Genomic DNA, 57671 nt, shown 5'->3' with positions numbered 1-57671 from the left:
ATGGATGGTTGCAATAATGCTCGTAGTGGGTGGTATATTCATGCTCTACTGTGACAAGATCTTTAACAAAGGAAAAGAAGAAAACCAGATAACAGAGAAACGTGCTTTCCGCATTGGTCTTTTCCAGTGCTTATCTCTCATTCCTGGCACAAGCCGCTCTATGGCAACCATCGTGGGTGGTATGGCAAGTGGGTTAACACGCAAACGCGCAGCTGAATTCTCATTCTTCCTTGCGGTACCAACTATGGCTGGTGCAACTGTACTTGACTTATATGACTTATTAAATAGTGACAGTTCTTGGGCTTCAGCTCACAACCTTACAATGCTCGCTGTAGGCTGTGTTGTATCATTTATCGTTGCGCTATTGGCAATGAAATGGTTCGTTAACTTCCTTGCAAAATATGGTTTCAAGTGGTTCGGTTGGTATCGTATCATCGTTGGTGTTATCATTATTATAATGCTGCTCTGTGATATTCCACTGAATATGGTTGACTAATCTTATATATTTATTGTCCTAATGAACTTCAAAGAAGGAGTAATCATCCCGATTGACAAGCCCTACGGAATAACCAGTTTCAAAGCATTGGCACACGTACGTTACCTTTGTACACAGGCGAATGACGGAAAGGTAAAGATTGGTCATGCTGGTACATTAGACCCTTTGGCTACAGGAGTACTCATCCTTGCTACGGGTAAGATGACAAAACAGATTGAAACCTTGCAGACACATACAAAGGAATATACAGCTACTCTTCAGTTGGGAGCAACTACACCAAGCTACGATATGGAGCATGAGGTGAATGAAACCTTCCCGACAGAACATATCACAAGAGAACTGATAGACGCAACACTTCCTCAGTTTATGGGTGATATTGAGCAGGTTCCACCAACATATAGCGCTGTTAAGGTAGATGGTAAGCGTGCTTTCGACTATCGACGAAAAGGCAAGGATGTTACGTTAAAACCTAAGAACATTCGCATTGATGAGATAGAAGTATTAGACTTCGATACAGAGAAGATGCAACTATCAATTCGTGTAGTCTGCGGTAAAGGTACTTATATCCGCGCATTGGCACGCGACCTTGGTCGAGCAGTGAATAGTGGAGCCTATCTTACAGCATTGCGCCGCACACGTGTTGGAGATGTAAAAGTGGAAGACTGTGTCAATTATGACCAGTTTGAAGCATGGCTCCAACAACAAACAATAGAAAAATAACAAACTCCCCAAAATAGAAATATGAAGCTTTCACAGTTTAAATTCAACTTGCCTAAAGCGCAGGTAGCCTTATACCCACATTCATCTGAGCGTGTACTGACACGTACTGATGGCAGCACACAGACCTTTACCGTTACACGTCGTGACGAAGGAAGATTGATGGTGTTACACCGTAAGTCTGGAAAGATTGATATGTTTAAGGGTGAGGTCAATGGTGAACCAAAGGAAGAAGACTACATTCGCTTCAAAGATGTATTCAATTACTTTGATGAAGGTGACGCTTTTATCTTCAATGATACTAAGGTTTTCCCTGCTCGTCTGTATGGAACAAAGGAGAAGACGGATGCAAAGATTGAGGTATTCCTTCTTCGTGAGTTGAATCAGGAGATGCGTCTTTGGGACGTATTGGTTGAGCCTGCACGTAAGATTCGCATTGGAAACAAGCTTTTCTTTGATGAGTCGGGCACAATGGTAGCTGAGGTTATTGACAACACAACATCTCGTGGCCGTACACTTCGCTTCCTTTACGACTGTCCTCACGATGAGTTTAAACGTGAGTTGTTTGCTTTAGGAGAAGCTCCATTACCACGCTACATCATCGACAATCGTCCAAAGAAAGACGGGGAAGAGTTTGCACACGCAACGGCTGACGATATGGAACAGTTCCAGTCTGTTTTTGCGAAGAACGAAGGTGCAGTCTCTGCACCTGGAACAAACATCCATTTCTCTGAACATATGATGAAGATGATGGATATCAAAGGTATCAAGAAAGCCTTCATCACCCTACACTGTGGATTAGGCAACTTCCATGACATTGAAGTGGAAGACCTTACAAAACACAAGATGGATTCAGAGGAAATGCACATCAATGCCGATGCTTGTCGTATTGCCAATAGTGCTAAACAGGCAGGACATCGCCTTTGTGCCGTCGGTGCGAGTGTTGTTAAGGCTACAGAGACTGCCGTTGGTACTGATGGTATGCTGAAGGAGTATGATGGTTGGACTAACGAATTCATCTTCCCACCTTACAATTTTGGTTTTGCAGATTGTATGCTGGTCAACTTCTATCATCCTTATTCAACATTATTGATGGAAACAGCAGCCTTCGGAGGTTATGATCTTGTGATGGAAGCATATGACAAAGCGGTAAAGAATGGTTATATGTTTGGTTGCTTCGGTGACTCATTGTTGATTCTCAACGATTAATATGCACATAGTTTACTTATCCCTCGGCACAAATCTTGGCAATAGAAAGGCTATTATGCACGAGGCGATAGCATTGATAGAAAAAAAGATTGGCACAGTTTTGCGCCAATCTTCTTTTCATGAAACGGAGCCTTGGGGGTTTGAGAGTCCTAATCTCTTCCTCAATGCCTGTGTTTGTGTTTCCACATCGCTTGCCCCTCGACAGCTATTAGAGGTAACACAAACCATAGAAATAGAGATGGGACGAGTAAAAAAGTCAGTCAATGCACAATATACAGACCGTATCATTGATATTGATATTCTGCTTTATGATAAGCTAAATATCAATGAACCTGACCTAATTATTCCCCACCCTTTAATGAAAGAACGTGACTTTGTAATGCTTCCTTTAAAAGAAATTTGGGAAGAATAAAGCATCAACCTAAAAGGAAACAAGTCAAATCTACCTATTTCAAAAACTTCTAAACTTATAGAGCCTGATATTAAATATAACAAACCAATATAATTGACTAATAAGATAAACAAATGAAAAGAAACTTATTATTAGTGCTAACTGTTTTTACTAACATTCTACTTACTAATGCAGAACCCATCACCAAAGTGCGCGCTTTGAGTATAGCAACTAAATACATCAACAACCCAAAACTATCGAACGATACTCCCAAAACCCGCTCATCACAAGCTAATGAGCAACCTGCCTATTACATTTTTACTAATCCAAACGACAAGAAATTCGTTATTATCTCTGGAGAAAGTAAACTCAACGAACTCGTGGGTTATGGAGATAAGATGACAGAAAACCCCAACGACCAGCCCCCATACTTTAAACTGTTCTTAAAGGAATATGAACGTATTGTAAAAGAAGTGCGTTCTAAAGCTACAGCTACTACCCCACAGCGTCCTATCAAACGAAAGGTAGAACCCTTGCTTACTTGTAAGTGGAACCAGTATGACCCTTTCAATAAGTACACCCCACTAAGTAATGGACAGCATACACCTACGGGTTGTGTTGCAACAGCCACAGCACAGGTGATGTTCTACAACAAATGGCCTAAGAATCGACCACAAGACTATATAGCATCAACTGGTGATGATGCTAAGAAAAGTGCTACTTATTGGTGGGATGAGATGAAGAACACGACTAATGAGATGAGAACAGAACAATCTCGACAAGCCGTTGGCGTGTTGATGTATGATATTGGTAAGGCTGTACACATGAGATACTACATTAAAGGAAGTGACTCAAATTTACAGCGTGCCTGCAATGCACTTCGAGACAAATTCGACTATACCGTACGCTATCTTGACAAAAACTTCCTTCCTGCCAATGAATTCATTAATGAGGTGATGCAAGAAATCTCAGATGGATATCCAGTCTTAGTAGTAGGTGGTCCTCATGCCTTCGTTTATGATGGCTATGATGAACAGGGGCTCATTCATACCAACTGGGGCTGGGGAGGCGAAAACGATGGATACTTCGATATCAACTTAGTTACCCTTAATGTTTCAGGCTTTGCGCTCAATAGCGGAACATTCTGGGACGATATATCAGTTGTCTTTGCCCATCCTAACGACGGCAAGGCTATTCCTTTTAAGGATATCGAGCGCGGATTAGATGCAAGAACCACCACATCGCTCACAGTTAATAAGACAGAAGCAAACCGTCCTGAAAGTTTCAGTGCAAAGATTGAGAAGTTAGGATCGTATAGTTCGGTGAAAGGTGAACTTGGTGTATTCACCGGAAAGGTAGCACTTGCCCTCTATAATGAGCAGAATAAACAAGTAAAAATATTTAACTCAACTGCTGGCGACCAAACATGGGCATCCATCTTTACTTCCATGTCCTTTGATATTGCTGACATTAACTTTAAGGGTATTGCTGACGGAAACTATCGTTTAGTACCAGTATCCTCTGAGATGCTCGATACCAAGACGAAGGAACACGGTGACTGGAAGCCAATCAATCACGCCAATGAGATAGAAGTAAAACTCACTGCAGATGCAGTACAGCTCAATACAAACAACCCAAAGGATGTGGTTGTTATTGAAAAGGCTCCAAGCCTACTTGCACCTTACTATGAGGGTTCTGGATTTAAAGGTGCATACAGTTTCACGATGTACAACCCTGGACGTGAAGAGGTACGTGGCGAACTTGTAATGACACTTACAAATCAAGAGACAAAGAAAGAATATAATGGTTATCTACTTACTCCAAACGTTGTTGCACAACGTCTTGGACGAACCACATTTGTCATTAATATGCTTCCACTATATTACAACAAACCAAGTTTAGGTAACCTTCCAAGAGGTAAATATGACGTCACATTATCTATAAAGGTCAATCGAAAAGGAACAGAAACCATTGTTCCTATTGACATGAAAGAGCCATTCGAAATTGAGGTTCTACCTTATGTCAATAATGGAAATATTGAATTAACTTTCCTCGACTACTATGCGGATGGTGAATACGCTAATTACAGCACCTTCCAACTTAAGAAGATTAAGAATATCAGTCTGCAAGTACATTCAAGAGTTTCTGGCTATCAGATAAGAAATGGTTATCGTGGACCTATCCATTACCGCCTACTTGATTTGACAAGTAATAAGTGGATTGAATTGGGAACAATCCGTAATGTTTATCTCCCTTGTGATGTAGACAACAATGCAGCCCAAACACGTATCACATTCTCTACTTCACTGTTAGAGCCTAACCATTCATATGAAATACATGTAGAGCTTGAGCGAGACGGACAACGACAAGATACATGGAACCCACTTGTACTACGCAACGTCTTCAACACCATCAGTGACTTAGATACACCTACTAGAATCAATTCAGTCAATAATAACCAGAATACTGCAAAGAACATCTTTACACTGCAAGGTAGTCGCTTGTCAAAAACTTGGAAAGAACTCCCAGCTGGCATCTATATCATTGATGGAAAGAAAATGATTAAGAAATAGGCAAAAAGACTATCTGCACAACAAATACGGATAATATTGAGTTTCCAAACTCCTACAAAAAGATTAAAAGCCAAGTCGGTCATTGTGTATTATATCATAATATGCGACGACCGATTTTCTATTAAGGTAAATCATACCGTAATTACCAATCACTTTGTATTTTTTTTACTATAGCAGATTTTATTAAAGCTTAATAGTATTCGAGTTAACGCCCTTTTGCAAGCCAACAAAGCACCCATTTGCTAACCACACTTGTATCTCCTCAATACAAAAGAGTTACAAAAGTGCGTAAAAAAACCATTTTGTGCTGTTTTTCTGCTATAACATCAAGAGGTGATGTGAATAAAAACCAGAGTTTTTAAAACTTTTAGAGAAGCCCTCTTACACAAACATCCTAACACTTAGAATGTTGAGATAATAAAAAAAGCAAACAAAACTATCTCATAAGAACAAATAGATGAGATAGCAAAAGGCAAAGAAAAAAGGTAAAAATGTAAAGTATGGATAAACCAACTTTGACTTTCTTACCTTTTATTTTTTAGCTTTCAGAAATCTTACTTACGGAGACCCAAAGCCTTGATGATTGCACGATAGCGCTCAATGTCACGATCGTAGAGGTAATCGAGCAATGCACGACGCTTACCAACGAGCTGTGTCAATGAACGAGTTGTAACGTAGTCCTTACGGTTCTTCTTTACGTGCTCGGTCAAGTGCTTGATACGATAAGAGAAAAGTGCAATCTGGCTCTCAGCTGAACCTGTGTCAGTTGTGCTCTGTTCCTTACCATACTGTGCGAAGATTTCTGCCTTCTTTGTCTTGTCTAAATACATAATTTTGTTTTGATTAATGTGATTTGCAATTACATCTTTCCGTCGTTAGCCGCCTTAATCACAACGGGTTACGACATCAAATGCATCGGACGCTCCGAAAATTCTGTGCAAAGTTACAACTTTTTATTGGAACCACAAACGTTTTCCATTTTTTATTCGTAATTTTGCAGCATAAATTTAGCGTAAGCTTTTTAAGGTATTTCAATGCAAGATATTCGTAACATCGCAGTTATTGCGCACGTTGACCACGGTAAGACAACCTTGGTTGACAAGATGATGCTCGCTGGAAAACTTTTCCGTGACGGACAAGACAACAGCGGAGAAGTTCTCGACTCTAATGATTTGGAGCGCGAGCGAGGGATAACAATTCTGAGTAAGAATGTAAGTATTAATTGGAAAGGAGTAAAAATCAACATCCTCGACACACCAGGCCACTCTGACTTCGGTGGAGAGGTTGAGCGTGTATTGAACATGGCAGACGGCTGTCTGCTGCTCGTAGATGCTTTTGAAGGTCCTATGCCGCAGACACGTTTTGTGCTACAAAAGGCCCTTCAGCTTGGTTTGAAACCAGTTGTTGTGATCAACAAGGTAGATAAACCTAACTGCCGCCCAGAAGAAGTCTATGAGATGGTGTTCGACCTCATGTGTGACCTCAATGCCACAGAAGACCAGTTGAACTTCCCAGTTGTCTATGGTTCAGCTAAAAATGGGTGGATGAGTGAGGACTGGAAGAAACCAACTGATAACATTGAATATCTACTCGACCTCATCATTGAGGCTATTCCTGCTCCTAAACAGCTTGAGGGAACACCACAGATGTTAATTACATCTTTGGACTATTCAAGCTACACGGGACGTATTGCTGTTGGTCGTGTACATCGTGGCACACTTAGAGACGGACAAAACGTTACCATCTGTCACCGTGACGGAACCCAAGAACGTACAAAAATCAAGGAGCTTCATACCTTCGAGGGTATGGGACATAAGAAGACTGATGCTGTAGATTCAGGCGACATTTGTGCTGTGATTGGTCTGGAGAAGTTTGAGATTGGCGACACTATTGCTGACTTTGAGAACCCAGAGCCACTGCCACCTATCGCTGTTGATGAGCCAACAATGAGTATGCTCTTCACCATCAACGACTCTCCCTTCTTCGGAAAAGAAGGTAAGTTCTGTACTTCTCGCCACATTAGCGACCGTTTGAGCAAGGAACTTGAGAAAAACCTCGCACTCCGTGTACTTCCTATGGAGGATTCAATGGATAAGTGGATTGTTAGTGGACGTGGCGTACTCCATCTCTCTGTCCTCATTGAGACTATGCGTCGCGAAGGCTATGAGTTGCAGGTAGGTCAGCCACAGGTAATCTATAAGGAGATTGATGGTCAGAAATGTGAGCCTATTGAGGAACTGACTATCAATGTTCCAACCGACTTCTCAAGTAAGATGATTGACATGGTAACCCGTCGTAAGGGTGACCTTCTCGGTATGGATGCTGAGGGTGAGCGTGTGAACATCACCTTTGAGATACCATCACGTGGTATCATTGGTCTGCGTACCAACGTCTTAACAGCCAGCCAGGGTGAAGCTATCATGGCACACCGTTTCAAAGATTATCAACCATTCAAGGGCGAAATCGTACGTCGTACAAATGGTTCAATGATTGCATTAGAGGCTGGTACTGCCTACGCTTACGCTATCGATAAGTTGCAGGATCGTGGTAAGTTCTTCATTGATTCAGGTGAGGAAGTTTATGGCGGACAGGTTGTTGGTGAGCATGTTCACGACAACGACCTCGTTATCAACGTTACTAAAGCTAAACAATTGACCAACGTTCGTGCATCTGGCTCTGACGAAAAGGCACGCGTTATCCCTAAGACCGAGATGAGTCTTGAAGAATGTCTTGAGTACATAAAAGGCAACGAGTATGTTGAGGTAACTCCAAAGAACATTCGTATGCGTAAGATTACGCTCGATCATAATGATCGTAAGCGTGAGAGTAAAGAATAGACATCTAACTAATAATAAGTTAGAAAGGCGGCTATCCACAACGGATAGCCGCCTTTTTTCTTTAACCCATGTCAATTAGACAAACTTTTTTCCTAAATGCCCAACACATAATTCAACTCCTTTTTACCTATAAATAAATTCATAGAAAGATAGATTACACACCTTATCCATCTCTAAATAAATGAAAACAGTGTACGTCCAATATGGATAGAAGCAAATTAAAATAACAAGAAACATCAAGACTTTCAGCGAAAATATGTATCTTTGCTTTATCAAAGATTAGGAGTTGAACAAACGTCAGAGTAGACATAACAATCAACCTAATTATTTTGCACGAACAATATATTCAACAAAAACATATTCAATGAGCACGATTATCTATCCATCCCCTATATTTGGACCAGTTCACAGCCGTCGCTTAGGTATTTCCTTAGGCATTAACTTGATGCCAGCAGATGGTAAGATATGCACATTCGACTGCATATATTGCGAATGTGGCTTCAACAAAGACCACCGCACAAAGACGCCCCACCCTACTCGCGAACGTGTTGCAAAAGCTTTGGAAGCTAAGTTAAAAGAGATGCAACAAGAGAATATTCACCCTGACGTATTGACTTTTGCAGGTAATGGCGAGCCTACTTCCCACCCACACTTTGATGAAATCATCGACGACACAATCCTCCTACGTAACAAATATTGCCCACAAGCAAAGATTTCTGTCCTCAGTAACTCTACGTTTATCCATCGTCCAAAGATTCACAAGGCACTATCAAAGGTCGACAATAACATCCTGAAACTCGACACTATCAATGCTGAATATATCAACAAAGTAGACCGTCCAACGCAACCTTCCTATGATGTAAACCGAATCATTGCAGATATCAAGGCTTTCAACGGACAAGCCATTATCCAGACGATGTTTATGAAGGGGACAACGGAAGACGGATATGATGTTGACAACACAATTGATGCCTTTGTTGCACCTTGGCTTGAGACGATTAAAGAGATTGCTCCTCGTGAAGTAATGATTTATACTATTGATCGTGAAACGCCCGACCAACACTTGCAAAAAGCTACTCCCGAAGATCTCAATGCCATCCGTGACCGTGTCATCACTCTAGGTATCCCATGTACTGCATCGTATTAATCTTTCGATTCCCTTTTAGCCTTACTACAAGAAAAGGACTCAAATACGAAGAGCCTATCAATACAAGAATGTGCGTAAGAAAGCTTTAACAATAAGAAAGGATTTTCTATACAAAGAAAAAGGAGAGCCAACCTCACGATTGACTCTCCTAATCATCAAAATTTTAGGTATGAAAATTATAATTTACTGATGATTCCTTCTTCTGTACCTCGTACAAATTCGAGGATATTACGGATTGCAGGTGAGTCTGGCACCTGCTGTTCTATCTGAATACATGCATCAAAAACTGATGTTTGCCCATGGAACAACAGACGATAAGCATTCGCTATATGCTTGATAACCTTCTCATCAAGCCCTGCAGTCTTACCGATAGTGGTGTTTACACCATTAAAGCCTATAGGTGCCCCCCAGCTATAATATAAGGAGGGATGTCCTTAGAAAAGGTTGTACCAGCTTGTACCACAGCATATTCACCAACACGTGTATTGGCTTTTTCAACAACATTAGACGATATAATAGCACCTGTACCAATGTTGCAATCACCAGCCACCTTTGCACCATAACCAAAGACACATCGATTACCAACAACAGTATCATGACTGATATGTGCACCTTCCATCAAGAAGTTATTTGAACCAAGAACTGTCTTACAACCACGATGTGTAGCACGGTTGATGACAACATTCTCTCGAATAATATTATTATCACCTATAATCAGTTCGCTCTTCTCACCCACAAACTCAAAGTCCTGTGGTAAGGCAGCAAGTACTGAGCCTTGGTGAATCTTGTTTCCGTTACCCATACGAGTACCATTCAAGATACTCACAAAGGGAAAGATAACACAGTTATCACCTATGACAACATCATCCTCTATATATACGAATGGGAATATCTTACAGCCGTCTCCAATCTTTGCCTTTGGAGATATATCAGCTTTTGGACTAATTTCGCTACTCATAATCTTAAATATTTAATTTTTCAGTATCTACCAACAACCATTTGATATATCACATCAGTAATCGTGGTATTCATAATTATGAATTGTAAATTATGAATTACTTTGCGCCTCCACCTAAGGCTTTGTACAGATTGACAATTGACTGAAGCTTTGTAAACTGTTCCTGTACCTGTGAGATTTCAGCATTGAGCAGACTCTGCTGTGCAGTGATAACCTCAAGATAAGTGCTTGAACTCTGAGTATAGAGCATCTGTGTATGCTCAACATTCGTCTTCAAGACATCAATCTGCTGCTTACGCAACTGCTCTTTTTCATTAGCAGCATTGTATGCTACAAGCGCATTGCTCACCTCTGAGCCAGCCTTAAGAATACTATTCTGCCATGTATTGTATGCCTGCTTATACTTATCCTCTGCAACACGTAATCCTGCTACCAGCTGACCACGCATAAAAATAGGCTGTGTAAGGCTACCCACAACACTCAAGAGAAGTTTACCTGGATTCACCATGCCACCACTATTAGTCCAAGCACCAGTAGGAGAAATGGTCAATGATGGATAGAAACGGCTACGAGCAGTTTGAACATTATAGAAGCACTGTGCCAAAGCCATTTCGTTAGCGTGAACATCAGCACGATTGCTCAACAACTGTACACCAATTCCACCAGCGAAGTTAGCAGGCAAACTCTGATTATCAAGACTACCACGTGCTATGGTCTGAGCAGGCTCGCCAAGGAGTAAGCTAAGCGTATTCTCGGTCTCACGAATCTGACGACGAATATCAGCCGACTGTGTCTGAACACTATAGTAGGCAGCTTCAGCACTCTGTACACTCGTTGAACGAGCACGACCGAACTCCATCTGGAGTTTCATCACATCCCAAGTATTCTTGGTAAGACCTAACATATCATCTACAATCTGCTTCTGACGATCGAGCATCAAGAGGGTATAGTAAAGGTTAGCCACGCTACCAATGAGGTTTGTCTGCGCATAAACCTTATAATCCTGTGCCTGCATCATCGCCATCTGAGCAGCCTTCTTTGAAGAACGAAGCTTTCCAAAGAGGTCTATCTCCCAACTTGCTGAGATAGGAAGTGAGTAAGATTGTGTAGATGACGTATGCGTTCCGAAATGAGAGATAGTTCCTGTCGGTGCAAAGACGACTGATGGCAAGAAAGACAACTTAGCCGCCTTAACCTGCTGCTCGGCAATATCAACATTCAATGCTGCATTGAGCAAGTCAGGGTTATTATTAATTGCCTTCTCAATAAGAGTCTGCAGATGTGGGTCAGTAAAGACACTGCGCCATGGCAGATTACCAAAGTCGTTAGCACCTTCAAGCGTTGCCTTGTCATCAACAGGATCGCGCACAATGCCATTCGTCTTAACGTCAGGGCGTTCGTAATTGCCATAGAGACTCTTACAGCCTGTCAGTGACAGGCCTGCAAGAACTATGATGATTATATTTATTTTCTTCATTGTTATTTCTTTATTAGAGACTACTCTTCAATCTTATAATCCGTTGCAGGTCCCTTTGAGAACTGCTCAAGTTCCTTGATTACTTCACGGCTTGCCTCATCCTCAAATACAAGAGGCTTAAGACGCTCCTGTAAGTGCTGGAAGAAGGCGAACAGGGCTGGCACAACAAACACCTGACAAAGTGTACCGATAAGCATACCACCGACAGCAGCAGCGCCCAACGTCTGATTACCATTGCGACCTACACCACTTGCAAACATCAATGGCAACAAACCAATAATCATTGCAAGGGAGGTCATAAGGATAGGACGCAGACGAGCACCAGCACCTAAGATTGCTGCATACTTAATCGCCATACCTGTACGACGACGCTCAAGAGCGAACTCTACAATAAGAATAGCATTCTTTGCCAATAGACCAATCAACATAATCAGCGAAATCTGCATATAGATATCGTTACTATGTCCGAAGATTATCGTAAAGATGAATGCGCCAGCCAAACCGATAGGAATAGAAAGAATTACAGCCAAAGGAAGGATATAACTCTCATACTGAGCACTCAAAATCAGATAAACGAATACAATACAAAGAACGAAGATCATTGCTGTTGAGTTAGATGCTTCTTTCTCTGAACGAGTCAGACCAGAGAATTCATAACCATAACCCTGTGGCAATACTTGTTTTGCGACCTCCTCAGCTGCTTGAATAGCCTGACCAGAAGAATAACCATTAGCTGGTGTAGCATTGATTGCGATAGAGGTAAAGAGGTTGAAACGTGTGATATTTGATGGACCATAGACACGCTTCAATGTACAGAACTCGCTTACAGGTGCCATTCCACCAGCAGTTCTTACGTAGATATTGGTCAGTCCATCCTCACTCATACGACTCTCAACCGTACCTTGAATCATAACACGGAAGAGCTTACCATAAGAGTTAAAGTTTGATGCATACATACCACCATAATACCCTTGCAATACTGAGAGGATTGCAGCTGGTGATGTACCAGCCTGCTTTGCCTTTGCCACATCAACATCAACCATATACTGTGGATAGTTAGGGTTGTAGGTGGTAAGTGCACGACTAAACTCTGGACGCTTGCTCAATGCAGCCAAATAATCCTGTGCTACCTTATAGAACTTATTAAGATCGCCACCCGTCTTATCCTGCAATACAAACGACACACCATTTGAAAGACCATAACCAGGAATCATCGGCGGACCAAAAGCAATAATCTGTGCTCCCTTGATACTTGCAGTCTGCTTGTATATCATACCCAGAATCATATTAGACGATGTAGGATCGATAAACAGACCAGCTATACCTGCGCCATCAAAGACAGACTTAATACGATCTATCATCCCATACTCACGCTCAGCAAATGGTTTCAACTTAATAATAAAGGTTGACTGGTTAGAACCCTGTCCTGCCATGAAGTTGTAACCTACAATTTGCTCACGACGCTCAATATATGGGTTACTTGCCAACATTCTATCAATCTGGTCAGTTACCTTTTGTGTTTCAACCTGTGATGTACCCGGTGGTAAACTAATCATTGCAAACAACGTACCTGTGTCCTCATTTGGAACAAGACCAGTCTGGGTGAATTTCATTGTAACCACAAGCGCTACAATACCCAAGACGACCGTAAGACTTGATATCCAACGATGGTTGATAATCTTCTCAACAACCTTCTGATACTTTGTGTTTATCTTGTCATACTGCGTATTAAAAGCCATATGGAAACGATCAACACGTGACAACTTCTTATGACCCTCATCCTTACTATGTGGTTTCAGGAAGATAGCACAAAGCGCAGGAGACAATGTCAAAGCATTCAAAGCAGAGATAACGATAGACACAGCCATCGTTACACCGAACTCACGATAGAATGTACCAGAGGTTCCACCCATAAATGACACAGGAACGAATACAGCTGCCATCACCAAAGTAATAGAGATAATAGCACCAGAGATTTCGTTCATCGCATCAATAGCAGCTGTCAATGCACTCTTATAACCTAAGTCAAGTTTAGCATGTACAGCCTCAACGACCACAATGGCATCATCGACAACAATCGCAATCGCCAACAACAATGCCGAAAGTGTTAGCAAGTTGATAGAGAAACCAAATACCCAAAGGAAGAAGAAGGTACCTATCAATGCCACTGGCACGGCAATCATTGGAATTACTGTAGAGCGGAAGTCCTGCAAGAAGATATACACAACGAAAAATACCAATAAAAGAGTTATAAACAATGTAAAGACAACCTCTTCGATTGAAGCAAAGAGGAACTCTGTTACATCCTGCTCAATTGTAACTTTCATGCCCGGCGGCATCTGCTTCTGAGCATCAGCCAAGGCAGTCTTCACATCATCTGCAATCTGTGTAGCATTTGAACCAGCGACCTGGTTTACCATACCAATAACAGCAGGACGGCTGTTGTTCTTCATCATAACTGAATACATCAGACCACCCAACTCAACCTTTGCTACATCGCGCAAGTGAACGGTTTGACCATTGGTATTGCTTGAAATAATGATATTGCCATACTCCTCTGGAGTCTTTAGACGTCCCTTATAACGCATGGTATACTCAAACTTCTGATTGCTCTGCTCACCAAATGAACCCGGCGCAGCCTCAATATTCTGCTCTGCCAAAGCCATAGATACATCTGATGGGACAAGTTTATGCTGCTTCATCTTATCTGGATACAGCCAGATACGCATAGAGTAGGTCTTCATACCCGGTATGTGTACGTCACCGACACCATTGATACGCTTCAACATTGGCACGATATTGATATTGTTATAGTTCGTCAAGAACTCATCATCATATCGTCCGTCATCTGTTGTCAATGAATACATAACAACATTTGAGCTCTGACGCTTTGACACCGTCACACCCGCACGTGTTACTTCTGCTGGCAACAACGCCTGTGCTTGCGACACACGGTTCTGTACATTGACTGCTGCCATATTAGGGTCTGCACCCTGCTTGAAGTAAACAGTAATCATTGCCATACCAGCATTGGTTGCTGTTGACTCCATATAGGTCATGTTTTCAACACCATTGATACTTTCCTCCAACGGTGTGATAACTGAATTCAATACGGTCTGTGCATCTGCTCCTTGATAAAATGTCTGAATAGAAATCGTAGGAGGAGCAATATTCGGATATTGTTCAATAGGCAGTGATATCAATCCAATGATACCCAAGAGTACAAAGAAGATTGATATAACCGTTGACAATACCGGTCGTTTGATAAAATTCGTAAATGTCATAATACCTAATTGTTTATTTAGGGTTTATAAATGTCGAATGAGTTAAGCAATTCATCATCACCTCAACACCTAACATTCAACACCCATCACCTACTTACCTTCTCCCTTCATTGCTTTAAGAAAGCCTGATGCTGAGCCTTGATTTGTACCCAACTTCTCTGCTTTCTCAATGGCTTTATCATACTCTGCTGGAGTAAGTGCTGTAATCTTCGCACCATCCTGAAGACTTGAAAGACCCTTGCTCACAATACGGTCGCCCATTTTAAGACCACTTGTAACAATATAATTGACACCATCATTCTGTGGGTCAACGGTTATCTCAGTATAATGTACCTTGCTATTAGCATCAACCTTATATACAAAAATCTTATCCTGAACCTGTACAGTAGCCTCTTGTGGTACCAACAAAGCACGGTTGTTATTCTTTGCAATAACAATCTGACCGCTACCACCACTCTTCAATAAGTGCTCTGGGTTAGGGAAACGAGCAATAACACTCACTGTACCAGTTGTTGCATCGATAATACCACTGGTCTTAACAATCACACCTTCATGATTATAAGTTGTCCCATCAGCTAATAACAAACTAACACTTGGGAAAGACTTAATTGCATTGTTCAAACCATTATTAGTACGACTAAGCTTCAATACGTCAGCTTCAGTCATTGAGAAGTAAACTTCTATAGAAGAAGTATTGCTGACAGTAGTAACTGGCTGTGCAGAAGAAGCACTCACCAAGGCACCCTCCTTAAAAGGAAGACTACCTACATAACCAGCAGCTGGACTCTTCACATAACAGAATCCGAGGTTATCCTTAGCCGTAGAAAGCATTGCCTGAGCCTGACGGACAGCAGCATGAGCTTGTGTCACAGCCGCCTTAGCAGATGCTACGCCACTCTCTGCTTGGCTAACAGCTGCTTGGGCTGTCTCGTATGCATTCTTTGCAGCCTCCAACTCGTACTCGCCTATTACCTTATTATTATATAAATTCTTACTATTACTATAAGTCAAACGAGAAGTTGCCGCCTGTGCATTAGCAGAATTAAGACTGGCTACAGCCTGTACAACACGTGACTGAGCGCCAACAACGCCACTCTGTGCCGATGCGACCTGAGCCTCAGCCTGTCGTACAGCAGCCTGATAAGTTGAGTTATCTACCACAAAAAGAACCTGACCCGCACGAACATATTCACCTTCATGTACATACAATTTTGTGATAAAACCGCTAACTTTTGGACGCACCTCAACGTCCTGCACACCTTTAATGGTAGCAGGATAAGTTGTTTTCAACTGTGCATTAGCTGCACCAATCGTTACAACAGGATACTCATCATTCGTTGGAAGACCTTTCTGACCTCCACCACAACTGGTAAGTAACATTGCAATTGCTGCGATAGCAGATAGTAAGATACTTTTCTTCTTCATACCTATTTTATATATATATTCTTTTTATAATCTCAATCCAATCGGGAAACCAAGGCTAAACCCGTACACTGAAAGCTAGATTACTACTTAGCAAAGCACACTGAAAACCATCAAACTTACAATAGTTTTCATCTGCAAAATTACATATTATTATTTAAATAGCCGTTGCACACAGCTTTTTATTTAACAATAATTAGTATTACCATTCCAAAGTGTAACTATTCAGCAAGTATCAGTGCTGAAAGTGAAAGATACTACATCGATGGTCGTAACGCATTGTTTAGAATAGTAGAATCTTATTGAGATATTAGTCAGACTCCACTTCATATTTATCATGTTTGGTGTTAGGCCTCCGCACCAATGGTGTTTACCCTCCGCACCAATGGTGCTAGGCGTCCGCACCATTCGTGCGGAGCATCAATACATCGCAAAGAAACGTGTTAAAAGGTGATCGCTGTTAGCATAACGTGTCAAAAGACGGAACGCATTAAGTATCAGGATGATACTTAAACGACCCCGAATAATTCTGTATTGCTAAGTTGTTAATCCCAGCTCCTTTGCTTTATCGCATAATAACGCTAAAAGTGGTTCACGTTCATTCGGAACTCGATTGTCAAGTACGGCATCTTTCAGCGTTTGTTTTAGTACGCCCACCTCCCTACTCGGCTTCAGATTAAACATCTCCATTATCTCGTTTCCATCTACACAAGGTTGCAAGAGCCGCTTATAATCACGGTCTTTCAGGTCTTTTAGTTTCTCACGAACAATACGGAAATTATCTAAGAAGCGCTGTTTTCGTACCGCATTCTTACTTGTTATATCTGCTTCACAGAGTGTCATCAGGTCGTCTATATCATCACCTGCATCATTCATCAATCGCCGAACGGCTGAGTCAGTCACCTCTTCATCGGCTATGACTATCGGACGCATGTGTAGATCTACTTGTTTCTGCACATATTTCATCTTGCTATCCATCGGGAGCTTTAGACGTCGGAAGATATTTGGAACCATCTTTGCACCAACAAAGTTATGGTTGTGGAAGGTCCAACCTACTGTCGCATCCCATCGCTTACACTTTGCCTTGCCCACATCGTGCAGTAATGCCGCCCAGCGCAACCAGAGATTATCCGTGTACTTACAGATATTATCCAATACCTCAAGCGTATGATAGAAGTTATTCTTGTGAGCACGACCGTTTCTTGTTTCTACTACGTCCAGTGCGACAAGTTCAGGAAGGATAAGCTGAAGGAGTCCACATCGATAGAGTTCTATGAAACCCTTACTCGGCGTTGGCGTCATCATTATCTTATTCAACTCTTCTTCAATACGCTCGCCACTTATAATCTTAATTCGGTCAGCATTACGCTCCAAAGCCTCAAAAGTTTCGTCTTCGATAAAGAAGTTGAGCTGTGTAGCAAAACGAACACAACGCATCATGCGCAAGGGATCATCAGAGAAAGTCACATCTGGGTCGAGCGGTGTGCGAATAATACCATCCCAAAGGTCATCAATGCCATCGAAAGGATCAACCAATTCTCCGAAACGTGCTTTATTCAAGCAAACAGCCATCGCATTAATTGTAAAGTCGCGACGATTCTGGTCATCCTCTAAGGTGCCATCTTCAACTATCGGTTTCCTACTGTCGTGGCTATAACTTTCCTTTCTTGCGCCGACAAACTCAACCTCAATATTCTTGTATTTTACTTGGGCAGTACCAAAATTACGGAAGACGGACAAATGAGCCTTCTTACCTAAGATGGCTTTCAATTCACTTGCAACCTGAATACCACTTCCAACAACAACGACATCAATGTCATTTGACGGACGTTCCAAAAACAAATCACGAACGTAACCACCTACAACATAGCATTCTAATCCAAGTTTATCGGCTGCTGCTGAAATATGATGAAATGTATCTTTGTCTATAAGCTGTGCCAATTCGGCATCTGAAAGATCTCGCATAAAATAATGTTATCTTTTATAATAAGAATCATGCAAAGATACATATTTTCCTCAACTCTCACAAGTTCAAAACTAAATGGATACACTTTTTATGTTTCTTCCTCTAAATATTGTGGATACCTTTCTTACAGCTTAAACGAGAAAACAAAGTTATTCATGAAGCAAAAACATAACAGAAACTGTCAACTTTTTATTCTATTACCATCCTCCAACAGTAAAAAAGTCTTTATTCTATTTCCTATTCTATGAATTAGACCGGAGAGTCCATTTTACTCACTACACTTTGTTCTAAGACTATTGAATTCGCATGATATAAGTCAAGTGTTTAAGTAAAAAAGATTATACAACAAGTTCGACTCATTCGTATAAAAGACATATTAGAAGAGAATTAGCCACTAAAAAACCGTTAATAAAGGCTAACAAAAACAACTCTGTTACGATTTATATGTTAATTATAATCTTGTTTTAGAAACTTTCCAGATTGACTATCTGCTATTTACAAAAGAATGATTAACTTTGCACCCCACTAAAAGAAATTAGGTAAAAAACTTGATAACAAGTCTTTAAGACCAGGTAAAAGTAAAATAACAACAAAATATATGTTTGTGATGCGATAACCCAGGCACGTTATTTAATAGAAGTATTTAGAATCAAAACTAAATAAAACTATTTTAACAAAGTTCTTTAAGGATAACAAAGAACCTAAAGGGTTAACGACATCAATAAAAATAATTTGGGATAACAAAACAAGACAAAATGAAGAAAGAATATCAAAAACCATTCACTCTTCTGGTGAAAATGGAGACTGAAGGTGATTTTTTAATGGATAGTGCTCATGGCACCCAGCATGAGGGGTTCACAAATAGTAATACCACTCCCCCTGTAGTTAATGATGGTACTGATGACGACTCACCATTTTAATCAACAGAGATTAAACTTATCACAAAAACAGATAAAATCAAAAAAACAATATGATACATTTTAAGACATACTTGCTGTGTTTAGGACTTGCCCTCACCACAGCATCATGCTCACAAGACGACTTTGATAGCACTGAGGCAACCAGCGAGAAACTGGTTGACATGAGTTTTATTGCAGGCTCTTCACAGCCTGTTACACGTACTGTACTTGGCACAGACGGCTCAACTGTAACTTGGCAAGCAAACGATAAGATTGGTATTGGCTTTAAAGGATACCAACCCAAGAATTATCCCTTCACCACTCCAACCTCAGGAAGTGATGTGCATTTCTGGGGAAAAGCACCAGATGTCAATAACGTATCATACTTCATGATGTATCCTTATCAGCAGGATGCAAAGATTTCAGCAAACAGTAACACCCAAGCAATATATCAATACAACTTCCCTAAGAATCAAAAGGCTGTTGCAGGCAGCTTTGATCCAAAGGCAAATGTTTCTGTTGGTATCATTCCACAGCGTGGAAAACCATTCATTGCATACAATGTTGGTGGTTTGCTCCGCTTTACCATCAAAGGGACTTCAAACGTAAAGCAGGTAAAGTTACTTTCTATTGGGCAGGAGAACCTTGCTGGTAATTTAAAGTCAACCATCACTTTTGCTAATGATGGAAAGATTAGTGCGGCTAAAAACGAGTTCACTACGGCTTCTCCAGTGGTAAACCTCAAAGCCGAGTCTGGCACTCTTGAGGAGAATAAGGCATATTATATAGCACTCCCAGAACAAAAGCTTTCACAGGGCTTGACGCTTGTCTTTATCATGCAAGATGGTAAAGCTATCTTGAAGAAGGTTAAACAAGAAATCAACATTCAGCGTGCCAAGGTTTACGACCTCGGCGAGATGACGCTTGATGCGTCTAAGACTAAGCCTTTCATTCTCAAAAACCAGGGTCTAATTGAGGCTGTTGGTGCGAAAGTTTCAGGCTTAACAAGAACCGCAGATGGTCACTTGGATATTTATGCTGCAGACAACTTGGAGAAGATTCTTTCTTTCAAGGGAATGTTGGAAATAAAAAACAACAACAAGCTCACATCAATTGATGAACTACAATACTATCGTAATGTAAATGGACTAACTCTTCAAGATAATACGAATCTTGCAGGAGAGCTCAATTTCAACAAGTATCCACAGCTCACAGACCGAATAGAAGTTGCTGGTAGCCCATTAGTAACAAAGGTAGATGTGACTGGATTGGATAAGATAGTACAGTTACAAGCACACGATTTGAATGGACTGAAAGAAGTTGTAACTGGAGGTAACACAAAGCTTAATTTGTTTGCCTTATATGGTAATAAGAGTCTTGAATCGGTTGATGCAAGTAATATGCCTGCATTAACAAATTTACAGACATACTATAGTTCTAACATAAAGACTATCAATACCACTAATTCACCAAACGTGAGCGATTTTAATGGTATCTCTAATGGTAGTCTTCAAAACTTCATCGGATTATCAGAGCAGTCAAAACTACAGAAATTCTGGGCATCAGGTTCAAAGATTGAGAGCTATGACTTCAGCAAGATGACAAACCTAAGGGATGTCAACCTTGCAAGTGCAGCAGTGAAAGAAATCAAAGGATTGTCTGCTGCTGGAGCTAACTTACAAGAACTCCAACTGTCAAAGACCCATGTAAGTTCATTGGATGTTTCAAATAATCCAAACCTTACAAGTATTGACTTGTATGGTGTAAAAGAAATGACTGCGTTGGATGTTACTCACAACCCGAAACTAACATCACTACGCATACCATTTACTTCTATAAGTTCACTTGATGTTTCAAATAACACAAAGTTGACATATTTAAGTGTTTCACATTGCAAACTTTCAACATTAGATATACGCCACATAACAGGCTTGGGCAAGCTCTACGCTGGTAGCCAAGAGCCAAATGGCTTCTTAGCAAACATCACTGTCACAATGACAGCTGCACAAAAGGCAAAATTAGAACAAGTAAAGCCGTTCTTAGAAAGTGCTAATGATAAAAGTGCTACTGTAGAAGAAACTAATAGCTGGGTAAAGGTTGTTGTAGCACCATAAAACATCACTTCTTTTTACACATAAACTAACAGAGCAGGAACTTCCTTAACAGGCGTTCCCGCTCTTTTATTGTATAAGTCATGCATCTAATGTATGAATAGAACACATAGGCTCGGAGCAAAAGGAATGTACACATCTTTGAAATGACATTTTTCTTTGTAGCAAGAAAGAAAATTCTAAATCTATTAATTCTTTTCGTTTTACCATAAACACTTTTTCTGAACTTTCTGTCATTCCTGTCATCTGCAACAAGCTCTTAACTTGTTGTTGCAGAGTAATATATATGAAATGTTAAAAATGACAGCAAATGGAAATAAAACTTTCATTTGAATATCTACAATACAAAAAACTGCAATTGAACCTTAGCGAGGGATTAGGCGAACAAGTCTTAACATCGAAAATAAAAAAAGTCATACATTTCTTCACTATAGAAGCAGATAATCGTAATTAGGAGCAATACATTAATCTTTCACAATGACTTAAGAACAACATTGAAAGGCGGGAATAGTTGTTAATTCATTCGTTTATTACAGCGAAATTACGTATTTTTGCAGTCAAATCAATATAAGACTATGGCAAGTCAACTGACAAAGACACAGCAGGAATTTCAAGATGTACTCGCAGAGTGCAGAAGTCTATTTGGAAAGAAGCTCCATGACTATGGTGCTTCATGGCGTATTTTGCGCCCTTCTTCCCTTACTGATCAGCTTTTTATTAAGGCGAAACGCATCCGTTCTTTGGAGATTAAGGGTGAGAGTTTGGTGGGGGAAGGTATTCGTCCAGAATTCATTGCGCTGATAAACTACAGTATCGTAGGACTTATCCAGTTGGAAAAAGGCTTTGTCGACAGCGTTGACATGACCCCTGATGAGGCATTGGCACTTTACGATTCTTATGCGAAAGAGGCTTACGAGCTGATGATTAAGAAGAATCATGACTATGGCGAAGCTTGGCGCGATATGCGTGTCAGCAGCTATACCGACCTTATCTTAACAAAGATTGAACGCATTAAGGAGATTGAAGACCTTGGTGGTGCAACGCTTATCAGCGAGGGTATCGATGCCAATTATATGGATATAATGAACTACGCTGTTTTTGGAGCAATCAAACTACATGAATAAAATAAAGTCTATACTGGTAAACCTCAGCCGTATCCTACTTGCTTTGACATTCATCTTTTCGGGCTTTGTCAAAGCGATTGACCCTTTAGGTTCGCAATATAAGATTGCAGAATACTTAGAGGCGGTGCAGTTGTCGGCATATATTCCAGACTGGGCACAATTAATTTTATCTGTCGGACTATCAGCAATAGAGTTCACCTTGGGTGTGATGCTCTTGCTTGCTATTCGTCGCCGACTCGCCAGCAAGATATCTCTTATCATGATGGTAGTGATGACGCTTGTGACCCTTTGGCTTACTGTAAGCAATCCAATACAGGATTGTGGTTGCTTTGGTGATGCCGTTCATCTCACAAATACGCAGACATTCATCAAGAATCTAATCCTCTTGACAGCAGCCATCATCCTTGCATGCTGGCCACTTTATCAAATACGCTTTGTATCAAAAACAAATCAGTGGATAGCTTTTTATTTCACGATTGTCTTTATTGTCACAGCCTCCACACTGAGTCTTTATCATCTGCCTATCTTTGATTTCCGTCCTTATTACATCGGACAGAATATCAAAAAGGGAATGGAAATACCCAAAGGGGCAAAGCTAACGACTTATAAGACGACCTTCATCTGTGAGAAGAATGGCGTAACAAAAGAATTCACAGAGAATGATTACCCTTACAATGATTCTACATGGGTATTCAAAGATACACACCAAGAGATACTTGAAAAGGGTTATGAGCCTCCTATCCACGACTTCTCAATTACAGATGAAAAGACAGGAGACGACCTTACCGATAGCATACTAACCAAAGATGGCTATACCTTCCTACTTGTTGCACCTGTATTGGAACGTGCCGATGATGGTAATTTTGGTGAGATTGATGCTATCTATGAATATGCGAAAGAGAATGGATATGGTTTCTACGGACTTACAGCAAGTACGGATAAAGCCGTTAAACACTGGCGTGATATTACCGGAGCCGAATATCCATTCTATACAATGGATGGCACAACCCTAAAGACCATTATTCGAAGTAACCCAGGTTTGGTACTGCTTTATAAAGGTACTATCATTAATAAGTGGAGTCATAACGACCTGCCGAAACAAGCAGAACTGAACGCACCATTGTCGCTTATAGAGGTAGGACGTGAACCAGAGAATGAGACATGGACAAAAATTGTATTGATTCTTATTTGTTATATCTTCCCACTGGCACTCCTTATCGTAGCCGATCGTATTTGGGCATGGACACGATGGGTAAGAAAACGTGAGGAATGGTTGAGACAAAAGGAGCAATGGTTAATACAAAAAGAACAATCAAATAAATTATATCAACTTTTAAAACGTAAAAGACAAATGAGAAAGAAAATTGTAGCAGGTAACTGGAAGATGAACGAGACCCTGCAGGAAGGTGTTGCTTTGGCAAAAGAAATCAACGACTCATTGAAGGCAGAGAAGCCAAACTGTGATGTTGTTATCTGTACTCCATTCATTCACCTTGCAAGTGTTGCACAGGTGTTGAACGCTGAAGGCGTTGTACTTGGTGCTGAGAACTGTGCTGACAAGGAGAAAGGTGCTTACACGGGTGAGGTTTCAGCCGCTATGGTAAAGAGCACTGGTGCACAGTATGTTATCCTTGGTCACTCTGAGCGTCGCCAGTACTATGGTGAAACTGCAGAGATCTTGAAGGAGAAGGTACAGTTGGCATTGGCTAACGGTTTGAAGGTTATCTTCTGCTGCGGTGAGACTCTTGAGGAGCGTGAGGCTGAGAAGCAGAACGAGGTAGTAAAGGCTGAGCTCGAGGGTTCTGTATTCCACCTTTCTGCTGAGGAGTGGAAGAACATCGTTTTGGCTTACGAACCAATCTGGGCTATCGGTACTGGTAAGACAGCTACATCTGATCAGGCTCAGGAAATGTTGGCTTACATCCGCTCTATCGTTGCTGAGAAGTATGGTAAAGAGGCTGCAGAGGACACAACAATCCTCTATGGTGGTAGCTGTAACGCAAGCAACGCTGCAGAGTTGTTCAGCAAGTCTGACATCGACGGTGGCTTGATTGGTGGTGCTTCATTGAAGGCTGCTGACTTCAAGGCTATCATCGACGCTTGGAAGAAGTAATTCAAAGAAAATCTAAGAGGCTGTATCAAATTGCTACTTGGTCAACAACCATTGGCATTTTTGATACAACCTCTATTTCAATTTTTATACACTATAGAATGAAAAGACTCCTTACAACCATTATTTTTATGCTTACGGCTGTTGTAGCTGTTAACGCCCAAGGATCGGTAATGGTATCCCAGAGTGCCGAAATTGACGCATTGGTAAATGGCAAGAAAGCACAAAAGAAGAATAATAAAAACCAAAAGAAAGTAGAGAGTCAAAACGAGAGCGCACGTCCAGCTATCAAGACGCCAGACACGAGACAGCTAACTGTTCCAAAGCTAAACGAGCATAAGCCAGAAATAGCACGCCCAGACAACAGCACCTTACAACCTGTCAGAACAAAGATTGTAAAACGTTTAGTCAGAAGACCGCACGTCCCTTCATGGGATGAGGTTGAAGACACGCGGATTGTGACCAAACGTATCAAGAAAGGTACACAGAAAGTAAGAGGCTTCCGTGTACAAGTTTATAGCGGTGGTAATACTCGTATTGCTCACCAACAAGCAGACAAGGCGGGTCAAAAAGCGAAGCAACTCTTCCCTGATCAACCTGTTTATATACACTTTTACCCACCACGTTGGATGTGTCTTGTAGGTAATTTTACCAACTACAATGCAGCAAAGAAGATTATGCGAACACTCCGAAAGGAAGGCTATCCACATGCTAACGTCATCCGAATGATGGTGAGCATTAAGACAACACAACCTGTAGATTTCTAAGGATTATTCCACCTTATTATCATAAAGAGAACCCTAACAAATACAATTAATCAGAAATCAAAATAATATGACGCCAGAAATACCATTCCGTGAAGGATTAGACGAACTTGCATCACACTACAAACAGGTGCTTACACTCTTAGGAGAAGACCCTGAAAGAGAAGGTTTGCAGAAAACACCTATGCGTGTTGCAAAGGCTATGCAGGTACTTACACGTGGTTATACACAAGACCCACATAAGGTATTGACAGATGCTTTGTTTGAAGAGAAGTACAACCAGATGGTTATTGTGAAAGATATTGACTTCTTCTCCATGTGTGAACACCACATTCTTCCGTTCTATGGTAAGGTTCATGTAGCCTATATCCCAAACGGATATATAACAGGATTGAGCAAGATTGCACGTGTTGTGGATATCTTCTCACATCGTCTGCAGGTACAAGAACGCTTAACAGAGCAGGTAATGCAGTGCATCAATGACACACTGAAGCCACAAGGAGTAATGGTTGTCATCGAAGCAAAGCACATGTGTATGCAAATGCGTGGTGTGGAAAAGCAGAATTCTATCACCACAACAAGTGCTTATAGCGGTGTATTTGAATCAAGTAAGACCCGCAATGAGTTCATGGACTTGCTGCGTGGAGAGACTAAGAGAATCTAATTTAAACACTAAGATAAACTCAAAGATTCAAAAATGAAAAGAAAAATAAATACCACTGTAGTTGTAGCCTGCGCACTTGTAATAGCATTGTTTACTGCAAATTGCTCAAAAGACAACGACATGACAGATGCTGAGAAAAATGCTATACAGGCGCTCAACAACATTGTTGGAAACTATAAAGGTAACTTGGCTGCTACTTATGGGACAACAACAACAAACTGGCAGGGAATCAATTGGACTGTAGATAAGAACTCTACCATTACAGTCAACAACTTCCCATACCAATTGTTGGCAGATGGAGTGTCAAAGAAGTCTGCATCTTCGCTATATACTACCCTCGTTAACGAGAAGCAAAGACCGCTGAAATTGTATATTACGACAGTACAACCACAAGACAATAAGGTGTTTTTCAACTTATCATCTAACTTCAAGTTTGATATTACAACAGCCAACGAAACTTATGAATTAACAGGTGCCGTTTCCTTTAACAATAAGCAGTTTAACAGTAGTTATACAATGAACAACTCTGAAATGCAAATGCAATTCACTATATATAAACTGGTGAAAATAAAAAAGGCACATGCAACTGCAATTATACAAGAGGATTTTGATACACCTGTTAGCTTCTATCTGGAAGGATATAAGATGTAAATGAAAATTTATTTCATGGGATATAAGACGAGTAGTCTACCTTTACTATAAGATAAAAACATTAAAACAAAAGTATATGAAAAAGATTATGACACTTGCAGCTATGGCACTATGCACCATCACCTTATGCCTCACAAGCTGCTCAAAAGACGATAACGGAGATAAAGAACTATCAACCGAAAAGTTCATTGAAGAACAAACAAAGATCTTAAACATCATTTCCGGCGAGTACAAAGCGCTTATTCATGCCAGCGGAAAGAATGGAGGTCTTTTTGCCTATTCAAATTTGACAATCGACAAGAACGGACAAGTAGTTTGCAAAGATTTTCCTTACGAAGCACTCGCTTTTGGAATTTCTGAGTTAGACAACAATGAAGAAGCTATCAGACTTCGTTCAGCGTTAAAAGCAGCTCCAACAGCCTCTCTTTCTTTCCGACTCTTAGGTGACCCCAAAACAAAGAATCCTGCAGATTTCTATGCACTCCCGATAATCAAAACAACCATCAAAAACGATTATGGTACTTATAACATAATCGGACACATGAAGACGGATGTCCTCAGGGCACACTATGACGCAAAGACGTCCAGCCTTACAATGACTTTTATCATCAACAAGCTGAGCAGGGTTATAGAACGCCAAGGACACTCTGAATATAAGGACCAAACAAAATTTACCCACCCTGTTGAATTTGAAATAAGTACATTAGAAAAGAAGAAATAGAATGAAGTTTATTTCATGGAATGTAAACGGGCTTCGCGCCTGTGTAGGAAAGGAATTTGAACAGCAATTCAAGGACTTAGATGCTGATTTCTTCTGCCTACAAGAGACAAAGATGCAAGCAGGACAGCTCGATATCAGTTTTCCTGGATATGAGTCTTATTGGAATTACGCAGACAAGAAGGGCTATTCTGGTACGGCAATATACACAAAGCATAAGCCATTGAGCGTGACTTATGGTATTGATATTGATGAGCACGACCATGAGGGACGTGTAATTACACTCGAGATGGAAGACTTCTACCTCGTAACTGTTTATACACCGAACTCACAGGATGGGCTTCGTCGATTAGAGTATCGTATGAAGTGGGAAGATGACTTCCAAGCCTATCTCCACAAACTCGATGAGAAAAAGCCTGTTATCGTATGTGGTGATATGAATGTTGCCCATCAGGAGATAGACCTCAAGAACCCAAAGACAAACCACAAGAATGCTGGCTTCACTGATGAAGAGCGTGAGAAGATGACCCAATTACTAAACAATGGCTTCATCGACACCTTCCGTACCCTTTATCCAGAGCAGGTTACTTATTCTTGGTGGTCATATCGTTTCCGTGCAAGAGAGAAGAATACGGGGTGGCGTATCGACTATTTCCTCATCTCAGAACGTCTCAAAGACCGCCTCGAAGATGCTAAGATTCATACAGAGATTATGGGAAGCGACCACTGTCCTGTGGAAATTATCTTGAAATAAGACAATCGTATGCACGCCCAGATAAAGACACTACTCTTGATGGCTGCTGTCATGGCAGCCATTATTGTCTATGCTGTTATCCCAACCGAGATAACAATGGGCAGCTATACTATCCGCAAGATAACGCTTGTCAACCTAAGCCGACCGCTTATTGAGAAAACAAAACAAACAAAGCATACCGCTAAAAAGGTACATCGTAACCAAACAATCCTTTTCATTGGAGACTCAATGGTGGAAGGGCTTTCACGTAGGTTGGGTGATTATGCAGGCGAAAACGGACACAAACTATATACCGTTATCTGGTATAGTTCTTCTACTGAGCGTTGGGGAACCACCCAAACCTTAGAACACTTCATTGCTGAATATAAGCCAACATACATACTCATCTGCCTTGGCAGTAATGAGCTATTTATCAACGACCTTGCCAATCGTACGCAATATGTACAACAATTAGTAAAGAAAATAGGTAATATTCCTTTCGTATGGATAAGTCCTTCTAATTGGAATGGCGATACAGGTATCAATGATGTCATTAAGGAGACTGTTGGTAAAGGACACTTCTTTGATAGTCGAAACCTCAAACTCAAACGTGGTAGCGACCACTATCATCCAACATGGGCTGCAGCAGCTTACTGGATGGACACTGCAGCTAAGTTTATAAGGAGTAAAGAGTGTGCTAATCCACTACAACTCAACAAGCCAAAAGCCCATCACAAGGCCACCAATACAAAGCTTTTGCAACCTTCTTTTGAAGGCTATTAATTAGGATTAGTCTATACAAAACGATAGATAAATGGCAAATATAACACAGTTAACGACCGCCTTATTCGAATTCTTGTCTTCACCGGACAAGGACTGGTCATTGTGTACCTTTCCATTTATGGCATCCTTCCTTCTTTTCTTTGCTATCTACATCGGATTGAACTGCTATCGTCAGACGTGGACAAAGGTTTACGTCATTGCTTTCAGTCTTTTCTTTGCTTTTAAAGCGAATGGTACACTGATGTGGCTATTGCCAATTATTACCATTAGTTCGTGGTATCTCACCCGCTTTATGATGCGATTGAAGCGTGGAAAGATACGGAAGATAGGACTGGCGATTGTCATTCTAACAGAGTTACTACCCCTACTCTACTACAAATACACCAACTTCACACTTGAGATATTCCACGAGCTGCTACGCACCAACTTCTCACCAGAGAAGATGTTACTGCCTGTTGGCATCTCTTTCTTTACTTTCCAAGCTATCAGCTATACGGTAGATATCTATAATAAACGTTATCCCAAGACTGCAGAACTGATAGATTACACTTTCTATCTTACCTTCTTCCCACTCCTCATCGCTGGCCCAATCACTCGTGCTGAGGTCTTGCTTCCACAAGTTCAGACGCAAAAAAATAATGTCAATGAGAGCCTTGTGTATAAAGGTTTATGGCTGATTATCTGCGGACTGATAAAGAAGGCACTCATCGCCGACTATATTGCACAATACAATAACATCGTTTTTGATGCACCTGCAAGCCAAAGTGGCTTTGGTAATTTGATGGGCGTATTGGGCTTTTCAGTTCAAATCTATTTCGATTTTTCGGGTTACAGCGACCTTGCTATTGGTGTTGCCGCCCTGATGGGATATGAGCTAAAAGACAATTTCAGATTCCCTTATCAGAGTCTGAACCTCACAGAGTTTTGGCATCGTTGGCATATAGCTCTCTCCACATGGTTCCGTGACTATCTTTATATCCCATTGGGAGGAAACAGAAAAGGCGAACTTCGCACCTATCTCAATAGTTTCTTAGCAATGATAGTGGCAGGTCTGTGGCATGGTGCATCATGGATGTTCATCGTATGGGGTGTACTTCATGGTATCGGACTGGTCATTCATAAGTTTTGCCGAAACAATGGATTGGATAAGATACCAGACAATAAATATACAAAAGGTATCAGCTGGTTTATTACGTTTGGCTATGTTTCCCTTGCATGGATATTCTTCCGTGCAGCGGATATGACAACTGCTACAACGTTAATAGACAACATCCTACATACTATCAGCCTCGCAGATGCCTACACCTTCCTAATGGAATACCCACTATGGCTTGCCGTTGTGATGATAAGTTTAGAACTTCATAGTATTCGAGAGACTGACTATAACTGGCTGAAAAGTAAGTTTATCCATTCTTCATGGCTTGTTAAGCTATGTATCTTTGCTGTTATTATGCAGTTAGTTATTAATCTTAGTCATCATAGTATCCAACCTTTTATTTACACACAATTCTAAGATGGTTATCAAATACAAATATAGTGGCTTATTACTCTTAGATGCGTTATTCACATCCATTCCCGTCTTCTTTTTTATATGGTTTTTCTTTGGGCACAAAGGTGTAGACGCTGCCCATCCTTTCATGCTCATTTTCGCACTCTTAATCATACTTCATACTGTTTCGTTTTGGCTTTTCAAACTTTTTGTTGCCTGCCAAAAACTATGGGAAAAAGACTATCTATCCATCAAAGGTGACCATATTTGTTTCTACGATTGTCTACGTTGCAAATATACAGAAGTAACTGCTGATGAAATAGAAGGGATAAACGACTACAATTATTACTTCGTTCCTTTCATCGTTCAGATAATTTATACAACAAAGGGAAGAATCTTCACCCTTCCAGCACTTACTAACGAAGGGCAAGAAAGGGTTACAGAAATTATTTACGACTTCCTATATCAGGCTGAAAAAGAGAAGGACGAAAGGCATACAAGCATACCCTAAAAGAAGATAAGTACAACCTATCAACTTTCCGTCTCCTCTCTTTGGTGAAACAAAACAAATGCTTTCGTGTTTCATTCACCTTCGAAAAAAGCAATAAATAAGCATTAATCGACTCTGAGCCAACTCTTTACCGACAATCACATCTACATCTATTTGTTTGGTGCGAAGCCTCCGCACCATTGGTGCTTACCACCCGCACCACACGTGCTAAGGCTCCGCACGACTCTTATTGGAAGTGTAAAATGAGGGGAAAGTTATATCTATAAGCTACAGCTTTACCGTTATGCATTGCAGGTTTCCAACCTCTTAATAATTGAAGTGCAGCAGCAACACTGCGGTTCAACTCAATATTATTTACCGTTAGAAAGACTATATCTTTCAAAGAACCATCCGTATCAACAATAAAAGAGGCGTAAATTCTCCCCACAGGAGTTGTTGCCGGGTTAAGTCCTGTATCGGAAAAATTCTGCCCAAAAGCCGCAACTAAATTTCCATCAAACTGTGGCAATATTTCTGGGAAGACAGAATCAGGTGATAAGGAGACATATACAGCCTCATTAGGAAGTTTCTTAGTGCCTGCATAAGATAATGACTGTTTCTGCCACTTCTTAAAGCTCTTAGAGAAAAGGACATCTACCATGTCATTACTTACTTCTGAATAAACTCCTCCACCGTTATCAACACCAAGGTCGAAACGTATATTCTGTCCTATCAGTGCAAACTGATTGGGCAGAAGGTCCCAATTTATAGAGTCCTCAGTATGCGTATTTGCCGTATAATCTAACAGTTCATAGAACTGATAGCGAACGTTAGGATCCTGCCACATACGTGTCTGATTAAACACATCATTCTGCGTTAAGACTTTCTTATTAATAAGGTCAAAGGTAAAATAAGAATGCTTTGCGGTAATGACACTTGTTGCATTACGCTCCTCCAAGCGGGCAAGAAAAGAAATGTATCTTCCCGGCTCCAACCAAAGACATCGTAACCCCATATCATAAAAACGCCTTTCAGCATCCGCATCATCCTTTATAGTTCGCACTTCTTTACCTAACGAAGACTCAAACTGCTTCCAACCAGTATCATAACTTTCGGAAGACTGGTTAAAGAAAAAGCTTGTAAGATAATGCTGTAGTTCTGATAGGAGAGAGCCATCCAAGCCTTTTGGCCATTCAAAATCCTTTGAGATAATCGTCAACGTATCCCCCTTCTCATACAGATGTCGAGACGACTCATAAAGCATAGCATCCTTAGATGCAATTGTTCCTGCCGACTGTCCGAATGCCATAAGACTTACAAACAGTAACAGGAACAAAGTATTAAGTCGGTTAATCATAATTTCATGAATGTTGTCTGGTGTCTCTTACTTGCTTTTTGACCCTTTGGTGTAAAAACATCATTAAGCTCCATCACACCTGAAAAGCTAATCGTCTCCTTTTCACTGGGATTAACCACTAATGAAACAGTAGCATTATTAAATACTTCAAGAACTATCTGATAGCTCTCAAAGTCGTTGCGTGTCGTCATAAAGATACGGCAACCATCCTTCATTGGTTCTTCCTTATAACTTGTTAGAGGTTCAACAAACGTTAAACCACCTCCACGTCCGTAAGGAATTTGATAAACTCTACCAAAATAAGGAAGGAAAAGTCCAACGGAATCACCACTCACTTCTAAGCCCCAATCATTCTGTAAATAGACAGCTGGACCACGCATCGGGTACATACGATCAACAAACACACGATAACGATGCTCTGCCAAATGAGCTTTCACAGCAGCCGTGCGTAACTGTTCCATCTTCTCTTTTGGTACAGGATTACCCTCAGAGTCATAATAAGTTGTAGCACAACCTACCATTAGAATGGCTACAAAAAGGAATAAAACTAAACGTTTCATTTTATACCTCACTTTCTTTTAAGTCGTTATATCATTCACCTTCCCTACACATCACCTTTAAGGCCTTGATTTCTCTGTTGTGAAGTCTTGTATCACCCATTTCTTAATGTCCAGAAGATTCTTTTTTATTCTATCTTTTCAATCTTTGGAGCCTCCATCTTATCAATAGAAGGAGATGTCTGCTTTGCTGGGATATCTGAAGAAGGTACTATATCAGGAGCAGGGGCAGGGACAGGGACAGGAGCTTCATGTTGGGTTGATAGAACCTTATCTGAAGTTGCTTTTTCCGTACCATCTTTCCCCTCCTTAGCCTTCTCGGCCTCTGCTGCTTTCTCCTCATCAGTCATCATATCCTCTTTTGAAGGCTTCATTTGTGGCCATAGATAATCACCGATAATATCAATTGTGTCTGCATCTGCATTCCGCTTCTGTACCTCTTCTTCCTCTTGTTCAGTCATAGGAGTATCATCAGCTGCAACAATAAAATTATAAATTAAGCCCAAGACGATGAGAATCGCCAGTACACAAAGAATTCTAAAGGTCAAAGACTTGGTGAATTTATGCTGTTTATTCTGATTTGACATAGTCTTTCTATTTCTCTATTCTGTTAAGAATCAATTTCTATTTTACGGAGAAACGTATTCGGTACATTCCCCTCTATCTTCTGCAAAGATAAACATTTAAAAGGAGAATGTACCGAAAGGATGGTTAAAAATATACTTTTTACTCTGAAGAACTCACTTAGAACCTCTTTGCTATTTGGGTTTCTCACAGTATTTTCATGTTTACTCTTTAATACGGATGAAAGCATTAGCAAGTATTGCTGTAAGACCACCTGTAGTGATACCACTTGAGAAAATGTTCTTGATGATATCAGGCATCTTATCAAGAATACCAGGTACCAACTCTACACTCAAGCCCATTGCAAAACTGATAGCCATCACCAATACTGCCTTACGCGTAATTTCTGTAGAGGCAATGATACGAATACCTGCAGCAGCAACAGTACCGAACATCAACAATGTTGCACCACCCAATACAGGGTCAGGGATAAGTGAGAACACCTTACCTACTACTGGGAACAATCCTAAAAGAACCAAAGCACCTGCAATGAAATAACCAACATAACGGCTGGCAACACCCGTAAGCTGTATCATTCCGTTGTTCTGAGCAAAAATGGAATTTGGAAAACTATTGAAAACTGCAGCTAAGAAAGAGTTGAAACCATCAGCAAGGACACCGCCTTGCGCTCTCTTCAAGAAGACAGGACCTTCAACTGGCTCACCAGAGATGAGCGAATTGGCTGTAATATCACCAAAAGCCTCAACAGCTGTTACGAGATAGATGAGTCCGATACCGATGATTGTACCCAAATCAAAGTTCAAACCATATTTGAAAGGAACTGGAATATTAAGGCTACCACTACCTTTGAGACTTGAAAAGTCAATCATATGGAGAGAATAAGCTGCTACACAACCTATCAATAGTCCCAACACAATGGAACCCATACGTAGGAAGCGGTTGTTTGAACGGTTGAAGAAAATAATGCTAACCAATACGAGTAAAGCAAGTCCTAGGTTCTGCATAGAACCAAATGTACCAGCATCAACGGCAGCCTGACCACCACCACAAGAGTTGATACCAGCCTTGATAAGACACATACCGATGAGAGAAACAACGATACCAGACACGAGCGGTGTGATAATCTTACGCGTGTAAGGTAGTAGGCGGCTAACAACCATCTCTACAACAGATGCAACTAAACACGCACCGAAGATGTAGCTGAGTCCCATCTCTACGTTCATCTTACCATCAATCATACCAAGCATACCAGCACCAATAATTGGACTGATGAACGAGAAAGATGTTCCTTGAATACAAAGCAGACCAGCACCAATCGGACCAAACTTACGACACTGAATAAAAGTTGCTAATCCTGAAACGAAAAGAGACATAGATACAAGGAATCCAGTCGTATCCAAATCAAACTTCAATGCCGAACTGATGATAAGTGGCGGTGTGATAATGGCTACAAAGATTGCCAACAAATGCTGCAGAGCAGCAAAAATTGTTTCACGAATTGGTGGACGATCATTCAGACCATAGATAAGTTCCTTCGACTTTTCCATTCTTTTGTTATTTAATGCTTTAAAAATTAAGGTAAACGTTGATACTTTTATAAAATGAAAAGGGCAACCTTGAGTAACCCAAAGTATAGCTTTTCTCTCCTAAAAAGTTAGGTTGACAACACTATAAAACAAGAAAGGTGGGCACACAAGCCCACCTCATTTATTTTTCTCTCATTTTAATCTCACAGTTATCAAGCGACTCGATGATAGCCAAACTCTCACAACGAACACCTGCTGCCTCAATCGCATCACGACCATGTTGGAATGCTTTCTCTATGATAAAGCCCATACCCACTAACTCTGCACCTGCCTTTTTACAAAGATCTATGATTCCTTTCGCCGCATTACCATAAGCCAAGAAGTCATCAACAAACAGCACCTTGTCGCCTTTACCGAGGTATTCTTTGGATATCACGACGTTATACTCTCTTTGTTTGGTAAACGAGAAGACGCTTGTCGAAAGCATATCGCCCATTGTCGAAGGCTTTTTCTTCTTCGCAAAGACCACAGGAAGGTCAAGCAAAAATCCCATCATAATGGCAGGAGCAATGCCACTCGCTTCAATTGTGATAATCTTGTTGATTTCTGTTGATGCATAACGGCGGATAAACTCCACACAAATCTGCTTCATCAGATTAGGATCCATCTGGTGATTAATAAACTTATCAACCTTCAAGATTCCGTCTGGGAAGCACTTTCCATCCTTTAGGATACGGTCACGTAATGCTTTCATTGTGCAATTAATCGTTTGTCTGTTTCGAGAATTAATTGCCTACAAAAGTAGTAAAAATCTCAAATATATCATGCATAAATGAAGTATTTTTCTACATCTTACCCACATAAAAGTTGATAATGACCGATTAATCCTCATTGTTACGAAAACTTTTAGTACTTTTGCACCCGTTTGTCGGTTGGGGAAAGCTCTCCTTTCCGACGTTTTCTTTAATTATATTATGTACAAACCAACATTTCAAAAGCGCAGCGTTCTGAAGTTTAAACACTTCACTAACCATGGCTATTCGCTCTTTTCTGTTCTTGGGAAAGAGGTTCTGATTGGTGTACTGAGCGTCGCTACCTTGCAAAATGCTACTGCCAAGGGCATTAGTATTGAAACAGAGAAGGCAGAGACGGACTCAACTATCACCAACAGAGGCATCATGATGGAGGAAGTGAACGTCACTGGAACGCGAGCACCGCTGACAGTTAGTCAGCAAGCGAGAATGGTAACTGTACTGAGTCGTGAAGACATTCAGGCGGCTCCAGTACAAAGTGTAAACGATTTGCTAAAGTATGCCGTCGGTGTTGACGTCCGCCAGAAAGGTCCTTTAGGAGCCTTGACTGACGTGAGTATCCGAGGTGGCAACTCAGAACAAATCACTATCCTCCTCAATGGTATCAACATCTGTGATGCACAGACAGGACACAACTCCTTTGATTTCCCTGTTGACATTAGTGAAATCGAACGAATAGAAGTCCTTGAGGGTCCAGCAGCCCGCGTTTATGGTACATCTTCTTTATTAGGTGCTATAAACATCGTAACCCGAACTCCACAAAAGACAAGTCTATCTGCCCATGTTGAAGGTGGCTCCTACGGCTATCTCAGCGCTGGCGTGCGTGGTAACATTGCTTCTAAAAAGCATTGGAACAATCAGTTATCAGCTTCTTACACTCGCAGCGATGGATACCTTCGTAACAAGGCAGGTAATCTAAACGCTGATTATCGTACAGCAAAAGTCTTTTATCAAGGTAACTATACGGATGAAGACATTGCCGTTCGCTGGCATACAGGTATGAGTGTGAAAGACTTTGGTTCAAATACTTTCTATTCGGCAAAGTACGATGACCAGTTTGAACACACTTTCAAGACCTTTACAGCCATTCAGGCTGAGAACCTACGGGGCCGTTTCCACATTCGCCCTTCTATCTATTGGAACCGAAATATGGACCGCTTTGAACTCTTCCGTGGCGCATCCAATAAGTATCCTTTCAACTATCACCGCACTGATATCTATGGTGTAAACCTCAATGCATACTTTGATTGGAATCTTGGACGTACTGCCTTCGCTGCCGAACTACGCAATGAAGACCTCGTAAGTGGTAACCTTGGTGAACCTCTTTCACGTCCAAAACATATCCATGGAACAGATAGAGACTATACTGTTGGACTGAACCGTACGAATATTCAGTTTGCACTTGAGCATAACATTATCCTTGATCGCTTCACCCTCTCAGCGGGTCTGACTGCCGTTAAAAACAGTCAAGCTGATATGCCAATGCATGTTTACCCTGGACTGGATGCAAGCTATCGTATAGGAAACGCCTGGAAGTTATATGCTTCCTATAATTCATCCCTCCGTATGCCGTCTGTAACAGAGTTGTTCTACTCAGTTGGTGGTCATAAGGCAGACAAACATCTTCGCCCAGAAGAACTTTCAGCATTCGAAACGGGTGTGAAATATGACAACAAGGGCGTCACTGCCAAGGCAAGCATTTACTGGAACAACCATAAAAACCTTATCGACTGGATCAGTGATGGCACATTAGATGCTAACGGAGCAGTGCTATGGAAGAGTGTAAACTTCGGAAAGATAAAGCACTTCGGAACGGAGGCTTCCCTCGATTTCGACTTCTATCAGATTCTTCCATCACAAAAGTTCTTCAAGAAGTTTGGTGTAGCTTATAGCTATATTCACCAGAAGAGGATTGATGATCAAGGCTATGTAAGCAAATATGCGTTGGAATATCTGAAAAATAAGTTTGTTAGTAATCTCCAGTTGAACCTCTGGCGCAATCTTGACCTTGGCATCTACTATCGCTTCCAACATCGTATGGGCAACTATATTGATACAAATAACCAACGACAAAGCTATAAGAGCTATGGCGTTGTTGATAGTCGTATGACTTGGAATGCAAAGAAGTGGACTGCATACGTTGAAGCAAACAACCTATTTGGTACCCATTACGTTGACTATGGCAATGTTTCACAGCCAGGCGCATGGATCGTTACTGGCGTCAGTTTCAACCTTTAACGAATTATTTTCATGAAAATAAATATTTTTCTTCACGATAATAAATATTTACTTTCATACAAAAAAAGAATTATCATCACGTAAATAAATCATTATCTACGTGATGATAATTCTTTTATAAATAATCAGTCGGAGTCGTAAAGATATTCATTTTACAGCCCGAAGAGCATCAATTAGAATCTATCTTACGTTTACCGCAACCCCACGACGTTGCATATCATCTGTCAACGGACGAACTCGCTTGAGGAACTCCTTATAACTTCTACGTTCTGGTACACTCCAACCTGCCTCAGCCAAAGCGGCTGCACGCGGGAATGCTTGATAATAAATTCGTTCTGTTGAATTGATACATTCACTCCAAAGCGTTCCACTCACTCCGAGCAGATTATCACGAACAAAGACGTTATCCTGTCCCCACGCTGGGTCAAGACGATAAGTCTGCTCAAGCGTAGTGACCGGCATTCCCCAATTCTTCTCTGGCATATCGCCACGATTCTGTGGATAGTCAAGGTAGCAGTGCTCACCTGGACAGAGCATTATCTTTGCCTTATTGCGTACAGCTGCATCAATAGCCGTCTTCGTCAAGCCATGTCGCCACGCATAAACAACACAGCCAGGTTGTATTGTCTTGAACTCTTGCTCATACCAATACATAGGCGTCTTTCCCAATGATTGAAGCTTATGAATCACAAGATCGAAGAGATATTGTTGTAACTGCCAGTTCTCCGTATAGCCTTCCTTCTTCTTCAATGCCGTACAAGCAGCGCAATCCGTCCAAGCACCCAAAGGTGGCTGTCCTGCCTCATCGCCTCCCAAATGAACGTAGGGTGCTGGGAACACATCGGCTAACTCAGTAAGGACATTATCGAGGAATTCATAAACAAAGGGTTCCGCAGGACAAAGTAACTCATTGCTCACACCACAGGTCAAACGAATAGGCACAGGCTTCTTGGCACAAGACAACTGTGGGAAACAATGAACGGCAGCCACTTCATGGCCTGGAAGTTCAATCTCAGGGATTACCATAACATGGTACTGGGCTGCGAAACGAACCAATTCGCGCATCTGGTCTTGTGTATAATAGCCGCTGATACGCTCAGGCATATCATCCATTCCAACACGATCAGCCGCCTTTTCAATTAGTTCTGGGAATTTCTTTATCTCTATACGCCATGCCTGATCATCAACCAAATGAAGATGAAGCGCATTAAACTTATAGCGTGCCATCTCAACGACAAAGCCCTTCAAGTCATCAAACGGAATAAAATGACGCACTGGGTCGACCATTAATTCACGGATTGCCGTACGTGGTTCGTCTGCAATATTGAGCGCAGGAATCTTCACTGAACGTAATGAAACACCATTACCAATACAGAGTTGTTCGAGTGTCATCAGTCCATAAAACACGCCGGTTGCTGTGCGTCCTTTGATTGTTACTCCCTTATCATTGACCTGCAAGGTGTAAGCCTCATCATTGGTAAGCGACTTATCAAGTGCTAGACGCACCATCGGACCTATTTTACGTCCCTTCTTATATGCTGTTCGCTCACCAAGGATACGCTCAGCTTGCATCTTTTCATTACTCAATTCCTGTGGAGCCTCTACTCCAACAACATCCTTCCATTCGAGAGGAAGACTATTTTTGTAAACTTCCAACTTGAGAGGACGAGGTACAAGGAGATTCTCTGGGTCGCATACATTCTCCATTTCATGACGTGAGAAGAAATTACGCCAGCCCGGTGCGTTACGATATGCCTTCTTGGCTTTAGCAGGAAAGATAAGTTTCACACGGCTAAGATCTATACCATCAAAAGCATTGTCAGCACAAAAAGGAGGAACAACAGCCAAAAGACGAACTTCACGGAGTCCACGACAATTAGCAAAAGCGAAAGCACCTATCCGTGTAGAACCGTCAAAAGACAGTTCTGTCAACTGACGACATCCATTAAAAGCTGATACATCTACCACACGCGTAGTTGCTGGGAAATGTAATTTTCCACTGATTCCGTCACAAGCAAAAAACGCTTGCGTACCGATAGAATCAAGTTTTGGGGGAAGTATAAGCGACGTAAGACGGTGACAAGAGTGCATTGCATTGCGAGGAATCACCTTACAGTCTGTCTGTGATAGGTCAAGTACAGTTTCTTGCACCTTCACATCGCGCAAAGTTCTGAAGTTCTGTGCATTTACCATCTGACCTGACAGAAAACAGGCAAAGATCAACGCCACGCCCTTTCCTACATATCCTTTCCAATAAGATGAGCCATTCAATGCGTTTTTTATATGAATAAACTGCAGAGAATCCTGCAACAGACTTGCCCAAGGGGTTACGCTCATTGTAGCCATTTTGTTTGTTATTATTTATGTAATATGATAGATTTTGGTTTTATTATCTTTACAGATGTAGCAAAGATACGAATAAGATTTGATATACAAAGATTTTCTACCATCATACTTTTCATACATCAAAAGTTTTGTCGTGTTTATTCCATAGACATAAAAGTACAAAAAGACAACATGCTGTTGATTACTAATTGCAACGAATTAAGATGAATGTAGATGCTTAACTGAATTCTGACAAATGATTGGAAGGATGAATGACAAGTGTTTTGAGGAACGCATTGCGAAACCTTCCTTAACTAGGAAGTGTGTTGAGTAGCATAAAAAGTAAGAGACTCTACATTTCAAAACTACTTTTTAGCTCAAAACAATGAGAGGACATCTAAGCCTGCATACACAACTAACTGCTGTACAATTATCAAAAAAAAAAACAATAAAGAAACTTGTTGTAGCCCTTATTGTCGTTATTTTTCTGTCGGGATGACCAGACTCGAACTGGCGACCACTGGTCCCCCAGACCAGCATTCTAAACCTACTGAACTACATCCCGTTCCGTTTAAAGCAATGCAAAATTAGTTACTTTCCATCATATTAGCAAACTTTTGGACTTCTTTTTATTCTATACCAAGTTTATTTTGTAATTTTGTCGTATCATTAATCTGCACTAAATATACATGCAATACATCATAACATGCCCCGAACATATTGATACTTCTATCATGCTTCCAGCCTCAAAAAGTATCAGTAATCGTGCACTGATTATCCAGGCACTCACAAGGGGAGGGATGATGCCTGAGAACCTATCAGATTGTGATGATACGGAGGTCATCATTCGCGGGCTGAGTCATCAATCAAATGTTATCGACATCAAAGCTGCAGGGACAGCAATGCGCTTTATGACTGCTTACTTAAGTGTAACTGATGGCGAATATACAATCACTGGCACAGAACGAATGAAACATCGCCCGATTGGTATCCTTGTAGATGCACTACGATATTTAGGAGCAGATATTGAGTATGTTGGAGAGGAAGGTTATCCCCCACTCCATATCTGTGGCAAACAACTTGACGGAGGAACATTAGAAATTCCGGGTAACGTCAGTTCACAGTATATTTCTGCACTACTGATGATTGCACCTGTCCTGACAAAAGGTTTAGAATTGCGATTAACGGGTAACATCATTTCCCGCCCCTACATTGACCTCACGCTACATCTTATGCATGAGTTCGGTGTATCAGCAGAATGGTCAGATTTTGATACTATCAGCGTGAGCCCACAGGTTTACCAGCAACACACCTACATCATAGAAAGTGACTGGAGCGCAGCCAGCTACTGGTATGAAATTCTTGCACTCAAAGATGATCAGACTTCAAAGGTTGTTTTGCAAGGATTGAAAGATGGTTCTCGACAAGGTGACTCTTCGGTACGATATATCTTCTCACTATTGGGTGTCAAGACAAGTTTCAACAAAGATGACGTTCATAGATTGTCAGAAGCGATATTAACACGCCATTCACGGATGCTGAACAGGATGGAGTATGACTTTACCAATCACCCAGACTTAGCTCAGCCACTCATTGCAGTCTGCGCAATACTCGGAATACCCTTCCACTTCACAGGCTTAGGGAGTTTGAAAATTAAAGAAACAGACCGCATGGACGCTATGAAGCGAGAGATGGAGAAGTTAGGCTATCTACTTCATGAAGATAATGGCACCATCTTATCATGGGATGGCGAACGCTGTGAGCCGATGTCACAACCTATCATTGACACCTACGAAGACCATCGAATGGCAATGTCGTTTGCACCACTCGCTATCAAATTGGGTGAGATACACATCAATAACCCAGAGGTTGTGTCTAAATCTTACCCTCACTATTGGAACGATTTACGTAAGGCTGGTTTCCATATAGAACAAGTGGATTAACCCAATCCTACAGTCGCACAAACAATAAAATAAAATAAAGGATGAATATATTCTTCATTGGCATTGTTTCTCTCTTAATCTTAGCTATTATTGCAGCAATAGCAACAAAACTTACCAAGAAGAAAGCTGGTGAGCCTGATGTTGTAATGTCTGCCTCTGGCGACTGTTCTTCCTGTGATGGAACCGACGATAAATGTGAGCAGGTATGTATGATGGAAGCCGCTATAAAAGACATAGAATACTATGACGATGAAGAACTCGACCGCTTTCGTGGGAGGCAGTCAGACCAATACACCGATGAGGAGGTAGAAGAGTTTGCGACTGTCCTCTATACGATGCGGCCTAATGAAGTAAAAGGTTGGAACAGAAGCCTCATCCTTCGCGAAATCAACATTCCAAATCAAATTAAAGATGAGTTGATAGCCATGATTGAAGATTAAGTCTGATATCAACCACTGTTTGAAGACGCTTACTTTTGTACAGAACATCAAAGAAAACGTGAAGAAAAAAATCGAAAGACATATTATCTTCTCTCTGTTGACAATCAGTGTCCTAGGAATTATTAGTTGCTCAACAAAGAATAACACCTCGCAGACGCGTTGGTGGCATGCCTTCAATACCCGTTATAATGTTTACTATAACGGGGCTCAAGCATATATTGATGGGTCATTAGAGAAAGAGAATGGAAACAAGGATAACTTCACAGAACTCATCCCACTCTATACGGTCGGCAATAAGAACAGCCGTGACTTAGGAAAAGGGAACTACGATAGAGCTATAGAAAAAGCTGAAAAAGCCATTGCAAAGCACAGCATAAAGAAAAGACCAGAGTGGACTAAGAGTAGAAGAAAGACTGAAAAGGATATTGAGTGGTTATCACGCGGTGAATACAATCCTTTTCTTTGGAAAGCGTGGATGCTTATGGGACGTTCACAGTTTCACAAAGGAGCTTTCGAAGAGGCTGCTGCAACCTTTGCTTATATGAGTCGTCTATACAAAGGACAACCGGCTATTTATGGGAAAGCAAGAGCCTGGCTGGCTAAATGTTACATAGAACAAGACTGGCTCTATGACGCTGAAGACATCATCCGCAACATGCAACGTGACTCGTTGGATTGGCGAGCGGTGAAAGAATGGGACTATACTTATGCTGATTATTACCTACATACAGGTGAGTTGGAAAAGGCTGTACCTTATCTTCAAAAGGTCATCAAGCATGAAATGCGTAAGAAGCAGAAGGCTCGTGAGCTCTATCTGCTCGGACAAGTATTGGGTTCACTCGGCAGGAATGAGGAGGCGTACAAAGCTTTCCAACGAGTTATTCGTACGAATCCTCCCTACGAATTAGACTTTAATGCACGTATTGCACAGACGGAAGTTACTGCTAAGGGACAGACTAAGAAGATGATTAGCAAGCTCAAGCAAATGGCGTCTTCAGACAATAATAAGGAGTATCTTGATCAGGTGTATTATGCAATGGGTAACATATATCTTGCAACACGAGATACGCTTGCAGCCATAAACGCATACGAGCAAGGAAACAAGAAAGCGACAAGGAGTGGTATTGAGAAGGGTGTGTTACTACTCCATCTCGGCGATCTCTACTGGGCAAAAGAACGCTTTGGTGATGCAAAACGATGCTATGGAGAGGCCATCGGACTACTCGATAAGGATCGCAAAGATTATGAACAGCTATCTGAACGTTCAAAGATATTAGATGAATTAGCACCCTATACGGACGCTGTTCAGCTTCAAGATTCTCTTCAATATCTTGCAAAATGTTCAGAACAAGAACGTAACGCAGCTATTGATCGTGTCATCTCTGCCTTGAAGAAGAAAGAGAAAGAAGAGCGCAATAGGCAAGATCCATTGAACAATGGACAGCAACAAGGGATGAATGGCGACTTTGGGAATGACAATCTTGGTATGCCTAAATCTGTAAATAACAGACAAGGGCAAGACAATACATGGTATTTCTATAATCCAACAGCGGTTCAGCAAGGTAAGATTACTTTCCAACAACTATGGGGTAAACGAGAGAATATTGATAACTGGCAACGAATCAATCAAAGTGTTGTGGGTAAAATAAGCAATGCAAATAGACCATTTGAACTCACAAACGAGCAAAGAGATTCTATCATGCGTATTGAGGCACAGCAGGATTCTATCAAACAATCAACGGATTCTCTTAAAAATGACCCACATAAACGTGAGTATTACCTGTCACAGATTCCTTTCACTGCAGAACAGTTAGCGCAAAGTAACAAGATTCTTGAAGACGGACTACACCATTCTGGTGTTATCTTTAAGGACAGACTTGACAACCTTCGCCTAGCAGAAAAAGCTTTGCGACGGGTCAGTGATAACTATCCTGATTACGAACAGATGGACGATGTATATTATCATCTCTATCTTCTTTACATGCGTAAGAACGAACCACAGCTTGCAGAGAACTATGTCACACAACTAAGTCAGAAGTATCCTAAGAGCAAGTGGACAGCTCTTCTTACCGATCCATACTATAAGCAGAATCTTCGATTTGGCGTACAGATAGAGGATTCACTCTATGCTGCAACCTATGAAGCTTTCAAACAAGGACGATATGGTGAGGTCGCAGCTAACACTCGCATCTCTGATTCACGCTTCCCAATGGGTGCCAATAGGGATAAGTTCCTCTTCATTGGAGGCTTAGGGAAACTGAATAATGGCGATCCTACGGGTTGTGTCAATGACATGAAAGAGGTTGTACAGAAGTATCCTAACAGTCGTATAAGCGAGATGGCGGGTATGATTGTTAATGGTGTGCAAGCTGGAAAGAAGCTACGTGGAGGTAAGTTTGACCTTGACGACATATGGAGCTATCGTGCAAACGTAATGAAAGATAGCGATAGCATACAACAAGCTAAGCTTTCTTCAGAACGTGACATAGATTTCAAGTTCATGCTGGTCTATCATCCCGACTCTCTGAAAGAGAACAAGTTGCTATTTGAGTTGGCACGATTCAACTTTACAAACTTCCTCGTCCGTAATTTTGAAATTGAGATAGAAGACCTCAATGGGATGCATCTAATGCAAGTATCGGGTTTCCGTAGCTTCGATGAGGCTTATCAATATGCACGTCAACTATTTGCCTCACAGACGGTTGTACAGCAGACGGATAAGGGGACAAAGGGTGTCATCATCAGTGACAAGAACCTTAAATTGATTGGAACAATATATAGTTTCAAGGATTATGAGGCTTTCTATGCAAAGCATTTTGCCCCTATCGTTGTGACAAAGAGATACCTACTTAGTGAACCTGCAGAAGTTGCAAACCCACGCGAACGTGACATACAGCAAGAGATAGAACAGAAGCATGCAAATGATCCAGACCTATACCCTGATACACAAGACATGCCTGTTGACAATACAATAACCTTCCCTGATGAAGATATGAAGTCAACAAAAACAGAACAAAAGATAATTGAACAAAACAGCAACATCTTTGAGATTCCTGTAGAGAAAAAGAAAGCTTCAACAGAAGGCAAGAAGTCAACGACGGAGAATAAGCCAGTGATAGAAGAAGAGAAGCCGATAAAGGAGGAAAAGAAGTCTGTACTTGACGACAACAGTACATATTTCATTCCAGAGGAAGAGCCTACAAAACCTGCTACTCCTGTTACACCGAATAAGACAACTACGCCGATCACCCCAAACAAAACGGCAAAACCAGCAGTTCCTGTTAGGCCTACAACACCAGCAAAGACAACAGAATCGATGCCTTCAGACAGGCCTACAAAGCCTACTACAGCAAAGCCGAAACAGCCTTCTACACAGAAGTCACAGACTACACCGATACAAAAGAAGAAGGCATCGGATGATGGTCCAATTATCTACTTTGGTGATGACGTTCCTCAACAGAACAAGACAAACAACAAAAATAATAAAAAGAACCAGCCTATCCAGAACGATATCGAAGATGAATATTACGATTTGGAAGGCTTTTAAGGAAAGGAGAAATTCGCTATGAGCAATGGATTGTTACTTTGGGTAGATGATGAGATTGAGTTGCTAAAGGCACACATTATCTTCCTTGAGAAAAAAGGATACGAAGTGGTAACGGTTAGCAATGGTGCAGATGCCATCGACCAATGCCAAACACAAACATTCGACCTCGTTCTTTTGGATGAACAGATGCCAGGATTATCTGGCTTAGAGACATTACAACGTATTAAGGAGATTCAACCAGCCACACCGATTGTTATGGTAACGAAGAGTGAGGAGGAAGATATTATGAATCAGGCTATCGGTGCAAAGATTGCCGATTACCTTATTAAGCCTGTTAATCCTAATCAGATTCTCCTTACTTTGAAGAAGAATATCCACCAAAAGGAGATTGTCACTGAAGTGACACAAAGTGGTTACCAACAGAACTATCAACAGATTGCAATGCAGATAGCCGACTGTCGCACTTTCAATGATTGGAAGGAAGCCTATCGTAAACTAGTACACTGGGAACTGGAACTAAGCAGTGCAGATAGCAATATGACTGAGATGCTAAAGATGCAGAAGGAAGAAGCCAACAATGGTTTTGCTAAATACATTGCGAAGAATTATCTGAACTGGGTAGCACCACAAGACAACAAGATAAACAATAGCTTCTCAAAACTGGCTGGACAAAACAAGAAGCAGCAGACTAACAACGACGAGGATCGCCCAATGCTTAGCACGGATATCTTCAAAAACAAAGTATTCCCACTCATCGACAAAGGTGAAAAGGTTTTTCTTATCGTTATTGACAACTTCCGACTTGATCAGTGGCGAATCCTCTCAAAAGAGATTGGTGACATGTTTGATATTGAAGAAGACCTCTACATGAGTATTCTGCCGACTGCCACACAATATGCTCGCAACGCTATCTTTAGCGGTCTAATGCCAAAGCAAATAGCAACGATGTTTCCAGAACTATGGGTAGATGAAGACGAGGAAGAAGGTAAAAACCTCAACGAAGAACCGCTCATACAAACCCAGATTGAGCGTTATCGTCGTCATGACAAGTTCTCTTATTATAAGATTAACGACTCCGTTGGCGCTGATAAGTTCATGCAACAATATAATAATCTCTCACAGAACGACCTCAATGTCCTGGTTGTTAACTTCATCGACATGCTTTCTCATGCACGTACCGAGATGAGAATGATTCGCGAGTTAGCTAGTAACGAGAGTGCATATCGATCTATCACACTCAGTTGGTTCCAGCACAGCGTTCTCGCAGATATCTTTAAAGAGTTAGCACAGTCAGACTATAAGGTCATCCTTACGACTGACCATGGTTCTATCCGTACTACCAATCCTGTGAAGATTATCGGTGACCGAAACACGAACACTAATCTACGCTATAAGTTAGGAAAGAACCTCAACTACGATGCACGGCAGGTGTTCGCAATTAAAAATCCGCATCTGGCACAATTGCCTGCACCAAATCTTAGCACAAGCTATGTCTTTGCTACTGGAGATTCGTTCTTCGCCTATCCAAATAATTATAACTACTACGTCTCTTACTATAAAGATACTTTCCAGCATGGAGGTATATCTATGGAGGAGATGATTGTTCCGATAGTGACACTCAGTCCGAGAAAGAGGTAAAAGAAAACCCCTCAAGCTCACAAAGGAGACTTGAGCCCCCAAAAAACACTGAAGAAGACACTGCAGAAGAGTTTCTTTATAAGGAAAAGAAGAAATAACAAAACAAGTTTTGGTTGATAAAGAAGTGTTCGAACATGGCTGTCTATAAAGTTTTCTATGACTTATAAGAGTCTATAAAAAATCGAACAAATCACAACCACCGACACATAAATCAAAATAAAAAGAAGACAATATGGAAATTGCAATCAAAAGCCTCGAAACCATCCACGAGGCAGCCAAAGAGTTCGTTAAGGGGATGGGTGATGGAAAGGTATTCGCTTTCTACGGAAAGATGGGTGCTGGAAAGACTACTTTCATCAAAGCGCTTTGTGAGGTCTTAGGAGTGGAAGATGTTATCACCTCTCCGACCTTCGCCATCATTAATGAATATACTGACGGTAATGGAAACCCAATCTATCATTTCGACTTCTACCGTATCAAGAAATTGGAAGAGGTATATGACATGGGATATGAAGACTACTTCTATAGCGGCAACCTCTGTCTGCTTGAATGGCCAGAGTTGATTGAAGACATCCTTCCTGAGAATGTTATCAAGGTTACCATTGATGAGCAACCTGATGGTACTCGTAAACTAAGTTGCTAACGGAAAAGAGTGGTAGCTACGCCCGCATGTACAGATGCGAGATATTTCTTCATACGTTACAACTTTGGAATAAAAAGAGTTCTCAAAGAAGGAAGAAATTATCACCTAAAACGCAAGATTAGTTGAAGTTTAAGTTGCTGTCATTTTTAACATTTCACGCATCTCACTGAGACATAGAGCGTTAATCGACTATCAAAATAACAGGAATGACAGGAAATTAAGTTTATGGATTACTCGGTAAAATGAAATCAACTCATTGATGAAGACCTTTTCCAATCTTTTTCTTGTATATGATTGATGGGAGTTATCTCGTGAGTTTAGAACTTTGTAAAAAGGGCAGATTTAGTTACTCTAATTCAATTATGATTGAGTATCCATATAAGAGAAAAAACAAAAATATAGGACAAATCAAGTGGATTTGTCCTATATTTTTATATCTTATCTAACGTTCATCTTTATTATGATTCGGTGTCTTCAACCTCTGTGAAGTCAACATACTCGCCCTCACTATCTGGAATAATCTGTTTATGACGTTCTTTCATTGAGCGATTATCAATAATCGTATTCTCATTGGAGCTTGGTTCTTGATATTGATTACCATTAGGATTAAACTGACGACGTGCACGTGTTATCTGCTTATAGAATACGTAAACCACCCATAAAATAAGTGCTAAAAACACTATAAAGATGAAGAATGCAAACTTTAGAATAAAAGCGATAATTGACATAGCTTTGAATTAAACTCCTTACTTCTGTGTAGGAGATTGTTTTACGATAGCTGATAGTATCACATACCAAGCAATGATAATCGCAAATGATGAGATACCAAAGATAAGAATCAGCGGAATACAGGTTGACAGGAAGACGTACTTCACCTCATTACCCTTAAAGCCCCAATGCTTGAATTTTAATGCAAACATAGGAATCTCTGACACAAGCAGCCATGAACTAATTAGGACACCTGCAAGAATAAAGAATAAAGCCCATGAATGATTTTCCAACTTATCTCCTAAGCCAACGAGTAGTGAGCCCCAGAAGAGCGCATTGGCTGGTGTCGGCAATCCTATAAAACCTAAAGCCTGTCGTTCATCAAGATTAAACTTGGCAAGGCGCAATGCTGAAAAAGCTGCCATGACGAAGGCTACATAAGGTAAATAGTCGCGCAAAGGCTCAAGGAATGTGGGATAAGCCATCACGTGTAGTTGTGAAAAGATAATCGTTGAAGGGGCCAAACCGAATGTTATCACATCTGCCAAAGAGTCTAACTCCTTACCGATAGGTGAACTCACATGCAGTAAGCGCGCCACCATTCCATCAAAGAAATCAAAAACAGCACCAATAATTATCAACAATAACGCCATCTCTATGTTACCTCCAAAGGCAAAGCCCGTGGCTATACTACCAGAGATTAAGTTACAACAAGTAATGCTGTTAGGAATATGCTTCTTCATCTTTATTTGTTATTTGGCTTCAGTTTTGCAATAACCGTTTGGTCACCCATTGTTGCCTGTCCCATTTTCACACATACCTCCGAGCCTACTGGCAGGAAGATATCAACACGACTACCTAACTTAATGAAACCAAGATGCTCATCAATATAACAATCCTCACCAGGCTTAGCATAGGTTACGATACGACGTGCCATAGCACCCGCAATCTGTCGGCAGAGTACATCAGTGCCATCAGGAGTTGTGATGATAGTGTCAGCATGCTCATTCTCCTCACTTGCCTTAGGAAGCCAAGCTTTATGAAAGTTACCATCGAAGTGTTGAACCGACTTTACGACTCCATCAACTGGGAACCAATTAGCATGCACATTCCATAAACTCATAAAGATGGAGATCATCAATCTGCGATCGTGGAAATATTCGTTTTCATCAACTTCTTCTATCACTACAATATGTCCATCAGCAGGTGCTACAACGATGCCTTCTGTATCTTCACTTCCAAAATAGCGAATAGGACACCGATAAAAGTTAAGAACTATACAATATATAGTACCGAACACTACTGCAAAAATCCAAAATGGTATCTTAGATGGAACTGCAAACCAAAGAATCAAGGCGATAAGAACAAGACTTATAGCTCCATAGAGCAATGTATTTGTTCCCTCGTGATGGATTCTAATCTTTTTGAGTTTCTTTTTTATTTTCCCCATGGTCGATAAACGACGTATTTGTTTTGTTGCAAAGGTACTTCTTTTTTGTCATTTCCACAAATTTTCACTCTCAATCTTTTGCCATATCGGCTTTTCATAGTAACTTTACAGCTCAAAAACGCATAAGTTCAATGGAAGATTACGTACATTTACACGTCCACACAAATTATTCTATTCTCGATGGTCAGTCAAAGGTAACACGCCTTGTTGACAAGGCTATTGCAGACGGAATGAAGGGTATGGCGATAACTGACCATGGTGTAATGTTTGGCATAAAAGAGTTTGCTGATTATTGTGCTAAGGTCAATAAAGGTAGGAAAGAGAAGGGCGAAGAACCTTTCAAACCTATCTTTGGTTGCGAAATGTATGTAGCCCGTCGCACAATGCATGATAAGGACAAGAGCATGCATGATAATTCAGGCTACCACCTTATCGTATTGGCAAAGAACTATACAGGATACAAGAATCTTATTAAACTTGTATCTAATGCGTGGGTAGATGGTTATTACTATCGTCCCCGTACAGACCGTGAGCAGCTTGAGAAGTATCATGAAGGACTGATTGTGTGTACAGCTTGTATTGCAGGTGAAGTTCCTAACAAGATTATTCATGATGATATCGAGGGGGCAAGAGAAGCTTGCGAATGGTATCATCGTGTCTTTGGAGATGATTTCTACCTTGAGTTGCAACGTCATGAAGTAAAAGACCCAAGTCTGATGGCCAACCGTGAGGCTTATCCTCTACAGCAGAAAGCCAACAAAGTGCTCATGGAGTTTGCACAGGAGTATGGTATAAAGATAGTATGTACCAATGACTGTCACTTTGAAGATAAGGAAACAGCCGAGGCACATGACCACCTGCTCTGTCTTTCAACGAATGAAGATTTGGATGACCCAAAGCGTATGCGCTACTCAAAACAAGAGTGGTTCAAAACACGTGCAGAGATGAATGAGATTTTCTCAGACATCCCAGAAGCAATGACAAATACGCTGGAGATTCTTGATAAGGTAGAGACCTACAATATTAATCATGGTCCTATCATGCCTTTCTTCCCTATTCCAGAAGACTTTGGAACAGAAGAAGAATGGAAAAAGAAGTTCAGCGAAGAAGATATATACAAGGAGTTTACAACGGACGAGAACGGAAATAATCCGCTATCACCTGAAGAAGGACAAGCCGTTATCGACCGTTTAGGTGGCTATGAGAAGATATATCGTATTAAGTTTGAAGCTGATTACCTTGCAAAGTTAGCCTATGATGGTGCTAAAAAGCTGTATGGCGAACCACTATCTGATGAGGTTGACAGCCGCATCCGCTTTGAGTTGCATGTCATGAAAACGATGGGTTTTCCTGGTTACTTCCTTATAGTACAAGACTTTATCAATGCGGCAAGAGAAGAATTAGGCGTAATAGTGGGTCCTGGTCGTGGCTCGGCGGCAGGCTCTGTTGTGGCTTATTGCCTTGGTATCACGCTGATTGACCCATTGAAGTACGACCTACTTTTTGAGCGTTTCCTCAACCCTGACCGTGTCAACCTCCCCGATATTGATACCGACTTTGATGATGATGGACGTGGACGAGTGTTGCAGTGGGTCATGGATAAGTATGGACACGAAAACTGTGCACATATTATTACCTACTCTACGATGGCTACAAAGAACTCCATTAAGGACGTTGCCCGCGTAGAGAAACTACCATTAGATGTCTCTAATGCCCTTTGTAAGGCGATTCCTGAACGATTACCTGATGGCATGAAGATGAACTTAACGAATGCCATCAAGTGCACTCCAGAGTTGCAGAACGCAGAGGTCAGTGAAGACATAAGGGAGCGCAATACTATTAAATACGCTAAGATGCTGGAGGGAACAGTGCGCGGAACGGGTATCCATGCCTGTGGATTCATTATCTGTCGTAACCCTATTGATGAATGGGTACCTATCTCTACGGCAACAGACCCAGACTTCCCAGAGAAGAAGGTACCTGTAACTCAGTATGATGGTCACGTGATCGAATCTACTGGTCTTATCAAAATGGACTTCCTAGGACTGAAAACTCTCTCCGAGTTAAAGGAGGCTTGCAAGGTTGTTAAGCAGACAACTGGTGACGTGATTGACCTTGAGAAGATTCCTATTGATGACGAATTGACCTACCAACTCTATCAACGTGGACAGACCGTTGGTACTTTCCAGTTTGAGTCGGCAGGTATGCAGAAGTACCTCCGGGAGCTTCATCCAACTGTGTTTGAAGACCTTATCGCCATGAATGCGCTCTATCGTCCAGGTCCAATGGACTATATCCCAGACTTTATCAAGCGTAAGCATGACCCATCTTTGGTGAAGTACGACATCCCATGTATGGAGAAGTACCTCAAAGACACATACGGTATCACAGTCTATCAGGAGCAAGTAATGCTCTTGAGTCGCCAGTTGGCGAACTTTACACGTGGTGAGAGTGATGCCCTTCGTAAGGCGATGGGTAAGAAGATGAAGGCTATCGTTGACAAGATGAAGCCTAAGTTCATTAAGCAAGGACAAGAGAACGGACACGACCCACAAGTTCTTGAGAAGATATGGAGCGACTGGGAGAAGTTTGCCAGCTATGCTTTCAATAAGTCACATGCCACTTGCTACTCATGGGTAGCTTATCAGACAGCCTACATGAAGGCGCATTATCCAGCCGAATATATGGCTGCGTTGATGACACGTCGCTTCAGTCAGATTACCGAAATCACAAAGTTGATGGAGGAATGTAAGGCATTGAAGATTGCAACCCTTGGTCCTGATGTCAACGAGAGTCAGATTGGCTTTGGTGTGAATAAGCATGGTGAGATTCGCTTCGGACTCTCTGCTATCAAGGGAATGGGGGCAAGTGCGGCTGATAGTATTGTACGTGAACGCACGGAGAATGGTCCTTATAAGGATATATATGACTTTGCTGAGCGTGTCGACCTCAGTAATGTAAACCGCAAAGCATTTGAAAGTTTAGCTTATAGTGGTGGTTTCGACAGCTTCGGTTTACAGCGAGAACAATACTTTGCAGTCACTGCAAAGGGTGATTTGTTCTTAGATACTATTGTCCGTTATGGGCAGCTTTTCCAAGCTGAAAAGGCACAACAACAGAACTCCCTCTTCGGAGGCATGGATGCTATTGATGTAGTACATCCTATCGCACCAAAGGCAGAGAAGTGGCCAGTCATTGAGAAATTAAACAAGGAGCGTGAACTTGTTGGTATCTATCTGTCAGCCCACCCACTCGATGAATACAGTGTTGTACTGAACAACATGTGTAACACTCGTTGCTCTATGATAGGTCGCAATGCGAATATGACAGAATTGGCAAAAGCTGACGAAGTGACATTTGGCGGTATTGTCACATCTGTAAACGAACGCTTCTCACAAAAGACAGGAAAGCCTTTTGGCTTTGTCACGATAGAAGACTTTGAAGGAACGGGCGAATTAGCATTGTTTGGTGACGACTGGGCACGATGGAACAACCTCCTGAAGATGAACTACACCGTCTATATAACAGCTAAGTGTCAGCCTCGTTACCGCAATAATCCTGACATGTTAGAGCTAAAGGTGCAGAAGATTGAGCAACTCTATGACGTGAAACAAAATCGTTTGGAACGCTTTACCATCTCTATGGACGCAACAGCATTAGACGATGCCTTCGTTTCAGAATTAGCAACCGTCATCGAGGAACACATCGGCAACACACAACTTTACATACAGTTGCGAACACCTGACAACACAGTTCTTATGCTAAGGAGTAAGAATGGTGGCGTTAACGTCGACCGTACGCTGATAGACTTTATCTCGTCGAATGAGAAGATGGAGTTCCATATCAACTAAATCGAAAGTGGCACAATCTTTGATGATGAGTAAATAGATAGAAAAGACAATATTAATAAACTTATAAACAGAATAAAAATGGAAGTAGTAATTACTAACGAGAATTTAGAGACTTACAAGAATGGTGAGTTACCATTGGTAGTTGATTTGTGGGCAACATGGTGTGGCCCTTGCAAGATGATTGGTCCTATCATCTCTGAACTTGCTGAAGAGTACGACGGTAAGATTGTTGTAGGCAAGTGTGATGTTGAGGAGAATGATGACGTAGCCATTGATTTCGGTGTACGTAATATCCCAACTATCCTCTTCTTTAAGGGTGGTCAGTTGGTAGACAAGTTTGTTGGCGCAGCTTCAAAGGACGTTCTCAAAGAGAAGTTCGACGCTCTGCTCTAAGCTAAACACTTATAAATATAAAGCCATATCAGTAATCCTTTGATTGGATTCTGGTATGGCTTTTTTTGTACATAAAGTCTTATCTCTAAACCACCTCACAACTAAAAAAGGCACATCAAACTGAAAGTTTTTCCTTTTTTTTTATTAGTAATCATATAATTTTATACCTTTGCCATAGAAACCTATCGCTTTTTAAAAGCGCAACTGAGTTTGAACCTTTCGTATCACTTAACTTCATTAGTTATGGAAAAACTATTGCTTATCCTCCTTCTGTTCTGCACTGGAATTCGAGCTAATGCACAATCCGTATCAGGAAAGGTGCTTGATGAAAACAAGAAGCCTATCCCCTACGCAAATGTCATTATTCTTTCAGTCAAGGATTCTACCTTCATTGTTGGCACAACAACCGCTGATGATGGTAGTTTTAACTTCAAGGAGGTTACATTAGGTAATGTCCTTAAAGCCTCCTTTGTAGGTTATGAACCCTTCACTACGGTTCTTTCCAACCAAGACAACCTTACTATCGTTCTGAAAGAAGATGCAAAAATGATGAAAGAGGTAGTTGTCAAAGGCAATGCTCCCCTACACAAGATGACAACAGAGGGTATACAAACGAACATCGAGAACACCATTCTGAGCAAGCTCGGCACTTGTGAGGATGTGCTTGCACATGTTCCGGGACTGACAAAGAAGAAAGATGGCTACGAAGTATTTGGTAGAGGTACACCTATCATCTATATCAACGGTCGTCAGATGCGTGATGCGACAGAGCTTGAACGCCTAAAGTCAAGCGATATCAAGAGCGTTGAGGTGATAAGCAATCCCGGAAGCAGATATAATGCAGCAGTAAGAGCAGTCGTAAAGATACGCACGAAGAAGGCTGTAGGCGACGGCTTTGGCTTCGATGTACGCTCCGCCTACTACCAGTCGGAGAATGTAGACCTCTCAGAACAGCTTAACTGGAAATACCGCCATAACCGTTTAGAACTCTTTGGTGGGCATGGCTATTCACTTGACAATGGTCACTATCCCAGCAAAACAAATACAATTGTTCAGACAGACACCCTCTGGCAGCAGGATTTCACGATAGAAGCCACCGAAAAGAGTTCTATTTTCAAAAATACAGTAGGAGCAGACTATCAGCTAAATGATAGTAATTCTTTTGGTATCAAATACATGCTTAACTTCCACCACGACTCCCCTCTACCTCTTACACTTAGTAGTGATATAACGGCAAACGGGACTTTCTACGACCATCTTAACACCTTTGCAATGCGCAAGCTATCCCATCGTCCTTCCCAATTCATTAATCTTTACTATGTTGGAAAGATAGGAAAGATGGATATAGACTTCAATGCGGATTATCTTTATAACAAGCAAAATGACCATACAACCTATCGAGAAGAAAGTCGTAACAAGGTTAGTCGCACCGTAACTTCCGACAATCAAGAGCGTAATAGGCTCATTGCTTCCAAGCTAACCTTAGGCTATCCCATTTTAGGAGGTAATCTGTCAGTGGGTGCAGAATATACCTATACGAACCGCAATGACGCATATAGCAATCCGGAAAACTATATTCCAAGTTCATCCGCACAGCTAAAGGAGTCGAATATAGCTCCTTTCATGGAATACAAACACCAGCTATCAATCTGCCAGTTGACAGCAGGTCTACGCTGGGAGGCGGTACGCTTCAACTATTATGAGAACGGACAGCACATTGCTAATCAAAGTCGTTCGTTCAGCAACCTATTCCCAAGCATCTCTGCAGCTACACAGATAGGCGGCCTACAGATGCAATTAAGCTATGCTGCGAGAACACGTCGCCCTTCTTACCGACAGTTAAGTAATAACGTTACATACGGCAACCGTTTCTTGATGCAGTCGGGTAATCCACGGCTTCAGCACGAATACATCCACACCATAAGCTTAGGAGCAATGTGGAAGTTCATCCAGTTTGGCATTTCTTACAATGACCGTCGCCACGCCATTGTCTACTGGAGCGAACAAGACAGTCATAACTCAGCCATCACACGCCTTACCTACACGAATCTTCCAAGTATCAAGACGATATCTACTCAGTTGGCTTTTTCGCCAACAATAGGCATCTGGACACCTGAGTTCACGGCATTAATGAAGAAGCAATGGCTCACATTACATACAAGTACGAAGACGTATAAACTGAACAAGCCTATCTGGCAATTCAGCTTCAACAACAACTTTGACTTTGGAAAAGGTTGGTTGTTGTCAATGGAGTCATACTACATCAAGAGCGGTGATGCTGAAATTGGCTCCGTTGTACGAAACTCAGGAAACGTCGACATCAGCCTTACCAAATCCTTCCTAAAGGACAGACTCGCACTTCGCATTGGTGGTACAGACTTATTCCATACCCAAAAAGAAGGAGGAATTAGTTACACAGAGTCAATGGAGACACAACAGATTAGTACATACGACAGCCGTCAGTTTGTTCTAACTGTTACCTATAAGTTCAACACTTCACGCAGTAAATATAAGGGAACAGGTGCTGGACAGGCTGAAAAGAGCAGATTATAGATTGCGTAAAAGCCAATAGTTCAACAATTTACCAAGCATATAACCCACTATAAAAGATAAGCCCTTCGCAAATACAAAGCTATTTACGAAGG

Annotated in this window: 42 protein-coding genes, 1 tRNA gene and 1 pseudogene (1 of these 44 only partly in view); 28 read left to right on the top strand and 16 right to left on the bottom strand. The window is 41.2% G+C overall.

All coding sequences use genetic code 11. From position 1 onward, the window contains the following. The 5 genes from J4856_RS07740 to J4856_RS07720 all read left to right on the top strand — a co-directional run. A protein-coding gene (locus tag J4856_RS07740; protein WP_025837308.1) for an undecaprenyl-diphosphate phosphatase crosses the window boundary here: on the top strand, window positions 1–496 show its 3' portion. It extends 365 nt beyond the left edge of the window; only the last 496 of its 861 coding nucleotides appear in the window; the start codon falls outside the window, past its left edge; its stop codon occupies window positions 494–496. A gap of 21 nt (window positions 497–517) precedes the next feature. Next, complete coding sequence (gene truB, locus J4856_RS07735; protein ID WP_025837310.1) at window positions 518–1216, top strand: tRNA pseudouridine(55) synthase TruB; 699 nt, start codon at window positions 518–520, stop codon at window positions 1214–1216. 21 nt (window positions 1217–1237) lie between these two features. Beyond that, window positions 1238–2422 carry an S-adenosylmethionine:tRNA ribosyltransferase-isomerase gene (locus J4856_RS07730; protein WP_025837311.1) on the top strand — a complete coding sequence of 395 codons (1185 nt, stop codon included), beginning with the start codon at window positions 1238–1240 and terminating at the stop codon, window positions 2420–2422. A 1-nt stretch (window position 2423) separates the two neighbouring features. Next, complete coding sequence (folK, locus tag J4856_RS07725) at window positions 2424–2834, top strand: 2-amino-4-hydroxy-6-hydroxymethyldihydropteridine diphosphokinase (RefSeq protein ID WP_025837313.1); 411 nt, start codon at window positions 2424–2426, stop codon at window positions 2832–2834. Between the two features lie 113 nt (window positions 2835–2947). Continuing rightward, a complete protein-coding gene (locus J4856_RS07720; RefSeq protein ID WP_065367831.1) occupies window positions 2948–5386 on the top strand; it encodes a C10 family peptidase in 2439 nt (812 codons plus the stop codon). Between the two features lie 554 nt (window positions 5387–5940). Here J4856_RS07720 and rpsO read toward each other — a convergent pair. Next, on the bottom strand, window positions 5941–6216 hold the full coding sequence (gene rpsO / locus J4856_RS07715; RefSeq protein ID WP_025837315.1) for a 30S ribosomal protein S15: 276 nt from the start codon (window positions 6214–6216) through the stop codon (window positions 5941–5943). A 204-nt stretch (window positions 6217–6420) separates the two neighbouring features. Between rpsO and typA the strand changes: the two genes are divergently transcribed. Continuing rightward, entirely contained in the window at window positions 6421–8223 is a 1803-nt protein-coding gene (gene typA, locus J4856_RS07710) for a translational GTPase TypA (RefSeq protein WP_025837317.1), read from the top strand. Between the two features lie 364 nt (window positions 8224–8587). Beyond that, window positions 8588–9370 carry a radical SAM protein gene (locus J4856_RS07705; RefSeq protein WP_025837319.1) on the top strand — a complete coding sequence of 261 codons (783 nt, stop codon included), beginning with the start codon at window positions 8588–8590 and terminating at the stop codon, window positions 9368–9370. Between the two features lie 176 nt (window positions 9371–9546). Here the strand turns inward: J4856_RS07705 and lpxA are convergent. From lpxA to J4856_RS07680, 5 genes and pseudogenes are all read right to left on the bottom strand, one after another. Continuing rightward, window positions 9547–10328: pseudogene (gene lpxA / locus J4856_RS07700) on the bottom strand (acyl-ACP--UDP-N-acetylglucosamine O-acyltransferase). Window positions 10329–10425: 97 nt separating this feature from the next. Then, window positions 10426–11805: an efflux transporter outer membrane subunit gene (locus J4856_RS07695; RefSeq protein ID WP_025837320.1), complete on the bottom strand. Its 1380-nt coding sequence runs from the start codon at window positions 11803–11805 to the stop codon at window positions 10426–10428. A 20-nt stretch (window positions 11806–11825) separates the two neighbouring features. Further along, a complete protein-coding gene (locus J4856_RS07690) occupies window positions 11826–15089 on the bottom strand; it encodes an efflux RND transporter permease subunit (RefSeq protein WP_065367832.1) in 3264 nt (1087 codons plus the stop codon). Between the two features lie 90 nt (window positions 15090–15179). After that, window positions 15180–16514 (bottom strand): efflux RND transporter periplasmic adaptor subunit, encoded by a 1335-nt coding sequence (locus J4856_RS07685; protein ID WP_025837322.1) that lies wholly within the window; start codon window positions 16512–16514, stop codon window positions 15180–15182. 534 nt (window positions 16515–17048) lie between these two features. Beyond that, window positions 17049–18476 (bottom strand): CCA tRNA nucleotidyltransferase, encoded by a 1428-nt coding sequence (locus tag J4856_RS07680; RefSeq protein ID WP_025837325.1) that lies wholly within the window; start codon window positions 18474–18476, stop codon window positions 17049–17051. A gap of 756 nt (window positions 18477–19232) precedes the next feature. Here J4856_RS07680 and J4856_RS07675 point away from each other — a divergent pair. From J4856_RS07675 to J4856_RS07620, 12 genes are all read left to right on the top strand, one after another. After that, window positions 19233–19397, top strand: a complete 165-nt coding sequence (locus tag J4856_RS07675) for a hypothetical protein (RefSeq protein WP_025837327.1) — start codon at window positions 19233–19235, stop codon at window positions 19395–19397. 50 nt (window positions 19398–19447) lie between these two features. Beyond that, window positions 19448–21490 carry a fimbrillin family protein gene (locus J4856_RS07670; protein WP_065367833.1) on the top strand — a complete coding sequence of 681 codons (2043 nt, stop codon included), beginning with the start codon at window positions 19448–19450 and terminating at the stop codon, window positions 21488–21490. 572 nt (window positions 21491–22062) lie between these two features. After that, window positions 22063–22611 carry a DUF1599 domain-containing protein gene (locus J4856_RS07665; protein WP_025837328.1) on the top strand — a complete coding sequence of 183 codons (549 nt, stop codon included), beginning with the start codon at window positions 22063–22065 and terminating at the stop codon, window positions 22609–22611. Beyond that, complete coding sequence (locus tag J4856_RS07660; RefSeq protein WP_072904650.1) at window positions 22604–24724, top strand: BT_3928 family protein; 2121 nt, start codon at window positions 22604–22606, stop codon at window positions 24722–24724. Before J4856_RS07665 ends, J4856_RS07660 begins: the two co-directional genes overlap by 8 nt. Before the next feature lie 98 nt (window positions 24725–24822). Beyond that, window positions 24823–25488, top strand: a complete 666-nt coding sequence (locus J4856_RS07655; RefSeq protein ID WP_025837330.1) for an SPOR domain-containing protein — start codon at window positions 24823–24825, stop codon at window positions 25486–25488. A 67-nt stretch (window positions 25489–25555) separates the two neighbouring features. Further along, window positions 25556–26149, top strand: coding sequence for a GTP cyclohydrolase I FolE (gene folE, locus J4856_RS07650; protein ID WP_025837332.1), 594 nt, complete (start codon window positions 25556–25558; stop codon window positions 26147–26149). Between the two features lie 33 nt (window positions 26150–26182). Further along, complete coding sequence (locus J4856_RS07645) at window positions 26183–26800, top strand: DUF4840 domain-containing protein (RefSeq protein WP_025837333.1); 618 nt, start codon at window positions 26183–26185, stop codon at window positions 26798–26800. 76 nt (window positions 26801–26876) lie between these two features. Then, the gene (locus J4856_RS07640; protein ID WP_025837336.1) at window positions 26877–27521 is read left to right on the top strand and encodes a hypothetical protein; all 645 of its coding nucleotides are present in this window, start codon (window positions 26877–26879) and stop codon (window positions 27519–27521) included. A gap of 1 nt (window position 27522) precedes the next feature. Continuing rightward, on the top strand, window positions 27523–28272 hold the full coding sequence (locus J4856_RS07635; protein ID WP_025837338.1) for an exodeoxyribonuclease III: 750 nt from the start codon (window positions 27523–27525) through the stop codon (window positions 28270–28272). A gap of 9 nt (window positions 28273–28281) precedes the next feature. After that, window positions 28282–29034, top strand: coding sequence for an SGNH/GDSL hydrolase family protein (locus tag J4856_RS07630; protein WP_065367834.1), 753 nt, complete (start codon window positions 28282–28284; stop codon window positions 29032–29034). Window positions 29035–29065: 31 nt separating this feature from the next. Continuing rightward, the gene (locus tag J4856_RS07625; protein ID WP_025837339.1) at window positions 29066–30547 is read left to right on the top strand and encodes an MBOAT family O-acyltransferase; all 1482 of its coding nucleotides are present in this window, start codon (window positions 29066–29068) and stop codon (window positions 30545–30547) included. A gap of 1 nt (window position 30548) precedes the next feature. Next, window positions 30549–31034: a hypothetical protein gene (locus J4856_RS07620; RefSeq protein WP_025837341.1), complete on the top strand. Its 486-nt coding sequence runs from the start codon at window positions 30549–30551 to the stop codon at window positions 31032–31034. A gap of 226 nt (window positions 31035–31260) precedes the next feature. Here J4856_RS07620 and J4856_RS07615 read toward each other — a convergent pair whose 3' ends face one another. The 5 genes from J4856_RS07615 to xpt form a co-directional block, all read right to left on the bottom strand. Next, window positions 31261–32370, bottom strand: coding sequence for an energy transducer TonB (locus J4856_RS07615; RefSeq protein ID WP_025837343.1), 1110 nt, complete (start codon window positions 32368–32370; stop codon window positions 31261–31263). Then, window positions 32367–32930 carry a DUF4251 domain-containing protein gene (locus tag J4856_RS07610; protein ID WP_025837345.1) on the bottom strand — a complete coding sequence of 188 codons (564 nt, stop codon included), beginning with the start codon at window positions 32928–32930 and terminating at the stop codon, window positions 32367–32369. Before J4856_RS07610 ends, J4856_RS07615 begins: the two co-directional genes overlap by 4 nt. Before the next feature lie 125 nt (window positions 32931–33055). Then, window positions 33056–33514 (bottom strand): hypothetical protein, encoded by a 459-nt coding sequence (locus J4856_RS07605; protein ID WP_065367835.1) that lies wholly within the window; start codon window positions 33512–33514, stop codon window positions 33056–33058. Window positions 33515–33715: 201 nt separating this feature from the next. After that, the gene (locus J4856_RS07600) at window positions 33716–35059 is read right to left on the bottom strand and encodes a nucleobase:cation symporter-2 family protein (RefSeq protein ID WP_025837347.1); all 1344 of its coding nucleotides are present in this window, start codon (window positions 35057–35059) and stop codon (window positions 33716–33718) included. Window positions 35060–35219: 160 nt separating this feature from the next. Beyond that, a complete protein-coding gene (gene xpt / locus J4856_RS07595) occupies window positions 35220–35792 on the bottom strand; it encodes a xanthine phosphoribosyltransferase (RefSeq protein WP_025837350.1) in 573 nt (190 codons plus the stop codon). Between the two features lie 220 nt (window positions 35793–36012). Here xpt and J4856_RS07590 point away from each other — a divergent pair, with 220 nt between their 5' ends. Beyond that, the gene (locus J4856_RS07590; protein ID WP_065367836.1) at window positions 36013–38088 is read left to right on the top strand and encodes a TonB-dependent receptor plug domain-containing protein; all 2076 of its coding nucleotides are present in this window, start codon (window positions 36013–36015) and stop codon (window positions 38086–38088) included. Between the two features lie 180 nt (window positions 38089–38268). Here J4856_RS07590 and J4856_RS07585 read toward each other — a convergent pair whose 3' ends face one another. Both J4856_RS07585 and J4856_RS07580 read right to left on the bottom strand, forming a co-directional pair. Continuing rightward, window positions 38269–40434, bottom strand: coding sequence for a family 20 glycosylhydrolase (locus J4856_RS07585; RefSeq protein ID WP_025837352.1), 2166 nt, complete (start codon window positions 40432–40434; stop codon window positions 38269–38271). A gap of 469 nt (window positions 40435–40903) precedes the next feature. After that, a tRNA-Pro gene (locus J4856_RS07580) sits at window positions 40904–40978 on the bottom strand. Window positions 40979–41102: 124 nt separating this feature from the next. Here J4856_RS07580 and J4856_RS07575 point away from each other — a divergent pair. The 5 genes from J4856_RS07575 to tsaE all read left to right on the top strand — a co-directional run bounded on the left by J4856_RS07575 (window position 41103) and on the right by tsaE (window position 48624). Continuing rightward, window positions 41103–42356 (top strand): 3-phosphoshikimate 1-carboxyvinyltransferase, encoded by a 1254-nt coding sequence (locus J4856_RS07575; RefSeq protein WP_065367837.1) that lies wholly within the window; start codon window positions 41103–41105, stop codon window positions 42354–42356. A 41-nt stretch (window positions 42357–42397) separates the two neighbouring features. Continuing rightward, window positions 42398–42796: a hypothetical protein gene (locus J4856_RS07570; RefSeq protein ID WP_025837354.1), complete on the top strand. Its 399-nt coding sequence runs from the start codon at window positions 42398–42400 to the stop codon at window positions 42794–42796. Between the two features lie 58 nt (window positions 42797–42854). Continuing rightward, window positions 42855–46343: a type IX secretion system periplasmic lipoprotein PorW/SprE gene (gene porW, locus J4856_RS07565; RefSeq protein WP_025837356.1), complete on the top strand. Its 3489-nt coding sequence runs from the start codon at window positions 42855–42857 to the stop codon at window positions 46341–46343. 18 nt (window positions 46344–46361) lie between these two features. Next, on the top strand, window positions 46362–47981 hold the full coding sequence (porX, locus tag J4856_RS07560) for a T9SS response regulator signal transducer PorX (RefSeq protein ID WP_025837358.1): 1620 nt from the start codon (window positions 46362–46364) through the stop codon (window positions 47979–47981). A gap of 232 nt (window positions 47982–48213) precedes the next feature. Beyond that, window positions 48214–48624, top strand: coding sequence for a tRNA (adenosine(37)-N6)-threonylcarbamoyltransferase complex ATPase subunit type 1 TsaE (tsaE, locus tag J4856_RS07555; protein ID WP_025837360.1), 411 nt, complete (start codon window positions 48214–48216; stop codon window positions 48622–48624). Window positions 48625–49082: 458 nt separating this feature from the next. Here the strand turns inward: tsaE and J4856_RS07550 are convergent, their stop codons facing one another. The 3 genes from J4856_RS07550 to J4856_RS07540 are packed head-to-tail and all read right to left on the bottom strand — an operon-like array spanning window position 49083 to window position 50782. Continuing rightward, the gene (locus tag J4856_RS07550) at window positions 49083–49352 is read right to left on the bottom strand and encodes a DUF4834 family protein (protein ID WP_025837362.1); all 270 of its coding nucleotides are present in this window, start codon (window positions 49350–49352) and stop codon (window positions 49083–49085) included. A gap of 18 nt (window positions 49353–49370) precedes the next feature. Beyond that, window positions 49371–50075 carry a CDP-diacylglycerol--serine O-phosphatidyltransferase gene (pssA, locus tag J4856_RS07545; RefSeq protein ID WP_025837364.1) on the bottom strand — a complete coding sequence of 235 codons (705 nt, stop codon included), beginning with the start codon at window positions 50073–50075 and terminating at the stop codon, window positions 49371–49373. Between the two features lie 2 nt (window positions 50076–50077). Continuing rightward, entirely contained in the window at window positions 50078–50782 is a 705-nt protein-coding gene (locus J4856_RS07540; RefSeq protein ID WP_025837366.1) for a phosphatidylserine decarboxylase family protein, read from the bottom strand. A 131-nt stretch (window positions 50783–50913) separates the two neighbouring features. On the opposite strand from J4856_RS07540, the gene dnaE reads away from it, so the two are divergent. The 3 genes from dnaE to J4856_RS07525 all read left to right on the top strand — a co-directional run bounded on the left by dnaE (window position 50914) and on the right by J4856_RS07525 (window position 57579). Further along, a complete protein-coding gene (dnaE, locus tag J4856_RS07535) occupies window positions 50914–54633 on the top strand; it encodes a DNA polymerase III subunit alpha (RefSeq protein ID WP_025837369.1) in 3720 nt (1239 codons plus the stop codon). 78 nt (window positions 54634–54711) lie between these two features. After that, entirely contained in the window at window positions 54712–55026 is a 315-nt protein-coding gene (gene trxA / locus J4856_RS07530; RefSeq protein WP_004360465.1) for a thioredoxin, read from the top strand. Between the two features lie 243 nt (window positions 55027–55269). After that, window positions 55270–57579, top strand: coding sequence for an outer membrane beta-barrel family protein (locus J4856_RS07525; RefSeq protein WP_065367838.1), 2310 nt, complete (start codon window positions 55270–55272; stop codon window positions 57577–57579). Window positions 57580–57671 lie beyond the last annotated feature (92 nt).

It is taken from the genome of Prevotella scopos JCM 17725, from assembly GCF_018127785.1.
In the GTDB taxonomy this organism is placed as follows: domain Bacteria; phylum Bacteroidota; class Bacteroidia; order Bacteroidales; family Bacteroidaceae; genus Prevotella; species Prevotella scopos.
Note: the sequence above shows the minus strand (reverse complement) of the source record. Positions and strands in the feature narration are given on the sequence as shown.

Excerpts from the sequence above, each read along its gene's own strand:
- truB (WP_025837310.1), top strand. The coding sequence starts at position 518 with ATGAACTTCAAAGAAGGAGTAATCATCCCGATTGACAAGCCCTACGGA.
- J4856_RS07730 (WP_025837311.1), top strand. The coding sequence starts at position 1,238 with ATGAAGCTTTCACAGTTTAAATTCAACTTGCCTAAAGCGCAGGTAGCC.
- folK (WP_025837313.1), top strand. The coding sequence starts at position 2,424 with ATGCACATAGTTTACTTATCCCTCGGCACAAATCTTGGCAATAGAAAG.
- J4856_RS07720 (WP_065367831.1), top strand. The coding sequence starts at position 2,948 with ATGAAAAGAAACTTATTATTAGTGCTAACTGTTTTTACTAACATTCTA.
- rpsO (WP_025837315.1), bottom strand. The coding sequence starts at position 6,216 with ATGTATTTAGACAAGACAAAGAAGGCAGAAATCTTCGCACAGTATGGT.
- typA (WP_025837317.1), top strand. The coding sequence starts at position 6,421 with ATGCAAGATATTCGTAACATCGCAGTTATTGCGCACGTTGACCACGGT.
- J4856_RS07705 (WP_025837319.1), top strand. The coding sequence starts at position 8,588 with ATGAGCACGATTATCTATCCATCCCCTATATTTGGACCAGTTCACAGC.
- J4856_RS07695 (WP_025837320.1), bottom strand. The coding sequence starts at position 11,805 with ATGAAGAAAATAAATATAATCATCATAGTTCTTGCAGGCCTGTCACTG.
- J4856_RS07690 (WP_065367832.1), bottom strand. The coding sequence starts at position 15,089 with ATGACATTTACGAATTTTATCAAACGACCGGTATTGTCAACGGTTATA.
- J4856_RS07685 (WP_025837322.1), bottom strand. The coding sequence starts at position 16,514 with ATGAAGAAGAAAAGTATCTTACTATCTGCTATCGCAGCAATTGCAATG.
- J4856_RS07680 (WP_025837325.1), bottom strand. The coding sequence starts at position 18,476 with ATGCGAGATCTTTCAGATGCCGAATTGGCACAGCTTATAGACAAAGAT.
- J4856_RS07675 (WP_025837327.1), top strand. The coding sequence starts at position 19,233 with ATGAAGAAAGAATATCAAAAACCATTCACTCTTCTGGTGAAAATGGAG.
- J4856_RS07670 (WP_065367833.1), top strand. The coding sequence starts at position 19,448 with ATGATACATTTTAAGACATACTTGCTGTGTTTAGGACTTGCCCTCACC.
- J4856_RS07665 (WP_025837328.1), top strand. The coding sequence starts at position 22,063 with ATGGCAAGTCAACTGACAAAGACACAGCAGGAATTTCAAGATGTACTC.
- J4856_RS07660 (WP_072904650.1), top strand. The coding sequence starts at position 22,604 with ATGAATAAAATAAAGTCTATACTGGTAAACCTCAGCCGTATCCTACTT.
- J4856_RS07655 (WP_025837330.1), top strand. The coding sequence starts at position 24,823 with ATGAAAAGACTCCTTACAACCATTATTTTTATGCTTACGGCTGTTGTA.
- folE (WP_025837332.1), top strand. The coding sequence starts at position 25,556 with ATGACGCCAGAAATACCATTCCGTGAAGGATTAGACGAACTTGCATCA.
- J4856_RS07645 (WP_025837333.1), top strand. The coding sequence starts at position 26,183 with ATGAAAAGAAAAATAAATACCACTGTAGTTGTAGCCTGCGCACTTGTA.
- J4856_RS07640 (WP_025837336.1), top strand. The coding sequence starts at position 26,877 with ATGAAAAAGATTATGACACTTGCAGCTATGGCACTATGCACCATCACC.
- J4856_RS07635 (WP_025837338.1), top strand. The coding sequence starts at position 27,523 with ATGAAGTTTATTTCATGGAATGTAAACGGGCTTCGCGCCTGTGTAGGA.
- J4856_RS07630 (WP_065367834.1), top strand. The coding sequence starts at position 28,282 with ATGCACGCCCAGATAAAGACACTACTCTTGATGGCTGCTGTCATGGCA.
- J4856_RS07625 (WP_025837339.1), top strand. The coding sequence starts at position 29,066 with ATGGCAAATATAACACAGTTAACGACCGCCTTATTCGAATTCTTGTCT.
- J4856_RS07620 (WP_025837341.1), top strand. The coding sequence starts at position 30,549 with ATGGTTATCAAATACAAATATAGTGGCTTATTACTCTTAGATGCGTTA.
- J4856_RS07615 (WP_025837343.1), bottom strand. The coding sequence starts at position 32,370 with ATGATTAACCGACTTAATACTTTGTTCCTGTTACTGTTTGTAAGTCTT.
- J4856_RS07610 (WP_025837345.1), bottom strand. The coding sequence starts at position 32,930 with ATGAAACGTTTAGTTTTATTCCTTTTTGTAGCCATTCTAATGGTAGGT.
- J4856_RS07605 (WP_065367835.1), bottom strand. The coding sequence starts at position 33,514 with ATGTCAAATCAGAATAAACAGCATAAATTCACCAAGTCTTTGACCTTT.
- J4856_RS07600 (WP_025837347.1), bottom strand. The coding sequence starts at position 35,059 with ATGGAAAAGTCGAAGGAACTTATCTATGGTCTGAATGATCGTCCACCA.
- xpt (WP_025837350.1), bottom strand. The coding sequence starts at position 35,792 with ATGAAAGCATTACGTGACCGTATCCTAAAGGATGGAAAGTGCTTCCCA.
- J4856_RS07590 (WP_065367836.1), top strand. The coding sequence starts at position 36,013 with ATGTACAAACCAACATTTCAAAAGCGCAGCGTTCTGAAGTTTAAACAC.
- J4856_RS07585 (WP_025837352.1), bottom strand. The coding sequence starts at position 40,434 with ATGGCTACAATGAGCGTAACCCCTTGGGCAAGTCTGTTGCAGGATTCT.
- J4856_RS07575 (WP_065367837.1), top strand. The coding sequence starts at position 41,103 with ATGCAATACATCATAACATGCCCCGAACATATTGATACTTCTATCATG.
- J4856_RS07570 (WP_025837354.1), top strand. The coding sequence starts at position 42,398 with ATGAATATATTCTTCATTGGCATTGTTTCTCTCTTAATCTTAGCTATT.
- porX (WP_025837358.1), top strand. The coding sequence starts at position 46,362 with ATGAGCAATGGATTGTTACTTTGGGTAGATGATGAGATTGAGTTGCTA.
- tsaE (WP_025837360.1), top strand. The coding sequence starts at position 48,214 with ATGGAAATTGCAATCAAAAGCCTCGAAACCATCCACGAGGCAGCCAAA.
- J4856_RS07550 (WP_025837362.1), bottom strand. The coding sequence starts at position 49,352 with ATGTCAATTATCGCTTTTATTCTAAAGTTTGCATTCTTCATCTTTATA.
- pssA (WP_025837364.1), bottom strand. The coding sequence starts at position 50,075 with ATGAAGAAGCATATTCCTAACAGCATTACTTGTTGTAACTTAATCTCT.
- J4856_RS07540 (WP_025837366.1), bottom strand. The coding sequence starts at position 50,782 with ATGGGGAAAATAAAAAAGAAACTCAAAAAGATTAGAATCCATCACGAG.
- dnaE (WP_025837369.1), top strand. The coding sequence starts at position 50,914 with ATGGAAGATTACGTACATTTACACGTCCACACAAATTATTCTATTCTC.
- trxA (WP_004360465.1), top strand. The coding sequence starts at position 54,712 with ATGGAAGTAGTAATTACTAACGAGAATTTAGAGACTTACAAGAATGGT.
- J4856_RS07525 (WP_065367838.1), top strand. The coding sequence starts at position 55,270 with ATGGAAAAACTATTGCTTATCCTCCTTCTGTTCTGCACTGGAATTCGA.